Here is a 57,671-nt window from a genome sequence, read left to right as displayed (position 1 = left end):
ATATCCCAATAAGAAAAATGCCAGTCAGCTTAACTGACTGGCATTAGGCTGTTGGCCATGTTTAAATGTCGTTCGTTAGGCAACTCATTGGTTTTATCAGCAATATTTTTATCACCAAGATTTAGGGGCTTTTATTGATAATGTTTAACAGCAAGCCTCGTGGTTTACAATTGTGGCTCATATTCGTATTCGTGGTAGCGACTGGATTCTCCAATCGCATTCATGCAGAACAAATCCGTGTTGCCGTTGCAGCTAACTTTTACCGACCAATGCAAGCGCTCGCCAGCGACTTCACGGAACGCAGCGGCCATCAGGTATCACTGTCCGCAGGCTCAACCGGTAAGCTCTACGCCCAAATCATTAACGGTGCACCGTTCGATGTGTTCATTGCCGCCGATCAAGCCAGACCCAAAGCGCTTGTCGACAATGGCAGAGCGAAAGCCGCATCTCAGCTGACGGTCGCCATAGGCCAATTAGTCTTGTGGTCCGCCGATCCGGAGCTAATCGCTGGGCCACAACAGTTGCAACCAGACTCTGCCATCAGCCGCCTTGCCATCGCCAATCCAAAATCAGCACCCTATGGTGCAGCCGCCCTGACAGTGATGGAGCACCTTGGGGTCAAAGATTATTGGTCATCTCGTTTAGTCCAAGGGCAAAACATTAGTCATACCTATCAATATGTGAGCAGCGGCAACGCAACTGCTGGTTTTGTCGCCGCTTCGCAGGTCTATCATCATGGTCAACTGACAAGTGGCTCGGCCTGGTTAGTGCCTGAGTCCCTTCATCAACCGTTAAAACAAGATGCCGTGATCATCAATTCAGCGGCACAACCTCAAGCGGCTGTGGAACTGCTCAACTACTTCCGCTCGCCGGCTGCGAAACGTATTATTGAATCCTTTGGCTACCAGACACAAAGCCACTGATTTGATAGGCTTAACTGAAACAAAATAGGGAAAACCAAGCCTTGTCCGTGAATCGATCAAGTGCAGCGACACAGCAACCACCACCTCAACGGGCACTGAGCCGATGAGCGGCGTCGATTTGAGCGTTGTTTGGCTGACGCTAAAATTGGCGTCTGTGGTGACCCTGTTACTGCTGCTGATTGCCACTCCGATCGCCTGGTGGCTGTCGCAAACTCAATCCAAATTTAAACCTGCAGTGGGCGCTATTTTTGCCATACCGCTGGTTCTGCCTCCAACCGTGTTGGGCTTTTATCTGTTACTGTTGCTCGGACCAAACGGTCCGGCAGGCCAATTATCTGCCGCTTTAGGTTTAGGCACATTACCCTTTAGTTTTGCCGGCATCGCTATCGCCTGTGCGGTTCATTCCCTGCCCTTTGTGGTACAACCGCTTCAGAATGCATTTGAAGCCATTGGCAAGCGACCATTGGAAGTTGCTGCCACACTCAGGGCCTCCCCTTGGGACTGCTTTTGGCACGTCGTCGTACCGATGGCCCGGCCCGGTTTTTTCACCGCGATTGTGATGGGCTTTTGTCATTCAATCGGCGAATTTGGCGTCGTGCTGATGATTGGCGGTAATATTCCCGGCGAAACACGAGTCCTGTCGGTTGAAATATACAACCACGTCGAGGCCATGGAGTACGGTCAGGCGCATTGGCTAGCTGGCGGTATGGTGGCCTTTTCGTTTATCGCGCTACTGGCCATCTACATGATTAATCATCGAGCCAGCCAGCGAGGGACGCTCTGATGTCGGTTACGGCTGCATTTCACGTTCAGCGTCAGGGATTTACCCTCGATGTCAAAATCGAGCTACCGGCCACCGGTATCAGCGCGTTGTACGGGGCATCAGGCTCCGGCAAGACCACTTGTTTGCGAGCTATGGCGGGGCTGGAGCGACTGCCCAATAGCTTTTTTCAGATTGGTCAGGACACTTGGCAAGATGAAGCCAATGGCATTTTTGTACCACCTCACCAACGTCAAGTCGGCTACGTGTTCCAAGAAGCCAGTTTATTTCCCCATTTAGATGTCGCCGCCAACTTGCAATTTGGCATGAAACGCATTGCGCCGGTTCAGCGTCAAGTTTCCGAATCTCATATTGTTGAGTTACTTGGCCTGTCGCCGTTATTAAAACGCTCGCCGAGCGCCCTGTCCGGCGGCGAGCGACAGCGAGTTGCGATTGCTCGTGCACTGTTGACGTCACCAAGACTGCTGTTGATGGATGAACCCTTATCGGCACTGGATAAAGGCCTCAAACAGGAGATCTTGCCGTATCTCGAACGGTTACATCGGGAATTAGCTATTCCGGTGGTTTATGTCAGCCATGCTGCCGATGAAGTAACGCGCTTGGCGGACCATTTGGTGTTAATCGACCATGGCGAAATCAAAGCGGCAGGGCCAATCAAACAGGTGTTGCTCGATCATCAACACGCAGAACTGTTCAATGACGGCGCCAGCTCGGTGATTGAAGGCCGAATTAGTAGGCACCTCGAACACTTTGCCAGTGAGTTGAAATTTGGCCGCTTTGCCCTTCGCCTGAGTCAGCAAGACCATCCGGTTGGTCAACAGTTGCGTTGCCGCGTGTTTGCGTCAGATGTCAGTGTGTGTCTAACTCAGCCTCACGACACCAGTATCAGCAATATTTTTCCCGCCAAAGTCAGTCATGTTGCCGAAGGCAGGCGGCCCGGCGAGAAACTGGTGACACTTGATTTGGGCGAGGAGCAGCAGCTACTGGCGCAGCTATCAAGCCACTCGGTAGAGCGATTACAAATCCATCCGGGTCATCATGTCTGGGCACAAGTGAAGTCAGTTGCAGTATTGTAAGTTTGTTGCGTCGAGGTTCATCTTGACTGCATGTTCATGCGAGTTGCATGAATCATTAGTCAATCCACTCCTGACTGCTTAAAGGATTGTGATATTCTTGGCCCAATTTTGATTGCGCCAAAGGGATCACATGTCTACTCATCACGCCACTGTTTACGGGATCAGCAACTGCGATACGGTTCGCAAGGCCCGTAAGTGGCTAGAAAAAAACGATATCGACTTTACCTTTCAGGATGTTCGCGAACAACCACTAGAACACGCTCAATTGTCAGCATGGGCTCAGCAAGTTGGCTGGGAAGTACTGTTCAATAAGCGCTCGACCAGTTATCGGGCATTAACCGACGAACAAAAGCAAAACCTTGATGAATCATCAGCGCTGGCGTTAATTCTAGAGCAACCAACCTTAATGAAGCGGCCAGTGCTAGTCATCGCAGAAACATTGATTGTGGGCTTTAACGACAAACTTTACAGCCCGCTGCTGGCACAAGGAAACTAGCCAATGACTCACCCAACCATTGAACTTGCCAAGGAGTTAATCGCTCGCCCGTCGGTGACGCCACTAGACGAAGGCTGTCAGGAGCTCATGATTGAGCGCTTGGTTAAACTCGGTTTCCGTATTGAAAAGCTGCACTTTGAAGATACCCTCAACTTCTGGGCTCGCCGCGGCGATCAAGCGCCAGTCCTCGGCTTTGCCGGCCACACCGACGTGGTGCCCTCTGGCGATCCCGCCAAATGGCATACACCGCCGTTTGAGCCTACCATTATCGATGACCACCTCCACGGCCGTGGCGCTGCCGATATGAAGGGCTCGTTGGCTGCCATGATTGTGGCGGTCGAACGATTTATTGCAGAGCATCCCGATCATCAAGGTTCACTAGCCTTTCTCATCACCAGCGATGAGGAAGGCCCGTTTATTAACGGCACCGTGCGGGTTATTGAGCACTTAGAACAACGTCAGGAAAAAATGACTTGGTGTGTGGTCGGTGAACCATCGAGTACCAACCATGTCGGCGATGTGGTGAAAAATGGTCGTCGTGGTTCCCTTACCGGCGAGCTGGTGGTGAAAGGTGTGCAAGGCCACGTTGCCTACCCTCACTTGGCAGATAACCCAGTTCATAAAGCAGCGCCAATGCTGGCGGAATTGAGCAGTAAACACTGGGATAACGGCAATGACTACTTCCCGCCTACCAGCTTTCAGATTGCCAATATCAAAGCCGGTACGGGGGCATCCAATGTGGTGCCGGGTGAACTCGATGTGATGTTCAACTTCCGCTTTAGCACCGAAAGCAGCTCGTCAGGTTTAGTGCAACGTGTTGAGAGCCTGATCGACAGCTATGGCCTAGACTACGACTTAAAGTGGACCTTTAATGGTGAGCCGTTCTTAACCGACACCGGTAAGCTTCTTGATGCGGTTCGAATTGCGATTAAACAGGTCAATGGCCAGGAGCCGGAATTGCTCACCACAGGTGGCACCTCCGATGGTCGCTTTATTGCGCCAACTGGCGCTCAAGTAATTGAACTTGGGCCATGCAATGCGACCATTCACAAGGTCAATGAATGCGTTAAGGTAACTGATCTGATCCAATTGACCGATATGTATCAGGGCATCATGGAGCACCTGCTAACCGAATGACAATGCCAGCGCTGCAACCTGCTAATTGGCTCGGACTGAGTTCGTCTCACCTGAGCCAGATTGATGACCATCATGCCTTACTGGCGCCAGCCAAACTGGCTTGGCTGGCCATGGCAAAAGCAGCAGCTGAAGATGGCCTTGAGCTCAACTTAGTGAGCAGCTTTCGCAGCTTTCAGCGCCAGCAATTGATTTGGGATAGTAAGTTTAACGGCCAGCGCGCAGTGCTTGATGATCACCATGCCCCAGTCGCGATGGAGACCTTGACCGAGCTGCAGAAGATCCACGCGATCATGCGTTTTTCGGCACTGCCGGGCACCAGCCGGCATCACTGGGGGACCGATCTCGATGTCTACAGCAAGCCATTGCAACAGCAACCATTACAACTAATTGCCAGCGAATATCAGGCCGGCGGGCCACAGTTTGCGACTTGGCAATGGTTGCAGCAACGTGCCCATGAATTTGATTTTTTCTTCCCTTATGCCACCGATTTAGGCGGCGTTGCCTGCGAACCCTGGCACCTAAGCCATGCGCCATCGGCACAAAAAGTGGAAGCAATGCGACAACCCGAAGCAATACTTGATGCAATCATCAATGCTAATGTCGCAGGTCAAAAAACTATCGCGGCGAACTTCGATACTCTGTTCGAACGATTTGTATCACCTATTAGCCGTCTAGGGTAAGGAAATGGGCACAGAGTTATCTGGTTGGAGTATCGCGGTCATCATTTTGCTGGTGCTGGGTGTAATTGTCAGCAATCTAATGGTGTTGAAGTATTCCGCTAAAATGAAATGGCCCAAGCGAGAGGATCTAGTCGATCCCATGGCTCGGGCCAAATATAACAAAGACACAGACCAAACTGATTAGTTAGTCATTCGCTCCAATGCTTCGCGCAGTGAGTGATAGGCTTTACTGACTTCTTCTTCGCTCAGCGGCTTGTTGTCATCGTTAAAGATGCTAATGGTTGTGGTCTGGCCACGATCGCCAAAGAATAGTTTGTAATCACCAGACTCAATTCCCATCTCCTCGTCATCGGTCACGAACAGCTTTCTGAAGCTCCAGTTCGATGGCACGTTGACGAAGTAGGTAGCCTGAGTGCGGTCTTTATCTTCGACGATAAAGCCAGCGGCTTCGAGCAGCGATTCAGCATTTTGCCATGCCTGATCAAACGGTACAGCAGCAACAATTGAAGCCAACCCTTTTTGATCCACCTGCAGTGATAACGCCATCGCTCGCTGTTGTTCTAGCGACTTCTCTTGGCGTTGCAGCTGCATGTCTTGCTGGTACTGTTTAACAACGCCGTTAAGCACGTTGACGGTGAAATTATCACGCTCAACTTGGGTTGGTTTATCGCGCTCTAACTGGTTATCAAAGTAGCGCTCAAAGCCAACCATAGCAGCGCTTAACTTGGCAGTTCGGCCGGTTCGGCCCACTTCTAAATTAAAAGCATAACGGGCACGCACTTCCAGATCGCCACGGCGATCCATAAAGTAATCTTCCAGACCAAAGAAGTAATTTGGATCTTCATCGCGATGAGCAACAAACCAATCGGTTACCAGAATGCCGCCATCTTTGTCCCAAAAGCGGGCCGCAATGCCACGCTTCTGGATCAAGCCCCACAATGAATTCCAGATGCCATCAACTGGATTGTCGCCATCAACGCTGGTGATATCAAATTCGATTGAAGCGCGACGATCATCGCCTTGCGGACGTAAGCTGCCATCAACCAGGGTCAATACTTGAATCGGCGCTGAGATCGCCAAATCGGCACCATAGGCGGTTTCTTCGGTTTCTTGCACCGGCGGGATGTAGTAATCGGCTCGCTTAGGCGGAGCCGTCAAATCCTCGGGAACCTGAAATTCAGGGTTACTTTGTTCTTCGAGGTACTCAAAATCAGAACGAGCCCGGTAGTCATTTCCGGTACAACCTGCCAACATAATCCCGGCAGCTACGGCACCGAATACTAGCTTATTCAAGATGTTAATCTCCCGACTTACAGAGTTAAACCAGCATCAATCATGGCTTTTTGCAAAATCGCCTGATTCGATTCGGATAAAGTGGTCAGTGGCAAACGCAACGCCGGAGATGCTGCCCGGCCAAGCCGCCAAAGTCCCCATTTCACAGGAATTGGGTTTGCTTCAACAAATAAATGTTCGTGCAACGGCATCAATCGCTGGTTAATCGCTTGCGCTTGTTCAACCTCGCCCGACTTGGCCAGTTGGCACATTTTGGCCATTGCCGCAGGCGCGAGGTTGTTGGTCACTGAAATAACGCCATCACCACCATCGAGCATAAACTGCAAGCCGGTGGCATCATCACCACTGAGTAATACAAAATCATCACCACAGCCTTGGCGTAAGGTAGCAACTCGAGCAACATCGCCGGTGGCTTCTTTAATCCCGACAATGCCGTTGACTTGCGCCAACTCAATCACGGTTTCTGGCAACAGGTCAACTGCGGTACGGCCAGGCACATTGTAAAGGACCTGAGGTAGCGAGCTGTTTTCTGCAATTGTTTTATAGTGCAAATACAAGCCCTGCTGACTTGGCTTGTTGTAATAAGGTGTGACGCTCAAGCAGGCTTTGGCGCCGGCCTTTTCCGCCCCATGGGTCAATTCCAATGCTTCTCGGGTACAGTTCGCGCCAGTGCCAGCAATAACATCGATACGACCAGCTGCGAATTCGACGGTCTTTCGGATCACCTGCTGATGCTCTTCAACACTCAATGTCGCCGACTCTCCGGTAGTACCGACTGCGACGATACCGCTAGTGCCCGATTCAATGTGCCACTCGACTAATTGAGCGAGCGCGTCGTAATCCACGTTTCCCTGATCATCCATAGGTGTGATCAGCGCTACGATGCTTCCTGACAGCATGTAATTTTTCCCCTGAAAAGCTAAGCGCTCTATGGTAATTTGCAGCCTTGTTAAAGACAAGGTTGAACTGCGCACGAATCAGCACCGTAATCACATCTAAGCGGTATCAATGGACACTTTTCGACCAACCGTTAAGACCTGGCCACCGACATCGGCCGATTTCATTAAAAAAGCAAGGATTACCTATGAACCCTATTCAATCTGGAAGCCAAGCGCCGGCGTTCGAATTACCGAACCAACATGGCGATATCGTTCGTCTTGCCGATTATCAAGGCAAAAAAGTGCTGGTCTATTTCTACCCGAAAGCGCTGACGCCCGGCTGCACCACTCAAGCTTGTGGTTTACGCGACAGCAAAGCGGAGTTGGATGCGCTGAATACCGTGGTGTTTGGCATTAGCCCCGATCCGGTTAAACGGCTACCAAAGTTCATCGAAAAGTACGATCTCAACTTTGATTTGTTGTCAGATGAAGATCATGCCATCGCTGACGCCTTCGGCGTTTGGGGCTTGAAGAAGTTCATGGGCAAGGAATATGACGGAATCCACCGAATTTCTTTCTTAATCAATGAGCAAGGCGAAGTCGAGCATGTTTTTGATAAGTTCAAAACAAAAGAGCACCACGATGTGGTGCTCGGTTACTTGAAAGGCTAAACCTCTGTCTGCGGCGGCGGCTCATCTGTTTGAGTCGTCGGCCAAGCATTGATCACAGCCTTCACCAAGGTTGCCAACGGAATAGCAAAGAACACGCCCCAAAAGCCCCACAGCCCACCAAATACCAACACCGCAATGATAATGACCACGGGATGAAGATTAACCGCCTCAGAAAACAGCAGCGGCACCAGCAAGTTGCCATCAAGTGCCTGAATCACACCATAGCCCAGCATTAGGTAACCAAAATCGGCCGTTAAGCCCCATTGAAACAAGCCAACCAGCGCAACCGGAATGGTCACTAAGGTTGCTCCAACATAGGGGATCACCACAGATAACCCGACTAGCACGGCCAACAAGGCGGCATAGCGCAAATCAATGGCAATAAAAAAGACGTAAGAGGCCACGCCAATAACAGCAATTTCAATCAGCTTACCGCGAATATAATTGATGATTTGCAGATTCATCTCTTCGCCGACCTGATTGACCAATTTGCGATTGCCCGGCAGAAAACGGCTCATACCAGAGAGTAGCTGGTCTTTGTCTTTCAAAAAGAAAAACACCAACAACGGCACCACAATCAAATAAATCAGTACCGTCACTAAGCTAACCAATGACTGCAACGAAGTAGAGACAAACGTTTGGCCATAACTCAGTACTGAATCACGAATGTTGTCGGTGATCAGCGCGATTTGCGCTTTACTGACAAATTGCGGATAAGTCGACTGCAACTCCCACAGGCCATGCCGAGCTTTTTCAAACATCACCGGCAATTCAGTCACCAGATTGACCCCCTGCCCCCAAATCAGCGGGATCAAGCCCAGTACGCCGATCAGCAATAAACCAACAAATAAAATCAGCACTAACGACGTTGCGAGGCCACGGCGGACGCCTATTCGTTCCAGTTGGGTCACCGGCCAATCGAGAATGTAACTAAATGCAATGGCCAGAAAAATAGGCGCTAATAACGAGCCGCCAAAGTAAATAAGTAGAAAACCAGTTAACAAAATGGTGAACAAACTAACCGCTGCGGGGTCAGAAAATTTACGCTGATACCAACTTTTCATCATCCGTAACATACAGTGATGAACTCCTTAGGTTGCGGCTCCATGGGCGCCATTTGAGGTCAATGAAAACACCACATGAATTTCATTATTTGTATTAAAAACGTTAGCTTGCAACGGTCTAGCTCGGCACCAGTCAAGGATATCCGCTACACTCGAAGAGTCGCTAAAATGAACATCAAGCGACTCGCCGTGCTGCAATTTCAACAAAGCGTGCTTACAGCGCACAAACGCCATGGGGCAGCGCTCATGCGTCAAATCAAGTGTGTTAGCCAGAACTTGTGGTGGTCGTTGCATGGTGATGATTATTTCAGTCTAAACCAACGCTGACAATGGCATTTTTTAGCAAGAACTGGGTAAACTGCGCTCTGAGCATGGCCAAGCTGATGGTCTCAATGGTCGCAAAAGTAACGGAAGAATAGACATTTTGAATGTAACCAAGCGCCTGACGGCAACTTTTTCTCAACTTCGCGCGGTAACTCTCGCGACTCTGATGACGGCGATGCTGGCACCGGCCAGTCATGCCGTGTCGACAGGCAACAATCTCCCCGATATAGGAACCGCGGGGCTATCCGCGCTTACTTTAGAAAAAGAGCGCATGATTGGTGATATTTCCATGCGCCAAATCCGTGGTGCTTATCCGCTAATTAATGACCCAGTATTGCAAGAACATCTCGAATCTTTGGGTTATCGCTTGGTCACCGCCACCAAACAACCGATTCATCCATTTAAGTTCTTTTGGGTTAATGAAAACAGCATTAACGCCTTTGCCTTTTTCGGTGGTCACATTGGTGTTCACAGTGGCTTATATCTGCACGCTGATTCGGAGGGTCAAATTGCCTCGGTGTTGGCGCACGAAATCGCCCACGTCAATCAGCGCCACCTAGCCCGCCATATTGAAGCGCAAATGCAAAACCAGCCAGCGACACTGGGCGCCGCATTGGGCTCTATCGTGCTGGCGGTATTAGCGCCGCAAGCGGGTATCGCGGCGCTGCAAACGACGATGGCTGCATCGCAGCAAATGAGCATTAACTTTACCCGTAAAAACGAGGCCGAGGCCGACCGAATTGGCATGCAAACCTTAGTTGCTGCTGGCTATGATCCATACGCTGCGGCTGAGTTTTTTGCCAAAATGGCGGCACAATATCGATATGTCAGCAAGCCGCCGCAATTTTTGCTGACTCACCCCATTCCGGAAAGCCGGGTTGCCGATGCGCAGCTGCGCGCTCAGCAGTTCCCGCGCAAAGCCTATCCGGTCAGTGTTGATTTTCAATTTGCCAAGGCGCGGATTGAAGCACGTTACTCCGGCAAATCGTCAAAGGTCATGGTGCAAGAGTTTCAGCGTCGAGTCGACAAGAAAGAAGGCCGTTTAGTTGATGCAGCAGTTTATGGCTTGGCCATTGCCCAATTTGATGATGGCAACGCCAAACAAGCGGCCAAAACCATCGCGCCTTTGCTAAAAGAATACCCGCGTAATCTGTTTGTTATTGATGCCATCACCGATATCGATATGGAAACGGGCAATGCCGAGCGAGCTGAATCGCGTCTCAATGACTTCTACCAGTACATGCCCAACAATCAGGTCATCACCCTCAACTATGCCAACGTTCTCATCAAACGAAACAAGGCCGACAAAGCCATTGAGCTGTTGAATCGTTTTCGCGTCAAGCACCCAGAAGACATGGTCGCGCTGGCATTGCTTAGTGACGCTTATTTAAAGCAAGGCAATACGGCTCAGCACTATAGTGTCAAAGCCGACCGGTTAGCCCTGATGCTGCAATACGAGCAAGCCATTGCCATGCTGGAACGAGCGTTACACGCCACTCCGGATGACAACAATATTGAGATTGTGAAACTCGAAGCGAAGGTGCGCCAATACCGCAATGATCTGACTCGCTTGAAGTCACTATAACCACAGGTACGACCTAAGTCGCCTTGCAGCAATCATGGCGCCGTGGCATAAAAGCGAATTGTTTTTATTCAATTACAACAATAAACCAGCAGAGAAAGTGCATGAACACCTATCGCATCTACCATAACCCTCGTTGCTCAAAGTCGCGCCAGACACTGGCTTTGCTGCAAGAAAATGGTATTGAACCAGAAATCATTGAATACCTGAAAACACCGCCTACGCCAGATGAAATTGAAAATCTGGCTGAGTTGCTGCATTTGGCTCCGCGTCAGATGATGCGTACCAAAGAAGCCGAATACAAAGAGCAGCAGCTTGACGCAGATGATGTCAGCGAAGCGGCGCTGATCAACGCGATCGCCAAGACGCCGAAATTGCTCGAACGACCAATCGTGGTCAAAGGCGAGCAAGCGGTCATTGGCCGTCCGCCAGAGAATGTGCTGACCCTGATCAACGGTTAAGGTCGGCCGACCTCGGCGAATCACCCAACAATCACTTTGGCAATCCATACCGGACCAACGCGGTATGGCTTGCATTGACGCCAACACGGCGCTAGTCTCCCTGCCATTTACAGCCCAGCGCTGATCGTGCTGCGAACCGAAGAACACCAATCATGCAAAAAATAACGACCGTTTGCTGGCTTTCGAAATTTGGTTATTTCGGCCTCTTTGCGCTGATCATTTTGTGGCAAAGTGTGTTATCGCCACATCCACATGTTTCCTCGTTTTGGCTTACCTTGCTGTGGTTGCTGCCGTTGCTGTTTCCGCTGCGTGGCATTATTGCCAACAATCCCTATACCCATGCCTGGAGCACCTTTATCGCGTTGCTCTATTTAATGCATGGCTGCGTGCAGATATACGTCGAGCCAGCCGAGCGGCTACTCGCTTTTATCGAAATTGTGCTGGTCAGTTGTTGGCTGGTAGGTTCGATTCTATTCGCCCGCTGGCGCGGTCAACAGCTTGGATTGGGCCTGAAAAAACGCAAAGGGAAGTAATCAGTCCGTAGGCTCTAGTATCCCAGCACTTGTTTGATAAAGGGTACGGTGAGTTTGCGCTGAGCCTGCATTGACGCCGTATCCAACTTATCCAAGGTCAGCCATAAATCAGCCATGTTGCGGCTCGCACGGTGCAATAAAAAGCGTCCGGCTTCATCCGACAACACCAAACCGCGCATATTGGCCCTGAGCTGCAGAATCGCCAGCTTGCTATCGTCATCGGGTGCCGCTAACTGGTAGCTGGTTCCCCAGTCGAGCCGCGATCTCAAATCAGGCAGCTGTAACTGTAAATGGCGAGCGGCCCCATCGGCGCTCACAACCAGCACTTTGCCCTGCTCTTGAATGCGGTTAAACAGATCAAAAATGGCTTGTTCCCAGATTTCGTTACCGGCAATCTCATCCAAGTTGTCTAGCACCACCAAGTGGAGATTTTCCAGCCCTTCAAGCATTTCCGGCGCCATACTGGCATGATGCTGCAGCGGAATATAACTACTCGGCTGATGACAGCTTGCACACCAGTTTAAAGCGGCGTGCAATAGATGACTTTTACCACTGCCTGTCGGTCCCCACAAATAGAGGAAACCACCAGAGTCGGAATTCAATGCCTGTTTCATGGCAGCGACAAGCACCTCGTTGCCAGCACTATAAAAGCTGGCAAAGGTCTCATCATCGGGAAGTTGAATGGCCAGTGGCAACTGGCCGGAATTATCGATTGTCAGAACCAACCTACCTTAAATTAGCACTACATTTGCCACATATAAGAAGGCATGGTTTGCTTGGCCGCTGGTGTTTGCTGTTCGCCTTGCTGATCGTTGTCAGCTTCAGTCACCTCTGCATCGGCCCCGACCATTGGCGCATCAAAGGTTTCCATCGCTTGCAATTGCTTGTCGAGCGCCAAAGCGCGATAGAAATCCTGAGCGGCGCCCAACAGATTGACTCGGAACACCGCATAATTGGCGCTAAAGTCCTGCAAATCAACCTGCGACACCATGGCCATTGATGACAAACTCTGCTCGGCGCGCAACACCCGCGACAAGTCGGTGAGGTTATAAATTTTAACCTGAACGCTATCGGCTGCAGAAAGGCCGGCTTGCGTCGCATATTGCTGGCCAAACACATCCGCCATTTGCTCTAGCCATTCGGGTAATAAGGTGTCGAGTTCGCCTTGTAACTGCTCTTGATGCCAAGCCTTAGCAATGGTGTTGGGTTGCATGTCAGCTAACTGATAGACCGACCATTGCAGCTGGTATTGTTCACCGCCGAGCTGATAGAGTTTTGCCATCACCATTTGATCGGCGCTGTAACGGGCCGAGGCCTGAATTGCCGGCATCGGGAAATTGCCCCAGATATCAGCGGCATCGACCAACATAATGTCATCTAAGTCGAGCAGTGGCAGCATCATAGGCACGCCCCGTTGACGCAGCACATCGGCCAAATTAGCCTCGGCAAGTAGCGGGCTTTGTTCGCTGACCAGTTCACGTTCAAAGTTTTGCTCGGTGGCAAGCCACACGATGGTCATTGGCCGCAAGCTCCCCCAAATGGGCAGGTTGGCCTGACGCAATAAGCGATCAACGGCTTCCTGATTGAAGGTCACTTCCAGCCAGCGCTTACCGCCTTCGTCAATGTAACCGTATTGCACTAAGTATTGGCGTACCGAACTTTTTTGCGCCATGACTAACGCATTACTCAGGGCATTTCGTTGGCCCGATACGCGCACCAAAACCTGATCAAAGCCCTGCGACAATCCAGTTTCTAATTTCAACGAAGCATCAACGCGCGCCGTATACAAGTTTGCTACTTCGGTCGCTAAGCTATGTAGCGGACTGAGCAGCGCAAGTAGCAGCAGAACAACTCGACAACTCACAGTAATTCCTTGTCAAACGATATAACCCATGCGCAATGACATTGGGGACATTGAAGTGGCATGTATAGTAGCAATTCCAATCCATACTGACGAGCAAGACAGAGATTTCGCTACTAAATCATGTCAATTTACCGAATTCAGCCTGATCTTCGCCTCTAACAGTTTCCCCTAGACCGAACGATTGGTAGAATACCGCGTCTTTTTTTGGCCAGTTCGACTGAGGTTACAAGTGAGCGAGAATAAACCTTCTTTGAGTTACAAAGACGCGGGTGTTGATATTGATGCCGGTAATGCGTTGGTAGACCGCATCAAACACGTTGCGAAACGCACATCCCGTCCAGAAGTCATGGGGGGTTTAGGTGGTTTTGGCGCCCTTTGCCAACTGCCCAAAGGCTATGACGAACCAGTATTGGTTGCCGGCACTGACGGTGTAGGCACCAAACTGCGTCTGGCTATTGATCTGAAAAAACACGACACCGTCGGAATCGATCTGGTTGCCATGTGCGTGAACGATTTGATCGTTCAAGGTGCTGAACCACTGTTCTTCCTCGACTATTACGCCACTGGCAAACTCGCCGTTGATACCGCAGCAGACGTTGTTACCGGCATTGGCGCAGGCTGTGAGCTATCTGGCTGTGCTCTGATCGGTGGCGAAACCGCTGAAATGCCGGGTATGTACGAAGGCGATGATTACGATATGGCTGGCTTCTGTGTCGGCGTCGTTGAAAAAGCCAAGATCCTTGATGGCAGTAAAGTTGCAGCAGGCGATGCTCTGATTGCACTTGGCTCCAGTGGCCCACACTCCAACGGCTATTCACTGATCCGCAAGATCTTGGAAGTTTCCGGTGCCGATACTAGCGAAGCGTTTGGCGATAAAACCTTAGGCGAAGCACTTCTAGAGCCAACCCGCATTTACGTCAAATCAACCCTAGAGTTGCTCAAAACAGTTGATGTTCACGCCATCAGCCACATTACCGGTGGCGGCTTCTGGGAAAACATTCCACGCGTCTTGCCGGCGCAAACCAAAGCTGTGATCGATGGTAATTCTTGGCAGTGGCCAGAGATTTTCAACTGGTTACAAAAGCAAGGTAACGTTGAAACCCACGAAATGTACCGCACCTTTAACTGTGGTGTTGGTTTAGTCGTGGCATTACCGCAAGAGCAAGTAGAGCAAGCATTAGCATTGTTACAGCAACACGGTGAAGAAGCCTGGTTAATTGGCTCAATTGCCGCCGCTGAGCAAGGCGAAGAGCAGGTCGAAATCAAGTGATGACAGAGCCAGCTCGCATTGTTGTGCTCATTTCGGGCAACGGCAGCAACCTGCAAACCATTATTGACCACGCAGAAAATGGTCAAATTGACGGCCAAGTGGTTGGCGTTATCTCCAACCGCTCCGATGCCTATGGTTTAGAGCGCGCTGCTTCCGCATCGATCCCTACCAAAGTACTCGAGCACTCACTCTTTGCTAATCGCGAAGATTATGATCAATCATTGGCTGGTTTAGTGGACACGTTTGAGCCAGATGTCATTGTTCTTGCTGGCTTTATGAGAATTTTGACGCCGCAATTCGTGCGCCGATTCGAAGGCAAGATGATTAACATCCATCCGTCACTTCTGCCAAAGTACACGGGCCTTAATACCCACCGCCGAGCGATCGAAGCTGGCGACAAAGAACATGGCTGTTCAGTCCACTTTGTCACCGAAGAGTTAGATGGTGGACCAGTCATTTTGCAGGCCAAAGTCCCAATTTTTGAAGATGATGATGAACAATCGGTGCAACAACGAGTCTTAGAACAAGAGCATCGGATTTTCCCGCTGACGATTCAATGGGTTGCTACCGGACGCGCAAAACTGATCAATGGCGTTGCTCAATTGGATGGAAATCCATTAACATCGGCAGGGTACGCTTCAGATTAACGATTATCATTAAGGGGATTTATCATGCGTTATTGGTTGCTATTGGCATCCATAGCTTTTTTCGCAACACCAAGTCACGCGGATAGTCCCTTTGAATTAGTCGCCTTCCAAAGCACTTACAAAGTATTTCGTAACGGCAGCGAAGTGGGCACCGGCAAACGAACGTTTCACCACAGTGCCGACGGCCGCTGGTATTTTTGCTCAGAAAGCAGCTTGAACTGGTTTATCTTGTCGGATAAACGCAAAGAGCAAAGCTGGGTCAAGTTAACCGACGGTAAAGTCAATTCCGTCGAGTACCAATTTAATCGCTCCGGTACCGGCCCTGATCGCGAAAGCCACATCATTTTTGATGGCTCCAAAAAAAGTCTGACTGACATCTATGATGATTACCCGTTGGCAACCGAGTGGGCTGCTGATTTGCTTGATCCTGTGGGTTATCAGCTGCAAATGCGGCTAGACGTTGCGGCCGGTAAAAGCCAATTACTGTATCCGGTCTTGTACAAAGGTGAGCGTCGCGAATACCGCTATGAAGTGGTTGGCGATGAAGTGATTGAACTGCCAATCGGTCAGGTCGAAGCGGTCAAATTGAAACGCGTACGCAAGAACAACCGCCGCGAAACCTTTGTCTGGCTGTCGAAACAACACGATTACATCTTCGCTCGAATTTGGCAATCAAAAGATGGCGATGAGCAAGCAGACTTACGTCTCGCTGAGTTTGAGCTACTCAATGATGGCGGACAAGAAGCCCCTTCGGAACCTCAAGCCCAAGCCAAATCATAATCCTATCAATTGCTGGCGATGACTTCGCCAGCTTTGAATAACACCCACTGACCCGGCTTCATTGCGTGCCATTGTTCATCTTTGGTCAGTGGCTGAGTAGCAACTACCGACACCACATCGTTTGGTGTGGTCTCCTTGGAAAAATCAATTTCCCAATCATTGTCTAGCAATGTCGCGGTGCCAAATGGTGCTCGCCGAGTGATCCAGTGGAGCTTGGTCGAGCAATAAGCAAACAACCAGCGGCCATCCGAAAGCAGCATGTTGTAAACCCCTTTGGCGCGAAACATATCCGCTTGCTTGGCAACGAAGCGACCGAATGCGGCCGGATTACTTGGCGCCTTGGCATAACGCTGCTTGAGTTGCCCCATTAAATAACAAAACGCGAATTCGGAATCGGTGTTGCCAACCGGCTCAAAGCAGCCCAGCGACAGATCTTTGTAATCAGATAATTGGCCGTTGTGAGCAAATGTCCACATCCGGCCACCTAATTCACGTTCAAACGGATGGGTGTTTTCTAACCGGACACCGCCGCGATTTGCTTGCCGAATATGGCCAATGACAATTTCACTTTTAATCGGGTACTGCTCTAACAACTTCGCGATACGACTTTGATAGCTCGGCTCCGGATCCTTGAAGCTACGGCAACCTTTACCTTCATAAAAGGTCAGGCCCCAGCCGTCACGATGGGGGCCAGTATCACCACCTCGACGCAACAAACCCGAAAAGCTAAAACAAATATCAGTTGGCACATTGGCACTCATCGCCAACAACTCGCACATAACAACAATTCCACCCATTAGTCACACTCAGCCGCGGATGATACCGCAATTCCATATCAACCTGCTTGATCCGAACAAGCGTTTGATCTATTAATAGGCTCAACTCGTAAGAGGTCTGACCTCTTGAAATAATAAAAATGGGGGATGTGTCGTGGAGATATTTCTTTGGATTCTAGCTCTAGTAGCTGTCATCGGCGTGATTGCGTATCACCGTCAATCACTTCTGGTAGCCAGCGCTGCTACCGCAGTCTGGCTTGCCGTCGGTCAATTTGTTTTGAACGTTCCAGCCTGGTCTTGGGCAATTTGGGCTGCGATTGCCCTACCACTTAACGTAACGGCGATTCGCCAAGCGTTGTTCAGCCGAGCCATGCTCAATGCCTACCGCAAGATCATGCCGGAGATGTCATCCACCGAGCGTGATGCAATCTCGGCGGGCACGACGTGGTGGGAAGGTGAATTGTTCCGTGGCAACCCTGATTGGAGCATGCTGCACAATTACCCTGCGCCAGTGCTTAGCGCCGAAGAGCAAGCATTCATTGATGGTCCGGTCGAAACGGTTTGTAAAATGACCAATGATTTTGAGATCACCCATGAGCGCGCTGACTTGCCACCCGAAATTTGGCAGTACCTGAAAGACAATGGCTTTTTCGCCATGATCATCAAAAAGCAGTATGGCGGTTTAGAGTTTTCTGCGTACGCGCAAAGCTACGTGCTACAGAAACTCGCCACCGTCAGTGGTGTATTGGCCAGTACCGTAGGCGTGCCCAACTCGCTTGGCCCTGGCGAATTGCTGCAGCACTATGGTACCGAAGCGCAAAAAGACCATTACTTGCCGCGATTAGCCAAAGGCTTGGAAATTCCTTGCTTTGCCCTAACCAGTCCTGAGGCCGGTTCTGATGCCGGTGCGATCCCAGATCGTGGCACTGTTTGCATGGGCGAATGGCAAGGAAAACAAGTACTCGGTATGCGTCTAACTTGGAACAAGCGTTACATTACGCTAGCGCCTGTCGCGACCGTACTTGGTCTGGCGTTCAAGTTAGACGATCCTGAGCAATTATTGGGTGGCGAGAAAGAGCTGGGCATCACCTGCGCGTTGATCCCAACGGACATTCAAGGGGTTGATATTGGCCGCCGCCACTTCCCACTAAATGTACCATTCCAAAATGGCCCAACACGCGGCGACGATGTCTTTGTCCCGATTGATTACATTATCGGCGGCGAAAAAATGGCCGGTCAGGGCTGGCGTATGTTAGTTGAATGCTTGTCCGTTGGCCGTGGCATTACGCTACCAGCAAATGCCACTGGCGGTGCCAAGCTAGCAGCGATGTCATCGAGCGCCTATGCCCGAGTCCGCCGTCAATTTAAGGTACCGATCGGTTACCTTGAAGGAATCGAAGAGCCATTGGCTCGAATTGCCGGTAATGCTTACTTGATGGACGGCGCTGCCAATTTGACGACCACTGCGATCGATATGGGTGAGAAGCCATCGGTGATCTCAGCGATCGTCAAATATCACCTGACCGACCGTGGCCAGAAAGCCATGATCGATGCAATGGATATTCACGGTGGTAAAGGCATCTGCATGGGACCGTCAAACTACCTAGCCCGCGGCTATCAAGGCGCGCCAATTGCAGTTACCGTGGAAGGTGCCAATATTCTTACCCGCTCGATGATCATCTATGGACAAGGCGCAATTCGCTGCCATCCGTACGTGCTCGCAGAGCTTGAAGCGGCAAGTCTGAGCGATCAGCGAAAAGCCTTGGCAGACTTCGATAAAGCGGTATTTGGTCACATTGGTTTTGCCATTAGTAATGTCTTTCGTAGCATTTGGTTTGGTTGGGGCGGCTACCGTTTCAGCAAGTCACCACAACGTGACGCGACTGCTCAGTATTACCGTCAATTAAATCGCTACTCGGCAAACCTTGCACTGCTGTCAGACATTGCCATGGCTACTCTTGGCGGTTCACTAAAACGCCGCGAGCGCGTGTCAGCACGCTTGGGCGATATGCTCAGCGAGCTGTATCTATGCTCTGCCGCACTCAAGCGATATGACAACGATGGTCGCCCAGCGGAAGATTTACCACTGCTGCAGTGGGCATTAGAGGATTCATTAGCGAAGCTTCGTGTTGCCCTGCGCGATTTGCTCGATAACTTCCCTGTCGCCGGTGTTGGCTCTCTGATGAAGGCGCTCATTATGCCGCTTGGCTTACCGAGTAAGCGTATGGGCGACAAACTTGACCATAAAGTCGCTAAATTAGTAATGACCCCAAGCGAAACTCGCGATCGGCTGGGTCATATGAGCTTTTTGACTGATTGCGATAACAATCCACTTGGTACCCTGCAAACAACCTTGAACGACATTATTGCTGCCGAGGAACTGGTTGCTAAAGTGAGTAAAGCGAAGGGTCAAAAGGTACCGTTTATCTGGCTCGATCGGATTGCCGATGAAGGTCTGGAGATGGGCGTGTTGAGCGAAGCAGACGCACAATTACTGCGCCGCGCCGAGATTGGCCGTATGAAGGCGATTAACGTCGATGATTTTGATTCGGATGAGTTAGTTGCCGATAAATCAACAATCCCACAAAAGGCAACCAAGAACGCAGCCTGAACTAGTCAACAATAACAACAAGGGGCTTGAAGCCCCTGTACTTCCCAACATTTAGGCGTCATGTCCTCGCTCGGCACATGACGCCTTTTTTGTCTTTCTAACCCATTGCAAAGCAATTAACCCAACGCTCAGACGCCGTAAATACGTCCCTGTAGGCTCGGCGCTGGCTTCCATGCCAGCGACGCTTCGCTAACGCGTTAATTGCTTTGATTTTCAGCTAAGCACAAGAGCAACTAACAAAAAAGCCCCGCTCAAATGAGCAGGGCTTTGATGTTAGATGGCGGAGTGGACGGGACTCGAACCCGCGACCCCCGGCGTGACAGGCCGGTATTCTAACCAACTGAACTACCACTCCGCACTGAAAACTGTTTGTATTTGACGTTGAGAAGATGGCGGAGTGGACGGGACTCGAACCCGCGACCCCCGGCGTGACAGGCCGGTATTCTAACCAACTGAACTACCACTCCGCATCGGAACTCATTGTCATCAGGAAAATTGGCGGAGTGGACGGGACTCGAACCCGCGACCCCCGGCGTGACAGGCCGGTATTCTAACCAACTGAACTACCACTCCGCACTGGAACCTGATTGTTGCTCTTACGAGCTGCAGAGCAGATGTACTGAATTGCACTTCTTTACTGCGTCAGCCCCGCTTTCGCGTGGCTTTGAAAAATGTTGGCGGAGTGGACGGGACTCGAACCCGCGACCCCCGGCGTGACAGGCCGGTATTCTAACCAACTGAACTACCACTCCGCACTAATCTGCCGGTGACTCGCTAACAAAGATGAACTTTGTATGACGCCACCGTGCAGCGCGGGCGGAATAATACGGATTCCCCAAAAGTGAGTCAACCACTTTTTAGCGGTCTTCTGGCCGATTCAGATCAATATCGCCATCATCGTCAGAATCGTCGTTTTCATCGCCAGTTTTTGCTGCTTTTTTGCGCTTTCTGAGAATGACAAAAACCACACCGCCAACAATAAGTAGTAAACCAACCGAACCTGCGATTGCCCAAACCCACCAAGCAATGCCTCCAGACTCTGCATCAGCCGCTAACTCTGATTCAGGATCAGTGGCGTCAGGTTGCTCAGATGCTGGCAACACATCGCCCTCAAGAACTATTTCTGGGCTTTGCTCTGGTTCCACCTCATCTTTGCTCAAGAAGGTCGGCGCGGCTTTGATCACACTAAAGCGCTCTTTGGGAATTTCGATAGCCACTTCGCGGCCACTTTGGTCATCAGCAAACAGCCAACCACCAATTCGATAATCGCCAGTTCGAGCGACAAAATCCAAATCCATCGAGAAGGTGCTATTGTTAGGTTCAACCAGCGTCAGTGGATACTGAAAGTCGTTAGCACCGGTCACCATCAGATTAATGGCAACGGTATCAAGTTTTATCTCATTAGCATCAACGGTGTACTCGACGCGCAATGCATTGTCGGCAATACGCACGATATTGGCCTCAATTGGCAACGGCTTGAGCTCAATATCTTGCACCGCTGCGCGCTGGAAGGTTTTGTTGCTAACCCGCGCATACAGCTTGTAGCGGCCGGGCTTCTGGCGGATATCCACTTCCCCGGTAAAAATACCGTCTCTGGGATAGGCATCTAGGCCGGTGCCATTATCATAAAACTTGCCCATGCGATCTGCTGAGCCAGGATTCAACGCTGGATTGGGCTGGTTCAGGGTACGTCGGATTAAAAACAAATCGAGCTCTGTGGAGCGATAAAAAGCATCGCTATTAATCCGATCGCCGTAATTGAACAACTCGGCGGTCAGTTTTATCCGCTCGTGCTGGTAGAGCACCTTAGGCGCTTCGGTCACTTGCAACTCAATAGCGCTGAGAATTTCAATGGCGTTGCGCCGATCAATACTGCCGACAATTTGCCATGGCCCAGGAATCGGCTTGGTAATGGTAATTAAGTCAAACGAATCTTCGTCATACCAACTGACATTCTGCGGCGAAGTATGAGCATAGAGCTTAGAGCCATCCGGCTGGACCAACACAATTGGTCCTGCGCCGGGCTTGCGATACACCACCAAAGTGACTTCTTCAATACCGTGATCAAGGCGAAAGCGGTTATCAAGCAATTGATAGGCACTACGAACGAGCTTCTCTGGGGCTTCGGCAAATGATGGTACCGCCAGCGCCAACAGCAGGCTGGTCAAACAACCAAGCAGGATTTTTTTCATGTTGATTCAGCGGCTCCCAAAGTTTGCCAAATACTTGTCCCTGCTTTCTTTTCGACCCGAGCCATGGTTTCTTGATGACTTTCTAATTCAGTCGATGAGGCCTTGATCACAGGAAGCGCATCGCCAGCTAAGGTGACCGGTCTGATTTCGCCGGCAGAGGCCGCCGAGCCATCATCGCCATCTTGACCCAGCGCCAGCTTGGTCTGGCCGCCGGTCATTAACAGATAAACATCTGCCAGAATCTCGGCATCGAGCAATGCGCCGTGCAATTCACGATGCGAATTATCAATACCGAGTCGGCGACACAAGGCATCGAGGTTATTCTTCTGGCCTGGATACATGTCCTTTGCCAGTACCAAGGAGTCGGTCACCTGACATAGTTCATCGGTCTTTGCCCACCCCGCCCCGAGCTTGCCAAATTCATGATCCATAAAGCCCACGTCGAACGGCGCATTGTGGGCAATCAACTCGGCACCACGAATGAATTCGACAAACTGCTCGGCAACGTCAGCAAAGCGCGGACAATCTTTGACATCGTCGTCAGTGATACCGTGAACCGTCGTCGCTTCGGGGTCAATCGGCATATCAGGATTGAGGTAGACATGGTAGTGATTGCCAGTCAGGCGACGATTAATCACCTCCACACAACCAATTTCAATGATGCGGTGGCCAAGATGCGGCGCGCCGCCGCTCATATTCATACCTGTGGTTTCGGTATCCAGAATGATCTGCCGAGTTTGATCTGGTTGCATCGTATCCTCTATATCGGGCCGCTTGACCTTTGATGTATGGTTAAGGGCTCGTTTATACTCGCGACAACTGCGCAATAGCCCCTCAAGGCTGTTGATATTACAACAAGAAGCGAAAAACAATGAAACAGGTTGAAATCTTCACCGATGGTTCTTGTCTTGGCAATCCGGGTCCGGGTGGCTACGGCGCCCTGCTCCGCTACGGCCAGCATGAAAAAGAACTGAGCGGCGGTTATTTTCTTACCACTAACAATCGGATGGAACTACTGGCGGCGATTGAGGGTTTGCGAGCACTCACCAGCCCATGCCAAGTGACGCTTACCACCGATAGCCAATATGTCAAACAAGGCATCGAAAGCTGGATTGCCGGCTGGAAACGCAAAGGCTGGAAAACATCAAATAAAACACCGGTTAAAAATATCGATCTGTGGCAAGCATTAGATGCCGAAACACAACGCCACCAAATTGATTGGCGCTGGGTCAAAGGCCATGCCGGTCATGATGAAAATGAACGGGTCGATGATTTAGCCCGCGAAGCGGCGCAAGCGCCGACCATGGAAGATCAAGGCTATAACCCTTAGAGCCTGTTGAGCGCTGGCCTGTCGAAAACTGGCGGCCGGCAACGCCAGCGCCAGTCAATGCGCCAACCGTTTTTATCCGGTTCACTGCTTTCCACGATGGTTTCACCGGCGTCAATGGCACTTCGCGTTTTTTCATCAGCATGACATAGACTGAGCCCGCCCATGGCGCATAACGCTGACCAACCTGCTGAATTTTATGATTGGCAGGCTTACTGCCCAGCAAACTGCTAAAGGCCAATGTTTGGCTAGCAATAATTTCGCACCCGAGTAACTGAAACCAATCGCTGATCCGGTTCCGGGTAAAAAAGCGGCCATTCCAAGGGCTTCGTTTACGCCAACTGGGCCAAAGTTTTCCCGTCGCCACTAAACTCAGCGGATTAAACCCCGCCAGCAAAATATGACCATCTGAAATGACCACTCGATGCACTTCGCGCACCATTTGGTGCGGATCATTGCAAAAGTCGAGACAAAACGGCACCACACATGCGTCGATTGAGTTTTCGCTCAACGGCAATTCTGTCTCCTTGCCGCGAATGCTGCCGCTCAGCAATGACGACAGCCGCAATTGCCGGCTAATACTTGATGCGCTGGTATCCAAGGTGTCACCCAATGGCCCCAGAGTGACCATGTAGTAACCAAACATACGCTCAAGCATCGGCACAATAGCAGGCTCTAGCTGTTGCTTCAGCCACGGCCCCTGAGCCAGCTCTTGCCAACTCAGCGGCATGCTCAACGCTTTATTTGTTGCCGCGGGTCTCATAATATGATCGCTATCGATACCTTGGTGATGGGCTAGCACTGTTGTGACAATTTACCCGATTCGCGCGTTTCAAGATAACTATATATGGGCAATTCATGACAAGCATAATCTTGTTGTGGTTGATCCAGGCGATGCCCAACCAGTACTCGATTATTGCCAACAACAGCAACTCACACTGGTCGCAGTGCTGATCACCCATCATCATCGCGATCATACCGGTGGTATTGCGCCGCTAAAGTCGGCATTTCCGCAAGCAACCGTCATCGGCCCAGACAACCCAGCTATCAATGGCATTGAGCAAGTCGCAGGCGATGGCGAAACCATTTTCATTGCGCCCTTGGCGCTTCATTTTCAGGTGTTGGCGATCCCCGGCCATACCCTCGATCACATTGCTTATTATGGTCACGGCGCAGTATTTTGCGGTGATACTTTATTTCACACCGGTTGTGGCCGGCTGTTTGAAGGCTCACCAGAGCAAATGCTGGCTTCCTTGAATAAACTCGCGGCCCTGCCCGATGCAACCCGAGTCTATTGCACCCATGAGTACACCGAAGCCAACTTGGCCTTTGCCGCCGCGGTTGAACCCAATTATGCGCCGCTGCAAGATATGGCCGACAGTGTTGCGGCGTTAAGGACTGTCGACTTGCCATCGCTACCAACGAATATCGCTGAACAAAAACGCATTAATCCATTTTTACGCTGTAACGAGCCCGGTTTGGCACAAGCGGTGGCTAGCTGGAGCAAACAGCCCGCAACTGACGAGCTCGCCACCTTCACCCTACTCAGGCAATGGAAAGACCAGTTTTGACCTTGTGATGGCAACACTATAGGATTGCTCGGTTTGAGGTCGACTTGGCGACCTATGGCTCCCCAGATTCGGGTCGTTTAATTATTTTCAATTGTGGTAGTTGGTTTGTTGAAACGTTGTACAAATAATCGATTAGTTGGATTATTGATGGGCTTGCTGCTGGCTGGCTGTCAAAGCACTTCAGAAGTTAGCGAGCCAACCGCACAGCAGGTTGTCACAACAGCTGCGCCACCAGCTCTCGAAGCGACGCCGCAACCCGCTGAGCCAAGCAAAGCCGAACTCTACCTCTGGCATCATATGCGCGAAGGGTTTGCGCTTACCGAACAATCCCACCCGTCGATTGACAAAGAACGCAAGCGTTATTTGCGACACAAAGATGTCATTGCCGAAATCGACAAACGTGCCGGCGCCTATTTAGCAATCATCATTGAGCAGCTCGAACAACATCAAATGCCGCTCGAAATTGCCATGTTGCCCTTTGTCGAAAGTGGTTTTGACCCCTATGCCTATAGCCATGGCGGTGCCGTTGGCATGTGGCAGTTTATGCCAGCCACGGCCAAACGTTTTGGCCTCGCCAATGATTGGTGGTTTGATGGCCGCCGCGACATCTACTTATCAACGCTGGCCGCAATTGACTACCTCAAATACCTGCATGAGATGTTTGATGGCGACTGGCTGTTAGCGCTGGCGGCTTATAACAGTGGCGAAGGCCGAGTGAAACGAGCGGTGAAGAAAAACAAACGCCGAGGCAAAGCCACCGACTTCTTCTCGTTGAAGCTGCCCTCAGAGACCACCGCTTACGTGCCACGTTTGTTAGCCATTACTGACATTGTCAGAAACGCCGAGCAGTACAACATGGAGTTGCCGCAGCGACCCAATCAGCAAACGTTAGTTGCCATTGATGTCGGCAACCAAATCGAACTCGCCATCGTTGCCGAGCTGGCTGGCATGAGCTTGAAACAAATCGCCGAGTTAAATCCCGGCTACAACCGCTGGGCTACCGCCCCGACCACATCCAACATGTTGCTGATCCCGCAAAGCCAACAACAGCAACTTGAGGCTGGCTTAGCGCAATTACCGGCCGAGCAGCGTGTCAGCTGGCAACGCTATGAAATTCGCCCGGGCGACAGCCTTGAGCGCATTGCTAAAAAACACCACACCACTGTGAAGGTGTTGATGACCGCGAATAATTTGCGCAGTCACATTATTCGCGCAGGCCGCCATCTGATGATCCCACTGGGCGACGAAGCGCGTCTGCCGCCACTTCGTTTGGCCGACGATAAACCCACCAAATATCAAGTGCAACGTGGCGATAGCCTGTGGCTGATCGCACGACGCTACAAGGTCAAACATCAGGATATTGCCCGTTGGAATGGCCTCAGCAGCAACATGCTGAAACCGGGCCAAACGCTCACTATTTATACGAATGAACCGCAACAGCAAACCAAAACGGTGCGCTATAAAGTCCGTAACGGCGACTCGCTAAGCCTCATTGCTAAACGTTTTGATGTTTCCGTTTCTGCCTTGAAACGTTGGAATTCGCTGACTTCAGACTTTCTGCGGGCCGGTCAACGGTTGAAAATTGAGGTCAACCTGACCAGCGGCTAACGAGCTGTTAACAAAAAAATAACCAAGTATTTCCTGTCAGCTTAGCGCCAGCTTGATTACACTCATGAGCATCGCCTTTGCTTAGACGAGAACACTAAGTGGTTAGCAACAAACAGCTTCAGCGGATATCTAATTCCACACGCCGGTTTGCTCAAAGGTTTGCGGTTACACTAATGGTTGTCGCCGCGCCCTTTTCTTGGTCGAACAGCACTCCTGCGGCACCGCCACTTAGCATTGAACTTGAAGCACTCTCAGCGCAGCAACAGCAGCAATACAGCAAAGCTCGGCAGGCGCTGCGAAAAGGCCAAGTGAGCAATTACAAAGTGCTGCGCAAACAACTCGATGACCATCCCCTAGCGATTTACCTTGATTACTATTACCTCGGCGACCGGCTGAAACAACTCAGCGCCGATCAGGTCGCGGATTTTATTGCGCGAGCGAAAGGCTCACCACTCGGTCCTCGCCTGCAGCGTCGTTACTTAAAATACATCGGCCCGAAAAGACGCTGGGATGACTTTTTAACCGTCAGTCCAAAGGAACCTGTGTCGACCGAGTTGCGCTGTTATTATCATCGCGCCCAACTGCAAAAAGGCACCAAAGAAATTGGCTATGATGGCGCCGAAAGCTTATGGCTCAGCGGTACCTCACAGCCCAAGGCATGTGATGTGCTATTTGACGAATGGACCAAAGCAGGCCTGCGCACCAATGAGCAGATCTGGGAGCGGATGCTATTGGCTTTCGATGCCAGAGAGCGTGGCCTGCTTTCTTATTTAAATCGCAAACTCAGCGGTGACTACCGTCGCTACGGCGAGCAACTATGGTCGCTCTACAACAGCCCCAAACGGCTTAAAAAACACAGCTCATTCAAGCAGGATAATAGCGAGACTCGCGCAATAATCAGCGCCACCTTGCGCAAGTTAACGCGGACATCACCGCAAACAGCAATCGCCCAATGGCAGCACTATCAACAACAATTCACGTTTACCCAAGCACAAAAAGCAGCCATCGAAAAACAAATTGTACGCTACGCCTTTGCCCGCAAGGATGCCGAAGCCAGCGCTTGGGCAGATACTCGGCTTGCTGACTTAGCCGCCAATGATTTAACTGAACGGCGTATTCGGCAGCAACTCAAAAAACAAGATTGGCCGGCAGTTAAAAGACTGATTGAAGCGCTCTCACCAGAGCAACAGCAATCAGAGCGCTGGCAATACTGGCTGGCCAAAATAGAGCAGCACAACGGCCTGCAACAAGCCGCAACCGAGCGGCTACAACGGATTGCCGGCAACCGCAATTATTACGCCTACCTAGCGGCCGATGAACTCAAGCTTGACTATCAACTTGCCGCATCAACACCGCAACCAACAGCATCGAGTATTGAACAGCTGTCGACATCCAAGGGCTTAGCGCGTGTTAGAGCGCTGATGGCCAATGAACAATATGGCGATGCCAATTCCGAATGGATTTATTTATTGCGTTACAGCGACGATGACAAACGTGTTGCACTGTCTCACTACGCGCAGCAACAAGGATGGTGGCATTTTGCAATTTCCGCTGCGATTCGGGCGCAAATTTGGGACGCCATCGACTTACGCTTTCCCATCGCCTATCAAGATCTGTTCACAACATTTGCCGACATGCGCAAAGTCGATGACACCCTGTTGATGGCCATCGCGCGCCGTGAAAGTAGTTATAACCGCTATGCTCGCTCGCCCAAGGATGCCCGTGGCTTAATGCAGCTGATGCCGGCCACAGCAAAAGAAATGGCCCGCAGAATCAATCTGAGATACCGTGGCGTCAGCACCCTTTATCAGCCCGAGACCAATATTCGACTGGGCTCCGCTTATATCCAGCGGTTACTCAAACAATTTAACCAAAACAGTGTGTTAGCCATTGCTTCGTACAATGCGGGGCCGCACCGAATCAACAGCTGGCTGAACGATGGCACGCCACTGCCTTTTGATGTCTGGATCGAAACCATTCCGTTTCGCGAGACCCGCGACTACGTCCAAGCCGTGCTGGCTTATCAGGTTATTTATGCCAAAGGCACAGGACAAGAAAACGTTGAAATGCTAACGACGCAAGAAAAGTCAGCGAGTTATTAAGCTAACAGACTCTAATAATATTGCTTTAGCTATTGAGTTCGCCGCGCTGTCGCTTTAGCATGCGTGGCTGATTTCATTTTCCATCAAACAACCCAGCCGATATGGTTCGCCAGACTCGAACAGCCCCGTTGTACAGCGCTCGCAACATCGCCATTTTCGCCATCCCCTCATTGATCGGCATTGGGTTGTTTATGCTGCCTGTGCCATACCAAGGCGGACTGACTATCCCGATTGCCATTCTGGCCAAGTGGATTCAGCAATTCCTCGGCGGCAATATCACCTCGTTGATCGCGGCCGTAGTGGTATTGGCAACCTTGGCCTCAGTATTTACCAAAGCACTCGCCCCACGCTGGGTGACCAAGGATCCATTCCTTAATGCCTTACTCAACGTATCGCCGGTGTGGTTTGTGGTGCGCTGCTTTGGCGCTGTGTTTGTGTTGCTGGCATTTTTTAAAGTCGGCCCCGAGTTGATTCACTCCGAGGTTACCGGCGGTCTGGTGCTGTATGAACTAATGCCAGTGCTGCTAGCGGTATTTCTGTTGGCGGGTTTGTTGTTGCCGTTATTGCTCAATTTCGGCTTGCTGGAACTATTTGGCACTCTGCTAACCAAAATCATGCGACCCATTTTTGGCTTGCCGGGGCGCTCCGCAATTGACTGCATGGCTTCCTGGCTCGGTGATGGCTCGGTTGGTATTTTGCTAACCAGTAAACAATACGAAGCCAAGTACTACACCCAAAAAGAAGCCGCGATTATTGGCACCACCTTCTCAGCCGTCTCCATCACCTTCTCTCTTGTGGTTATTACTCAAGTTAAGCTGGAGCATTTATTTGCCCCGTTTTATCTGACGGTTTGTCTAGCTGGCTTCGTTGCCGCCATTGTCGTGCCCAAATTGCCGCCACTGCGGAATAAAAAAGATTGCTTTATCGACGGTTCCACTCGTAATGACAATGCTGAGCAAACACCGGCAGAGCACAGCTTATGGGGCTGGGGAATGGAGCGCGCACTGACCAAGGCCAGCCAAATCCAAAGCTTCCGTCAGGTATTTTTCGAAGGTGTCCGTAACGCCATCGACATGGTGTTTGGCATTCTACCTGTGGTCATGGCCATTGGTACCACGGCACTGATCATCGCCGAGTACACCCCTATTTTTGACTATCTCGGCATGCCTTTTGTGCCGCTGTTAGAACTAATGCAAATTCCCGAAGCGCAAGCGGCTTCCAAAACCGTGATGGTTGGCTTCGCTGATATGTTCATCCCGTCAATTCTGGCTGCCAGTATTGACCATGAACTGACTCGTTTTGTTATCGCTGCCATGTCGGTCACTCAGTTGATTTACATGTCAGAAGTTGGTGCTTTGTTACTAGGGAGTCAAATTCCCATCAAATTGTGGGAACTATTCGTGGTGTTCTTACTCAGAACTTTGGTAACCTTGCCCGTTATCTGCCTGATGGCTCATTTGTTCTTGTAAAAGGGTTTCTTAAGGAACGAGATTTTACAAGCTTATTTAGTAGTGCAGTCGAGTGTCTGAAGGTAATCAGCCCTCAATTTGCTGTTTGAACCAGAGAAAGAAGATTTATGCTTAAAAACAATTTATATCCTGCGCTGGCTCTTTCCTTTGCTACCGCAATGCTGACTGCCTGTGGCGGCGGCGGCGGCAACAACAACGAGAAAAGTGACGACGTTAACGAGACGCGTATTCAGGTTTACAACGCCTCGCCAAACAGCACAGGCTTAACCTACGAATTTGAAAAGAATAACGAAACTACTCACATCGCGAGCTTCATCACCTTCGGCGATGCCAGTGGCTTAACCCAGGTTTCAAAAAACGGAACTCACGAAGTAACCGTCTCTGGTATCGATGCCAACGGTGACCGTGAAGATATCCTCAAAGATGTTGAAGTTACTATCCGTAGCGACCAACGTAACATTGTCTTTACCTATGGCATCTATCCAGAAATTGCTCTGGCTGAATTTGATTTCAACCTCAACGATCTGTTTGACGACACCATGCGTTTTCTGGTCGCGGACTTTAAAGTCAACAGCCCTGGCTACGATGTATACGTTGGCATCGCTGATGAAGGCTTCTCAGCTGCAGAGCTTTGGACCACTAGTGTACCCGGCAGCATGATTGAAGTTGGTGATTTCGAAACCGACACTTATGACATCTATCTAACCAACACCGGCACCACAGACATCGTCTTCACTGCAGAAGATGTCAACATGGAATCAGAAACTGGCTACATCATTGTACTGCGCGATACCTTCGGCCCAAGTAACTCAGGTGTGGCGATCGATAAGATGACCAGCTCGTCAACTGTGGTTAGCTACGAAGATGCCTTCGGCGCTGCTCAGTATCGTTTCATGAACTTGATTGACCAAACCGTTAACTCGGAGCTTGTCTCAGGTGACGATACCTACACCCAAGAAGATATCGCGCCATACTCGTCAAGCCCGTATGACGTTGTTAACTACAACGATTACAAGATCTTCCTGAATGACGAAAACGATCAGGAAATCTACCGTGGCGTTGTCATGAGCCTGCCACAAAACGCAACCATGGGTGCGGCGATTTACCACGACAAAGAAGGTGCAGTGAAAGTTCTGACCTTCCCTGAGTCGGTGCGTCAGCTGACCTACCAGGTTGATATTAACTTCGTAAACCTGACCACAGATATCGACCAAGTGGACGTTTACTTTGTTGAGGAAGGCAAAACCATCGATACCACGCCTTACACTTTCCAAAGCGTTGATTTTGAAGAAGTGGAGACGGGTAACCTGCCAACCAACAACTATCGCGTTAATGTCGTGATTGAAACAGAAGATCACACCTTGGAAATGGTGTATCAGTCAGAAATGTTCGATTTCCAGGATAACTTCAACTACACCATGTTGTTGTACAACGATCCGGACACGCCATTCGGTTACAACGTGATGTTCGCCGGAGCGGACGTTTCAGTGAACCGCTTGAACCAGTAAACCTTGGTCGTTACAAAAGCATGAAAAAAGGGAGCCGCTAAAACGGCTCCCTTTTTGTTGCTAGTTCGGTTTAACAAGCATTAAATCGCGGCAAATGCTTGCTCCAGATCAGCCAGAATATCGTCGGCGTGCTCGATGCCGACACAAATCCGAATGGTCTCAGGTTTAACCCCAGCAGCAGCTTGTTCTTGCTCTGATAATTGCCGGTGCGTCGTTGACGCGGGGTGACAAGCTAGGGTTTTAGCATCACCAATATTGACCAAGCGCTTCACTAATGCCAAGGCATCGTAAAACTTAACCCCTGCATCAAAACCACCTTTGATACCAAAAGTGAGCAGTGACGCCGGTGCGCCAGCACAATATTGTTGTGCCAACTGGTGGTAAGGATCATCTTCCAAACCGGCATAATTAACCCATTCCACTTGTGGATGCTGTTTTAAGAACTTAGCCACTACCAGCGCATTTTCACAATGGCGCTCCATCCGCAACGCCAGCGTTTCCAAGCCTTGTAGAATCAGAAAAGCATTCATTGGTGAAATGGCTGAACCGGTATTTCTCAGCGGTACTGTGCGGGCCCGACCGATATACGCAGCCTCAGCAAACGCTTCGGTATAAACCACACCGTGATAAGACGGTTCAGGTTGATTGAAAACTGGATAGCGTTCTTTGTGCTCAGCCCAAGGGAATTTACCGGAATCGACAATAATACCGCCAATCGAAGTACCATGGCCGCCGACGTACTTGGTCAGGGAATGGACCACAATATCAGCACCATGTTCGATGGGATTGCACAAAATCGGTGTCGCCACCGTGTTATCCACAATGACCGCCACACCGTGACGATGAGCAGCATCACAAATCGCTGCTAAATCAACAATATTACCGGCCGGATTGCCAATTGTTTCAAGATACACGGCTTTGGTGTGGTCATCGATCAGCGCTTCGATGGCCGCGGCTGAATCATCTGCGGCAAAGCGCACTTCAATGCCCTGACTTGGCAGCATGTGAGCAAACAGGGTGTAAGTTCCGCCGTAGAGCTGCGGCACGCTAATAATGTTGTCGCCCTGCTGCGCTAAGGTTTGCACTGCATAAGTAATTGCAGCCATACCGGAGCTGACAGCCAGCGCCGCGATACCGCCTTCTAATGCCGCCATGCGCTGCTCTAGCACGTCATTCGTGGGGTTCATAATGCGAGTGTAGATATTGCCCGGCACTGCCAAATCAAACAGATCAGCACCATGTTGGGCTGAATCAAATTCATATGACACCGTTTGATAAATGGGTACAGCAACCGATTTGGTCGTTGGATCGGTTTGATATCCGGCATGAATGGCCAGGGTTTCCTTTTTCATCAGGCTCTCCGCTTTTTAAGATCGAGGCGATAAATATAATAAAAACAGTAGGCTGTATGTTGCGTTTCGACAACAAACAAGAAACTAACGCCAACCAATGTAGGCGTTTAGCATAGAAGCTATTGAGAGCGAGGGAAACTAGAGCCTACAACGGCCTCAGCCAACAAGTTAACGGCTGAGAGCTGCTCGATAAATGGCAAGGTTGTTGAGTACGGCCTGCTTGCCATCGGTCAACGGTGAAATAGAGAAAATCGCCTTAGCCGTCACCACCAGCGTTTCGGCAAATTCACGGGGAGTCAAGCTTTGTTGGGCAAAGGAGATTTGCGATTTTTTTTCGGCTTCGGCTAGTGCCGACACCACAAAATCGGTGATCACCGCCGAGTGAGAATCAAAAATATCCTGACAATGGTCACTCGCAGTGCGGACCAAGTCACTCAACACCAGCTTATCGGTTATTTCCTCAAACAATGGTCGGCCCCAATCCAACAGCATCACCTCTAGCTGTTGCCAAATACAATCGTAATCGGTGATGTAACCGGCCAGTTTGCTGTATTGGCTTTCATGCTCATGTTTTAGGAACGCTCGGAACAACTGCTCTTTGCTACCAAATTGCTTGTGGATAGTGACTCGCGAAATATCTGCATAGCGACTAATCATGGCAATGCTACTGGTGGTGTAACCGTGTTGAAAAAAACACTGGCGGGCCGCTTTTAGAATAGTTTCGGTACTTGCGAGCATGTCTGAGATATTTTTTTGGGGTTGAAACTGGCGACCAAGGTTAACGATTTTGATCTGGATTAGCAATTTACAAGTTTACACTTTTTAAAAATGTGTTAAGTTGACAGCCGTTATTGTTGATTACTAACCAAGTGTGTCCCGCCGTGATTCGATTATTCCTGTTACTTCTCCCGCTATCTGCCGTACTCAGCGCTTGCGGACCTGCTGACAAACCTGAAGATTTGACCGTTGCACAACCGCGAACCGTGCAACTCAGCACCGTTCAGCAAACCGATAGCAGTCAGTCTTACCGCTTTCCTGCCACAGTGATTCCAGTAAAAACAGTGGAACTGAATTTTGAAGTATCAGGACGATTGAAATACGTCGACTTGAAGCAAGGTCAGCGCGTGCCTGAAGGCACCCTGCTGGCGGCAATTGACGCGGCTCCCTTTGAGCGCAGCGTGCGAGAAAACCGTGCGCGTCACAAACAGGCTCGATTAGAGCTGGAGCGCATTCAGTCACTGTACAAAAAAGGTTTGGCCGCTAAGCGCGAGTTGGACAATGCCGAAACCCAATTTGAAATCACTCAGGTTGATCTGGAAAACAGCATTCAAGATCTCAGCTACACCGAGCTGCGAGCACCATTTGACGCGCTGGTCAGCGAGCGTCTGGTCGAAGCCGGTAGCTATATCATCACCGGTACCGCGATTACCCGCTTACAGGATGTGTCGAAAGTCCACTTCGAAATCAACGTGTCGGAGCGCGTGCTGGCCGCCAATATCGATAACAAAATCCTTAGCGCAACAGCTTCGGTAGCAGGCCGCAGCGATGACGAATTCGAGCTTGAGTACGTCGAACACACCACTGCAGCCGATCCAGTGACGCAAACCTACAAGGTTGTTTTTGCCAGCGAGCCACCTGCAGACACCCATTTAACACCGGGGATCAGAGCCTCGGTGAACGTTGAGGTCGGCCATAGCGACGATTCGCCCGCTCTCTACGTCCCGCTCAATGCCTTGCAAGTCAACCCAGATAACAGTTACTCGGTTTGGCGTTATCAAGAATCTCAGGGAACCGTGACGCAAGTTGCCGTTGAGGTTGCCAATACTCAAGGTCACATGGTGGTGATTCAAAGCGGCCTGCAACTGGGCGACCAAGTTGTCTCCGCTGGCGTCTCGCAAATGCGCGAAGGCTTGGCTGTTAAACCTTATGTTGAGGAGTAACAGCCTGTGGATTTAGCCCGCTACTCAATCAATACCCCCGTCAATACCTGGCTACTTATTATTATTTGCCTGATTGGCGGTATCATCGGCCTGAGCAATATTGGCCGCCTTGAAGATCCGGCATTTACCATTAAACAAGCCAAAGTGATCACCCAGTATCCCGGCGCTGACGCCCTTCAAGTGGAAGATGAGATCACCGAGCCACTGGAAATTGCGATTCAGCAAATGCCCCAGTTGTATGAGCTCACTTCCACCTCCAAGCCTGGCGTATCGGAGATCACGGTAGAGATGAAGCGCCATTTTGACGGCTCACAGTTGCCGCAAATCTGGGATGAGTTGCGCAAACGTTTGGCTGATGCCAGTAAGAGTTTGCCTGCCGGAGCCAGAGCGCCGACCGTCTATGATGATTTTGGCGACGTGTTTGGCCTCTACTACGCGCTGTCCGCTCCCGATTTTAGTCCTTATCAACTGCGTGAGTTTTCTCGTATTATTCGCCGCAACCTACTCACCGTTCCTGGTGTTGCGAAGGTTGATGTCAGCGGCGTGCTGCGTGAGCAAATCGTGGTTGAAATGGATCTCAATCATATTGCTGGTCTGGGTTTGTCATTTCCCGATATTGCGCAACTGTTGCAATACAACTTACGACCGCTGCACGATGCCCGCTTGTTGGTTGATGGCAATCGCGTGCGCATTCCGATCGAAGCCGCCGACAATCGGCTGCAAGAGCTGGGCGATTTAATTTTGGCGGTGCCCGGCTCGAAAGCGACCATTCGAGTCCGCGATTTTGCTGAGCTTCGCATTGAGCCGGTTGACGTCCAACCTAATCTGGTGCGCTACCAAGGCGATCCGGCGATTACTCTCGCCATTTCCGCCAACGACGATGTCAACATTGTTGAAGTCGGCCAAGCGGTACAAGTAGAAGTTGAGCGCATGCTGCGGCAACTGCCTGCGGGCATAACCTTAGCGCCAATCTATGACCAAGCCAGTATTGTTGATGAGTCGGTCAAAGGCTTTATCCTCAACTTAGAACTGTCGGTTTTAGTCGTGACCCTCACGCTTTGTTTGTTCATGGGCTGGCGCTCGGGTGTCGTGATTGGCGCAGTATTGCTGCTCACCGTGATGGGTACGATTTTGCTGATGTGGCTGTTCGACTTACAGTTACAGCGGATCTCACTTGGCGCCATGGTCATTGCCATGGGCATGCTAGTCGACAACGCTATTGTGGTCGCCGAAGGGATGATGCTGCGAATGCAACAGGGGAAACGTGCCATTGATGCCGCCAGTTTTATCGTCAAGCGAACCCAGTGGCCATTGCTCGGAGCCACCGTCATTGGCATTGCCGCATTTTCTGGTATTGGTTTGTCTGATGATGCCACCGGTGAATTTCTGTTTTCATTATTCGCGGTGATCTTAATTTCGCTGATGCTCAGCTGGGTATTGGCCGTGACAGTGACACCACTATTCGGCTCTTACTTCTATAAAACATCGAACAACAGCGCCGAGCAGACTGCCAACTCGTTGTTTCATCGAGGCTACTTATCGGCATTGCGTTCGGCGCTGAAATTCCGCTGGCTGACTATAGCTGCGTTGATTGCCATTACTTTGGTCGCCATGGCGAATTTCAGCAACGTCAAGCAAGGTTTCTTCCCGCCGTCCAATACGCCAATGTTCTACATCCATCACTGGGGACCACAGGCTCGCGATATTCGCACCACAGAGCAGCAGGCCAAAGCGATCGAAAAACTGCTACTGCAATATGATGATGTCGCCGCGGTCACCTCAAGTATCGGCCAAGGCACCGCCCGATTTACCCTGACCTATGGCCCAGAGGCGCGCAACGAAAGCTACAATCTGTTTCTGGTGGAAATGAAAGATGCCGAAGCCATCGATGATTTCATTGCCACCATTACGCCCAAGCTTAATGCCATGGATCCGGATTCAGATTTTTACCTGAAACGCATGGTCTTCGGCCCCAGCACCACCGCCAAGCTCGAAGCGCGCTTTTCTGGCCCTGACATTAGCGAACTTCGCAAACTAGCCGCGCAAGCTGAAAGCATCATGCGGGCCGACGGCCAGATCCGCGATATTCGTCATGACTGGCGCGAAAAAGCGCTCACACTGGTGCCCGACTTTGATGAGTACAATGCCGGTGTTGCTGGCGTCACCCGAGCCGATTTCGCCGATGCGGTGCAATATGTCAGTAGTGGTTTGGAATTAGGTAAACTGCGCGATGGCGACTACGACTACCCCATTGTTGCAAAAGTGCCAAACGCCGCCGTTGCCGACGTTGAAAGCCTCCGCAACGCACTGGTATGGAGTGCCCACCAGCGCCGTTATATTCCCATGAGTCAGGTCATGCGAGAGGTAGAACTCGCCAGCGAAGATACCCTGATTCAGCGCCGCGATCGCGTTCGCACCATTAGCGTTTTTGCCGAGCCAGGCTTTGATGACACTGCAGCTGCCGCACTAAGTCGGATCCGTCAGCAAGTCGAAGCAATTGAGCGGCCTGATGGCTATGACATCGACTGGGGCGGCGAATATGAATCAGCCGGCGACGCCCAACGAGCCCTCGGTGCCGGCCTGCCAATGAGTTTTTTGGTGATGATCCTCGTCACCGTGCTGCTTTTTGGTCGGGTCAAACAACCCTTGATCATTTGGTTAACGGTGCCGATGGCAACCGTAGGCGTGGTCAGCGGTTTGCTCGCAACGGATATGCCCTTTGGCTTTATGTCGCTCCTTGGCTTCCTCAGCCTGTTTGGCATGTTAATTAAAAATGCCATTGTCTTGGTTGAAGAAATTGACCTGCAAATTGCAGAAGGAAAGCCCCAACGACAAGCCTTAGTCGAAGCTAGTTTAAGCCGTTTGCGGCCCGTCGCGCTGGCGGCAATTACGACCATTTTAGGGATGGCCCCGCTGCTCTTTGATGCCTTTTTCGCCGACATGGCCGTCACCATTATGGGGGGGCTGGCGTTCGCGACTATCCTCACCCTTATTGCTGTGCCAGTACTGTACAGTATCTTTTTCCGCATCAGTTTCCGCCGTCAGGCAAATTAGATTTTACTGATCGGAGCTGTACTAATTGTCGCTGCTTTGCCGAAGAGGTCATCCATGCTTCTTCGGCACAGCAATGGCTTGCGCTACAGACGAGCATGGCACAGCGACCAAGCTGACTGCAGTAAATCTAATTAATTTATTGAAACATCAACAAATTGGCACATAATTACAGGTAACCAACTGGCCACAGCGGATGAATACTGCTTGGCATCGCCATGACGGCAGCAAGGTTGACTGTAATCATGACCATGGAGTTGCTACTTTGACCACTGACAGCGGCCAAACCCGTCTGACCTTAAGCCCCAAACGCAAAAAACGCACCCGTAGAGAAAATCTAACCTTGGTGGTTTTGGCAACCGCCCTGCTGCTGTTTGTCCTCGCTTTTGTGATTTCCAGCCACATTATTGAAGGCGTTGAAGAAAGCTACGAACATCGTTTAACTCAGCAAATTGATACCCACCAAAACATTATCCAACGCTGGTATCAAGCCGAACTAACCCATGTTGAGTTTCTCGCCGACGAGTTAGCGCTACCGACGCTGTTTAACCGCTACCTCGATAGTCAGCGTGAAGCCGATCTGGAAGCAGTTCACCAACTGCTCAAGCGTTACACCGAAAGCGTCAGCGCCATTGGCTATGCCATCGTCGACAACTCAGGCAAAGTCGTTCTCAGCTCCCACCGAGCAGCCAAAGAAAGCCAGTTAACACCAAGGATGACCTATTTCGTCCACCAAACGCTGGAAGCCGGCGTCCATATGTCGGCACTGGAAAATGCCAAACAGTTATTCCCCAAAATCGATCTGGCGGTGCCTGTCATTCTGGTAGGCATCGCACTGGAACATAACGGTCAGCAACATGTCGCTATCTCGGTATTAGATCCGGAAACAGAGCTCACCTACCTGACAGAGATCTTTGATAAAGACGACTTTACTCACAGCTATATCGTTAACCGCGATGGCGTGCTGATCTCACCCATGGCGCTGGCCGTGCCCAAAACACAGCAACAGCGCCTCGATCCAGACAATGACGATTTGCTCTTTAACTTGCGCCTAACACGTCCCAACTCAGAGCAATTAATCAAATCGGTACAAGCAGTTAGTCAGCAGCAATCGGGAGTTAATGTCGATGGCTATGAGGATTTTCGAGGTATTGAAGTCATGGGCGCTTGGGCATGGGAGCCTGCGCTTGAGATTGGCTTGATTATCGAGGTGGAGCGCGATGATGCCTTTAACCTGATGTCACCACTGGTTTACAGTCAATACGGCTTACTGGCGCTGGTCTGTCTGGCGATTGCTGGGTTATCGGTGCTGCGGTATCGAATGTCGCACATGGCCCAGCAAATCGATGATTTATCGAAACTCGGTAACTACCGCTTGCAGCACAAAATTGGTGAGGGCGGCATGGGCAGTGTCTATCAGGCCAAACATGCGCTGCTTCAACGACCGACTGCAGTGAAGCTACTGCGCCGTGAACAATCAAGCCCAGAGAACATCCAACGATTCGAGTTGGAAGTCCAGCAAACCGCCATGTTACGGCACCCGAATACCATTGAGATTTATGATTTCGGTATCACTGAAAACGGCCGCTTTTTTTATGTCATGGAGCTCCTGAACGGCTTTTCATTAGCCGATCTCATTGAACAACGCGGACCGCAGCCCGAGGCTCGGGTGATTCACATTATCCAGCAGCTGTGCCAAAGCCTCGATGAAGCCCACCGCAAAGGCCTGATCCATCGCGATATCAAACCAGCCAATATTATGCTGTGCCAATTGGGCGGCCAGGCCGATTTTGTCAAAGTGCTGGATTTCGGCTTGGTGAAGCACATTGCCAGTGAACCAGACATGGCGCTAACCCAAACCCAGTCAATTGCCGGCACCGCCGCTTATATCGCGCCAGAGCGCTTGAGCGATCCGCTCGCCGCCAGCGTTGCCGTCGATATTTACTCCATTGGGGTGGTGGCGTACAACCTGCTTACCGCCAACTCACCATTTGCCGCCGACACGCCGATGGAAATGGTGGCCAAAATGCTTAGCGAAGAGCCGGTGAAGCTATCTGCTCACTGCGATGGCGCCATCTCACCGGCATTGGAAGCGCTCATCATGGCCTGCATCAGCCGCGACCCGAAGCAGCGGCCACAGGACTGCCAGCAATTACTGCAAACCCTTTACCAACTATCTGAATCGACACCATGGTCAGCGCAAACGGCAGCTTCGTTGTGGCAGCAAGACGCCAACTTGCTGTTACCACAACAACAATCCGTCGACGTAACCGAGGAATTAACACGATGAACTACAAGCAGATCCTAGCCCTTCTAATGACTGCTTGTATTGCCGCCAGTCAGTTTGCTCGGGCCAATGATGACAGTCTTAAAGAAGAGATTTATCAGCACATTGAACAACGTTCAGAGCTGGAATACGTCACCCGTGATGGTTCCAAGTTGGGTTACTTTGCCCGCATGGCCTCGGAGCATCCAGACACAGCTTTGGTGTACTTGCACGGCATTGCCAGTCATTCAGGCTGGTTTGAGTTAACCGCCAATCGATTAGCGGCGCAAGGCCACGATGTCTACATGTTGGATCGCCGCGGCAGCGGAGTAAACCGCTCGCAACGCGGTATCACAGCAGGGCACATCGATAGTTGGCATGATTGGCTTGATGATTTAGATGACTTTATCCGCCAAATCAGACCCCAATATAGCCACATTTACCTGATCGGATTATCTTGGGGCGGCAAACTTGCCACCGCCTATGGCTTGGCCCACCCAGACAAAATTAGCGGTTTAGCTTTGGTCACCCCTGGGCTGGTGGCCGCAGTTGATTACAACGGTATCGACAAGCTCTCCATCGCGTTCTGTCATTTGTTTTGCCAACAAAGCACCTACCCTGTCCCCGTCACGCCGGCAATGTTTAGCGACAAACCGCAATGGGTAGAGTTTATCGAAGCAGATCCCCTGCGAAACCCAATGGTCACCGCCGAATTTCTCTGGCAGACCCGCCGAATGGATAAGTGGATTGCAAGCAACATCAACCAGTTGCAACGCCCCACCCTGCTATTTCTCGCTGGCCGTGATGAAATTATTGATAACGACAAAGTCACCAAACTTTTGTTCAGGGGCCAGCAAGCCACATCAGTGCAACATTACCCCAAGCAGGTCCATGCCATACAACTGGAACTGCCAAATCGACTGGCAACCGATATCAGTCAATGGCTTAGTCACAAGGAGGCACCATAATGAAGTTTCAATCAGCGGAGCTTTACGCCATCGAAATTCCCATGCTGGTGGAAGTTGAACACGCGCTGGCATCACGCAAAATCGCGCGCAATATTTTGTTGAAAATCACCACTGCAGATGGCTTAACCGGCTTCGGTGAAAGCTGCCCCCGTCACTACGTCACCGGCGAGACTTTTGAACAAGCTTGGCAAACCTTAACCGATGAGCTGTTACCCCAACTCAAAGAACTACAAGACACCAGCAGCGAGCATTTGCAAGATTGGCTAATGATGCAAACCATCAAGCTGCCACGGAACAAGCATGCGGCTTTTTGTGCCCTCGAATTAGCCTTACTCGATTTAATCGGTAAACAGCGCGAGTGTCAGGCTGCCTGTTTAATCGCCACGCCATCGAGCGATAAACAACAGTACAGCGGCGTTATTGCCGTGGGTGAGCCACAAAAAGCGGCTGCCATGGCGCAACAAATTAAACATCTGGCGGTGCCTTGTAGCAAAATTAAGCTGCATCAAGAATTGGATTTAAATATCCAGCTCCTACAAACCGTGCGCGAGGTGCTGGGCCCAGATCATGACTTACGTGGCGACGCCAACTGCGCTTGGCAAAATGCCGATGAGGCCGCAGCGCAACTCTCTGAATTAAAGCGATTTGGTTTAAACAGCATCGAACAACCGCTGGCCAGCGACGATCTTGATGGCTTAGCGGCGCTCACTAAAGCAGCGATTACGCCGGTGATGGTTGATGAGTCCATTTGTTCGCTGGCCGATGCCGAAACCCTGATTGACCGTCACGCTTGCGACCTATTTAACATTCGCATCTCAAAATGTGGTGGCTTAGGGAACAGCCATCGTATTGCACAAATGGCCGCCGAACATGGTATTCGCTGCCAACTTGGTGCTCAGGTTGGCGAAACCAGTTGTTTATCTGCCGCCGGATTAGCGCTGGCAACCATTACCCCAACACTCAGGTGGCGCGAAGGTTGTTTCGGCACCCTACTCCTTGCCCATGATATTTTTCTACCGCCACTGATGATCGGACCGCAAGCTCTGGTCGAGCCGCTCAGCGGCCATGGTTTGGGCATCAACATATCGCCACAGCAGCTGAGCCAATGCCAGCAACAACATTGGCAACTCAACCTGGAGGATTAATCATGCTGGGTTTACTGATTCATTTTATTGCCAGCCGCTCGGCTAAACGCTTTGAGCACACCACCCTCAATGCGGAACAAACTCAGCGCAATTTGCTGATGACGATTTTAGAACGCAACAAAGATACGGAGTACGGCAAAAAATACGACTTTGCGGCCATTAAAAGCCCAGAGCAATACCGCCAAACCGTGCCATTGGTCAGTTACAATGACATTCAGCCATACATCGACCGCATGTGTAACGGCGAACCAAACCAGCTGGTCGCTGAGCAGCCCATTATGTTCGCCCAGACCAGCGGCACCACCGGCAAAGCCAAATTCATTCCGTTTACACCAAGCTGTGGTCGCACGGCCAGCAAAGACATGATGCGCAGCTGGATGTATCACGCCAAGCTCGCCCATCCCGGCTTATATGGCGGAAAAATTGTGTCATTGGTGTCGCCTGCAATTGAAGGTGAGACCGAGTGCGGACTGCCCTATGGCGCTACCTCCGGCCATATCTACAAACAAATGCCCGGCATCGTTCAGAAAATTTATGCGGTGCCTTATCCGGTATTCGAGATCGAAGATTACGAAGCCAAATATTATGCTTTGATGAGAATCGCGCTGGCAGAAAAAGTCGGCTTATTGGCCACGGCAAACCCATCGTCTATTTTGAAAATGTGCGAAAAAGCAGACGAATACGCCACCATTCTGATCAACGATGTGAAAGACGGCACCTTATCCAATCAGTTCAACATCGAGCCTCATATTCGTCAGGCTTTGGAAGCCAAACTAAAGCCTGCTCCGGCCCGAGCCAAGCAGCTAAAAGCCTGCTATGAGCGTCGCAATGGTCATTTGCTACCGGGGGATTACTGGCCAGAGCTGGCTCTAATTGGCTGTTGGAAAGGTGGCACCGTTGGTCACTACATCGACAAATTTGACACTTGGTTCAACCCCGACGGCAATAAGCCGGTGGCAACTCGAGACTGGGGATTTTTATCAAGTGAAGCGCGCTGCTCAGTACCGTTAAGTGATGAAGGTGCGGCAGGGCCATTGGCGCTTGATGTCAATTATTATGAGTTTGTTGATGCCGACGAAGTCACACAAAACCCCAATGACCCAACGGCCTGGCAATACAAAACCGTCACCGAACTTGAAGATGGTGGCGAATATTACATCTTCCTCACCACCACAGGTGGCCTCTATCGCTATGACATTAACGATGTGATTACGGTCAAAGGCTTTTACAACCAAGCGCCGAAGATTCAATTTCTCCGCAAAGGCCGCGGCATGACCAACATCACCGGCGAAAAACTCAGTGTTAATCAGGTGATTGATGGCATTCAAAAAGCCAGTGAAAAAAGCGGCGTGCTAGCCGCCCACTTTAAGGCCGAAGCAGCATCTGAACAAAGCCGCTATGTGTTGCGCTTGGAGCCTGTTGGCCACTATCCAGACCAGCAATTGTCCAGCTTTTTGCAAGCGTTTGATGAAGCGCTGCAACAAATTAATATCGAGTACAAGAGTAAGCGTGAATCGCAACGCTTAGCACCGCCACAGCTTCATGTCATGCGCGACGGCTGGTATGAGCGTGCTCGCAAAGATATGGTGTCTGAGGGCAAGCGGATGTTTCAGGCTAAAACTGAGTTGCTCAGTCCTATGAAAGCGGCGACATCAGTGATCAAACCGGAACTTGTTAAAGTCATCGAGCTTGATTAATGAGCGATGGACTGGTGCACTGGCAAAGCACTGGTGGCGACCTCGACATCATCGGGGTTAGCCATCAAGGCTTGCGCCGAGGCAATAACGAGGACAACTTTGCTGCGGCGGCCGATCAGGGCATTGTCTTGGTGGCCGATGGCATTGGTGGCAACAACGCTGGCGAAATGGCTGCTGCTATTGCCATTCAGCAAATCTACCGAGCCCTGAACGAGCAAAACGGTGGCGCAGACGCGATTGCCGGCGCTCATCAACACATTTGTTATCACGCTCAACACAATGTCAGACTGAAGAACATGGGCGCCACTGTCGTCAGTGCGGCGCTGCAAGCCAGTCAATTTACTGTGCACTGGCTCGGCGACAGCAGGGCTTATCTATTACCTCACGACCAAACCCAACTGACCCAGCTCACCACCGATCACACCTTATCCGAACAGTTGCGCCAGCAAGGGCAACCATTAAATGACGCCGCCAGCCGTCAATACAGCCATGTCTTGACGACAGCGCTTGGCGCTAGCCAATTTCAACCGGATCATATCGAACAGGTCAGCCATCGCTGGCAGCCGGGCGACCTACTGTTGCTCTGTTCCGATGGTTTATCGGACATGGTATCGCGCAATCAAATGGCCACTCTACTACTCACCGCGCCATCGCTAAGGCTTGCCGTTGAGCGATTGCTATCGGCAGCATTAGCCGCCGGCGGTCATGACAATGTCACCATTGTGGTGGCGCGAAACAACGGCAGACAATAGCCAATCCTGTACCATACTTATGATTCATTCACATGATGAATAGTAAGTCGCTCGATGTCGTTAAACCTAGAAGATGCTCGATTGTTTATGGCCGTGGTTGATGCTGGCAGCATTACTGCCGCCGCAGAAGCGCTCGACATGCCACAGCCGACAATCAGCCGGCGAATTAAAAACCTTGAGCAACACTTGGGATTGCGACTGTTTGAGCGCGCCGGACGCTCAATTAAACTATCGAACTTTGGCCATCAATTTCTGAATCATTGCCAACGCATTCATAACGCCGTTACGGACGCCGAATCCTTTGCCGAAAACAGCAAAAACAAACCGTCCGGTAGCCTTGAAATCGAAGCGCCATATCTTGCCATCGAAATGATGCTCGAACATCTGGTGCCCCAGTTTGCTCGTCAATACCCAGACATTCAGCTGACCTTCACCACCATCACCGCTGAGCATCATAAAATGCCGATGCGCGGCGATTTACGCCTGAGCGCCATCGAGCTTGCCGATGAGCAGCTCATCTGCCGCCCCTGCTATAGCTACGATTTCTGTTTCTTTGCTGCGCCCCAATTCATCGCCCAATATGGCATGCCCAATCATCCTACTGATCTGGTGAATTACCCCTGTATTGGCTTTCCGCCGCAGTATCGAGATTTGGTTGACTGGCATTATCAAGAGTCAGGTCAAGAGCACTCCATTGCAATTAAGCCATCCTTGACTGTCGATCATGTGTCGTTAATGACCTTACCTGCGGTTGCAGGTCTTGGTGTGATCATGTCGACCATGCCAATCTTATCGAGACAACTGAAAAGTGGCGCATTGGTGCCGTTGTTTGATGGCAAGTACGGCTTTAACCGCACACTTCACATCTGCTATCGCTCCCGAACCATGCAGCCGCTGCGAGAAAAAGTTTTTATCGACGCCTTACTGATGCATATCGCCGAGGAAACATTCACCAAATGAATAAACACTTGCGCTGAGCATTATTTATCCAACCGTTTGCTGTCTGGATAATGCCAAGCTAATTTCGTCACTCAGTTGGAATCAGCATGAATTCAGTTCATCGCAAGCACAATGAAGCCATGCTGCCATTTTGCAGTAGCCTCAAACCCAGACTTTGGCCAATTGCCACCGCAATATTCACGGTGTTAGCCTTGCTACTACTGGCAAATATCCAGTACCAGCGCCAACAATTATTCGACCAACAAACCATGGCTATTTCGAATAATGCCAAGGTTACCCATCGATTACTGGGCCAATTGTTTTTTGACCAGTTATCGCATTTGGAAAACACCACCCGCCTGCTAGCGAGCCAAGATTACCTGCAACAGTTCGCCGGTATGGGGCAAAACCAACAGCGCACAAAGCTCAAGCAAGAAATCGAATCCATGTGGATTCAACAAACACAAGTGTGGGAAAAGTTTCGTCAGGTGCGCTTTATTGACTTGGCCGGTCACGAAGTGATCCGAGTGAATTACGATCCGGCAACAGATACCTCATCGGTCGCTGAAAAGCTGCAATTTAAAGGTAGGCGCCACTACTTTCTCAATGCAGCCATGTTAACCAATGACCAAGTTGGCTTGACCATCTTCGACTTAGAGCAAGAGCATAATGATTACGTGAAGCCCTATTTAATCGCCGCTCGATTCATTACCCCAGTGCTCAATAATGAAGGTGTCAGAGCCGGTTATTTGGTGGTCAACCTCAATATTGCCGAGTTGTTGAATGAGTTTCGTCATCACCAAAGTATGACAGGGCTGAAACTCGATATTTTATCGACGTCCGGCCATTACATTTACACCGCACAACCGGAATTATCATTTGGCCATATTTTGCCAGAGCGCGCCCATTGGTCGCTGGAGCAAACGAATCCGGCACTTTGGCAAACGGTCACAGCCGAATCGAGTAACGGATTTTATTCTGGAGAGAATTTACACGCGGCCTTCTCTCCCTTACTCATTCAGCCGGACGAGAACACCAAAGTTAATCAGCGCGAATTTATCCTGCTGACTCGTTTTGATGATGATTTTGTCATGCAAGCGATAGCCCCTTCGCTGATTAAACTTAACGCCAACAGCTTCGCCACCTTGATCGTCATTTTTATCGTTAGCTTGCTGGCCGCAATCTTAGTGCAAAAAGCATGGACGGTAAAAAATGCTAAGCGCTTGATGCTGCACGCAGCCAACGGCATGGCCGCTGCGGTAATGACCGATGGCACCCATCAGATCATTGCCGTCAACCAGATGTTTACATCACTACTGGGCTACAAAGCAGACGAAGTGATTGGCAAGAAGCCGATGATGTTCCGCTCAGGCCTGCAAAGCGCTGATAGCCTGCAAGCGATGAAAAATCAGTTGGCTACCAAGGGACACTGGCGCGGAGAGCTGACCTATCGGGCGAAGTCAGGACAATTACTGACAACTATGCAGGAAATCACCGCGATCTACTGGAATTCAAGGTCAAAATCACCGGATTACTACATCGCAAGTTTCGTGGATATTTCGGCGCAAAAACGCTTAGAGCAGCAATTACGATTGCAGTCGGTGACCGATCCCTTGACCGGTGCATTTAACCGCCGACGTTTTGACGATGAGTTCTCTCGGTTATTGCAAAACAGTCTGCGTTACCCAAATAGCTCGTTCACCTTAGCCTTGGTCGATTTAGATCATTTTAAGAAAATCAATGATACCCATGGTCACGATATTGGTGACTCGGTACTAATCGAATTTGTCAGCGTGGTATCACAAGTACTGAGAAATACTGACTTCTTGGGGCGAATTGGCGGCGAGGAGTTTGGCGTATTGCTGCCATTTACTGATGCCGAAGGGGCGCAGATTGTCATGGAGCGGGTGCGAGAAGCGGTCGAACAAACCATCGCTAGCCCATCGGTCACTTGTAGTGTTGGCCTAGTTCAGCACACTGAGCAATTGTCAGTTAAAGACATTTACCAAGCGGCTGATGAGGCTCTGTATCAAGCCAAGGCGACAGGGCGAAACAAAGTGGTGGTCCACCAATATATCGCAGAACCACGTCAGGCTCAGCTAGGCTGAGCCTAACCAATAGAACAAGCAAAGGCTGGCGCTATAAGCGCCAGTTATAGGTCAAGGTCAACGTCTCAGTGCCGGGGTTACGATCGCCAATGCTGGCGTTTGAAATGTGGCCAAATTCGAGACGCCAGAAACCGTCTGATTTTGAGCCGTAATTGACAAAAATACGCGAATAGAACTCTAAATGATGGCCTAAAAAGTCATTGTCACTGTGATAACCAACCACGTTACCAGAGCCCCAATCCCAGCGCTCGGCCAATTCAAATTCCTTTAACCAGCCACCGGCGAAATAATACTCCCCATCTTCGCTCAGCATCGCCAACACGGTTGGCCGAATTCCCCACAATGGCTCAAATTCAGCAAATTCATAAGCGGACTGGGCATAGTAAATGTCCATGTTATCCAGCGCTTCCCAAATACCACCACCAACGGCGAACCGAGCTTGTTCGGACTCTGCCACCGGCACTTGCTGCTCAGCAGCATTTACTTCAACACTTACCAAGCCAACTGCGGCAATTGCCGCTAAAAAACAACGCACGAAACATTCTCCATGTTTACTAATAATGATCAAACCATACAAAAACTAGACCATTTACAGAAGCTTGTATACGACTAATGCCAATCCTTGTGGCCCCAACAAAAAAAGCCAGCGTTTTGCTACGCTGGCTTTGTTCAATAGGATGGACCCAGGCTATGGCTGAATCGCCCTTAACTGACTATTTCATACTATCAAGAGAGCGATATTTGAAGCCATGGAACACCACATACAAGACTGGCACCACAACGAGTGTCAACACAGTGGCAAAACCTAAACCAAACATAATGGTCACGGCCATATCGACAAAGAATGCATCCCCAAGCAGAGGAATCATGCCGAGAATCGTGGTAATCGCCGCCATTGATACCGGACGTACACGACTGACACCAGAATCAAACACAGCTTGATACGGCTCTTTACCCTCTTTAATTTCCAAGTTGATCTGATCCAACAGCACAATACCGTTTTTCAACAACATGCCAATCAGGCTGAGCGCGCCGAGCAAGGCCATAAAGCCAAAGGCGGCATCGAGCACCAACAAACCAAAGGTGATACCGACCACAGCCATTGGCACACAACACCAAATGACTAACGGCTGTTTCACCGAATTAAACAGGAAGATCGTGATCAGGAACATGATCAACAAACCGCCTGGCAATGAGCCGAACACGGCAACCGACGCATCATTAGAGGCCTCGTACTCGCCGCCCCATTCCAGCGAATAGCCTTTCGGAAGAGGAATCGCCTCAATCTGTGGGCGTACTCGCTCAAATACTTGAGCTGCTGTTTCAACACCCAACACATCGTGGTCGGCAATCACAGTCAACGTCCGCTTACGATCAAGGCGCTGGATCACAGCATCTTCCCATGCCAGATCATAATTTGGCGCCACCTGCTTAATCGGAATGTACTGGCTTTGCACCGGACTCCAAACCTGCAAACCATCGTATGATGAGCTATCGGCACGTTCCTCTTCCGGCAACCGCACAACGATTGGCAGCAAATCAGTACCATCACGATACAGCCCAACGGTTGAGCCCGAATAGGACATCTCCAAGGTACTATCCAAATCAGCGCGGCTGATACCGGCACGACGTCCTAGCGATTCGTCGTAAATTGGACGGATCAACTTGGAGCGTTCACGCCAATCATCACGAATATTGGTTGCCACCGGATCGTCACGCAAAATTTGCTTAGCCTGCTCGGACAGATCTCGCAATACATCCGGATCTGGACCAGAGAATCGCGCTTCAATTTTGCCCGACGGTGAAGGTCCAATTTCAAGATTACGCAGCTTGATTTGCGCTTGCGGGAAATCTTGTGCAAAGGTATCGCGCAAACGCTGCATCATCGGATGCATTTGCTCCGCTGAATTGACGTTCACCAACAACTGGGCATAAGCCGGATAGGTTTTCTCTGGCTCATAAGTGAGCATGAAACGTTGTGCGCCAGCGCCGATGGTTGTGGTCACTTGCTTCACTTCTTCTTGCTGCAGTACCCACTTTTCCATCTCATCGACAACTTCGCTGGTGTAGCGAATATCACTGCCCTGCGGCAACCAAACATCCGCAAGAAAGATTGGCGTTGTTGCTGGCGGGAAGAATGCCTGACGCACTTTAGTAAAGCCATACAACGACACCACCAGCAACGCAATACAAATGCCAATGGTGGCCCATTTAAACCGCATCGCGGTGTCGAGGAGCTTTTTGTAGCCAACAAAGATAATGCCTTTGTAGGGGTCTTCCAATTCCGCATCCGGATCGTGTTTCTGCTCTTTAAAGAACAAATCAGCAAAGAATGGCGTAATGGAAATCGCAGTAAACCAAGACATCAACAAGGAGATCAGCAGTACCCAGAACAAGCTGCCAGCAAACTCACCGGTCGAATCTTCTGACAAACCAATCGGAGCGAAAGCAACGATGGCAATCACAGTCGCACCAAGCAATGGCCACATGGTTTGCTTAACAATGGCGGCAGCGGCTTTGACTTTCGACATACCGCGCTGCATACCAATCAAAATCCCCTCAACCACCACAATGGCATTATCGACCAACATCCCCAGTGCGATAATCAAAGCGCCAAGCGAAATACGTTGAAGGTCAATGCCCATTTGCGCCATGAAGATAAAGCTGCCGATACAGGTCAGCGCCAGAATCAAACCGATTAGCAAGCCACTCTTTACACCCATAAAGAACAGCAGAACCACCACCACGATAACAACAGCTGCCACTAGGTTGAGAATGAAGCCTTGCACCGAAACCTCAACCGAACCAGGCTGGTCGTAGATATGAACCACTTCCATACCCAGCGGTTTGGTGTATTCCAGCTCATCCATCCGCTCTTTCACCAACTTACCGACATCTACCACATTGACCCCAGAGGCAAACGAAATACCCATGGTAATCGCTTGCTGGTTGTTAAAGTTGTAGAGGTTGGATGGCACTTCTTGGTAGCCGCGATAGACATCGGCAACGTCGCGCAAGTAAACCAGCTTATCGGAACCAGCACCGGCAATAATTAGATTCTCTAACTCAGAGACATCCATGAATTCACCGGTTGAGTAAATTCGAATGTACTCATCATCGTGACGGAACGCTCCCGCTGGCGCCACCGCATTTTGCTGATTCAACAAGGCATAAATGGTATCGGGTGATATCCCAAGCGCCGATAATTTCTTATAGGAAATCTCAATAAACACCTGCTCAGATAACACCCCAGCCAAGTTAATCTTGCCAACCCCAGGGATCACCTCTAATTCACGTTTAACAAAATCAACGTAATCGTTCAGCTCTTTATAGGAATACCCTTTGCCCGTAAAGGCCAGCAGCACACCAAATACATCACCGAAGTCATCGTTAACCAAAGGGGTTGACGCGCCGGGAGGCAACTGGGCAGCTACATCACCGACTTTGCGTCGCAATTCATCCCAAATTTGCGGTAACGCATGCTTGTCGTACTTATTCTGCATGGTGACCGTAATCTGCGACAAGCCAGCCGTCGAAATCGATTTAATTTCATCGATATAGGACAACTGGGTAATGGCAAGCTCGAGCTTGTAGGTGACCTCTTCTTCAACCTGCTGCGGCGAAGCGCCAGGATATGAAGTAATGACGACAGCATCTTTAATGGTGTATTCCGGATCTTCCAGCTGGCCCAAACCGGTAAACGCAACCGCACCACCGAGCCCCAAAATCAGGGTAACCAACCAGCTGATAATTTTATTTTTGACAAAGTACTCAGCAATGCTCATCCGTTAATCTCCCTGGTTTTCACCACATTGACCGGCGCACCGTCAAACAGTCCCTGGCCATAAACAACAATGACGTCACCTGGTGCGATACCCGATTTTATTTCAACGCCGTATTCAGATAATTGCTGAACTTCTACCGCTTGTTTCACCACTGAATCCCCAGTGTCAGAGAGTTTCCAAATAAATGAGTTATGGCCGTCAAGACTCTTTGCCGGTTCGAACTGCACCGCTGAGCTTGGCAGCACCAGACCGGAAAACGCGTCACGAGATATTTTGTTCATGTCGACGCTAACCACAGCGCTCATCCCCGGCAGGATGGCGACTTGCTGAGGCCGTTCCATGCGCAAGGTTGCTTTATAGGTTTTACTAACCTCGTCTTTTTCCGATTCAACTTCATAACGAGAGGCATAAAATTCACCATTAATGCCTTCAATGGTGACTTTGTGCTTTATCTTATTGTCCGCCGAACGTGGGCTAGCAACGGCTAACAAATGCTCCGCTACATCAACCACTACATCGAGTGTTGCAACGCTATCGAGCACCACAATGGGCTCACCAATTTGGACGTTTTCGAAATTATCCACCGGTACCGAACCAATAATGCCGTCTTTGGGCGCTCTGAGTTCAGTAAAGCCCAATCGAGTTTTAGCAATATTGAGTTCGGCTTGAGCAATTTGATATTCAGCCTTTAAAGTATCGTGCTCAGAGGCTGAAATAGAGCCGCTTTTCAACAAAGAAGCGGCGCGTTCAAAATTCAACTTAGCCAAGTCATAGGTTGCTTTGGCATCTTCAACTGCGCGGATGAAATCAGCGGGGTCAACTTTGGCTAACAGATCGCCCTTGGCAACCCGCATACCACCTTTTGCTGGCAACTCAATTAGCTCACCGGACACCCGAAAGGCTAAGTCGCTCTGATCACTGGCTTGCACCACCGCGGGAAAATCACGCATGGTGCCAAAAATATCATCGGATATTTTCGCCACTTCAATCGAGGCCGGCGGCTTTGCCGGCGCTGCGGGTTTGCTACAGGCAGTTAACGCAAAGGCAGAGCAAAGCCCGATCGCAACCGCTACACGGTAATTCATAGTTGGCTTCATGTGTTTAGCCTCCGCCTTAAATGCCGCGCTCGCGAATCCACTCGCGAACCACCATATTTTCAGAAATCTCGTTTACGCCAGTCGTCGCGATCTGGTCACCCGCAGCCAAGTTGCCAGAAATACGCAGGCCTCGACGAGCTTTGCCCAACACATCGACCCTAACGGCCTCGGCGGTCATGGTGTCAGCGGCAATGCGCCAGACCTGGGCCGAGCCATCCTCTGCGCGGAGTATTGCCGTTTCAGGCACCACGTAATATTTGACCTGCAGTGGGTCTAAAGGAGACATGTCGATATTCACTTGCGCCGTCATGCCGGTCGTGACATTAAATTCCTGCGGAGTCGGCAAGGTTAGCGTCACTTTGTAACTAAGGGTTTGAGGATCGGCTTCGGTTTCCACCTCTTTGACCACAGCGTTAAAGCGATAACTTGGCTGAGCGACAAACTGAACTTGCGCTTGCAAGTTCAACATAAAATCACGGGTCAACTGAGTAACGATATGCTGCGGGATTTGGATATGGACATCGATCATGCCTTCGGACTGGACGCTGACAATGGGCGCTTTCGCTTGCACATAATCCCAGTTTTCTACTGCTGTTCGAGACACGATGCCATCAAACGGTGCGCGCAAATAGGTATAACCGACGTTTGCTTCCGCTTGTTCATAGATGGCTTGAGTACGGCTTAACTGAGCACGATTTTCATCGTGCATGCGCTGGCTGACTAACTGATCTTTGACCAGTCGTTCGGTCCGAGCGAATTGGACTTGAGCCAACTCATACTGAGCAAGCGCTTTGTCGCGCGTGAGTTCATACTCAATGGGATCGAGCCGAGCGAGCAAATCGCCTTGTTTCACTTCTTGGCCAGCAATTGCTGGCATTTCCATTAATTGCCCAGGAACCCGAAATGCCAGTGTCGTTCTGTTACTGGATTCCGCTTGCCCCTGAAATGTTCGAATGCTGCGTTCGCCGGGAGCACCGAGGCGCATGATTTTAACTGGGCGTATCACCTCCGCCTCTACGCTCGCCTCATCAGCGCTGGCGTGAACCAAAGGTAAGTGGGTAGTCAAAGCCACAGTCGCACCTGTCACCAGACCTGTCCAGATCTTGCGAAATTGCGTCATATTAAAAGCCTGCCTTTTTAGTAATAAATTCCGTTGACTTAAAAAAGATAGTGGAAACTTAACGATCTGCTAACTATCTAGCCGTTATAACAAAAATATTTTTTATATCCGCATCCCACCATAAAATCAGCAGCCAGCCTGTTGCAAGGGCTACATGCTTAAATGATGAAAAACAGAGCATTGTCAGATTGATAGAAATAGTTCAGCAACAACGCCGCAAACAACGAAAAATGCCGTTAACCGCGAGCTAACATGGCGATGAATACATTTCCTTGACGCCAACTGTTAAATCCTTGTGACTGTTAACATATTCGCATCGCGCCTTGTCCAGTAGAATCAACTTGTTACCCGCTATTGCATTCGAGACCGCCCGATGAATAAAATCATTGTCGCCATTGTTGCTATTGCCGTTGCCATCATCATTACTCTGTTCATGCTCCATGTTGATTTTTCGGAGGATTCGAACGGTCAGTCGGCATGGTTACCACGTGCCCCCTTACCAGTTCCAACGGGTCAACTGGGCACGGCTGTTGTGCCGCTTCACTACCACCTTGATCTGACTTTGCTTCCGGAGCAGTCGAGCTTTAGCGGCACCACTCAAATCGACCTAAGTGTTAACCAGCCAACGGATACCTTTTTTATTCATGGCAAAGGATTACGAGTCAGCAGCAGTGAACTGCTCACCGCACAACACACATTAACCGCGAACTATGAGCAAGTTGATGGCAGCGGAGTGGTGAAAATTTCGCTACCGCGAGTTGTCTCAGGCAATGCCAGTCTCACAATTAAATACGAGGCTGATTACAGTACATCGCTCGACTCTATCTATAAAGTGGAGGAAAGCGGCCAGCACTACGTGTTCAGCCAGATGGAGGCAATTTCTGCCCGGATGTCGATTCCATCGTTTGATGAACCCTTGTTCAAAACGCCATTTGATATCAGCGTGACCACCGAGGCCAACAATTCGGTGATCAGCAATACCCCAGAAATCAGTGCCGAAAAACTGCCCAACGGCCTGATCAAACACACCTTTGCCACCACTAAACCTTTACCCACTTATTTGCTTGCCTTTGCGGTGGGCGAATTTGATGTCATTGAATGGCCAGCAATCCCGCCCAACGACTTGCGTGCCGAGGCGATTCCGCTGCGTGGTATTGCCGCCAAAGGCAAAGGCGAGCAGCTCTTGTTTGCATTGGACAATACCCAAGCCATCTTAGAGGCGCTGGAATCCTACTTTGGTTTACCTTACCCGTATCAAAAGCTCGATCTCATTGCCGCCCCCGATTTCGCCTTTGGCGCTATGGAGAATGCCGGCGCCATTGTCTACCGCGAGACCTTATTGCTGCTCGACGACCAGGCGCCAGTCTCGCAACTGCGCGCCTACGGGGTGGTTCATGCCCATGAGTTGGGCCATCAATGGTTTGGTAATCTAGTCACGCCGAAATGGTGGGATGACATTTGGCTCAATGAAGCTTTCGCAACCTGGGTTGCCTACAAAGCTGCGCACCAATGGCGGCCGGACTTAGAGTTTGATCGGACCTTAACCATGCGCGCTCATGGCGCCATGGCCGTCGATGCTCGGTCTTCGGCGCGACAGATCCGCAACCCCATCGCCACCAATGATGACATCATGAATGCGTTTGACGGCATTACCTACCGCAAAGGTGGCGGCGTGCTGCAAATGTTTGAGAGCTACCTTGGCGAGCACCGTTTTCGTGATGGCGTTCGCTTACATATGAAGCGCCATGCTTGGGGCAATGCGGATATCAACGACTTTCTGCAGTCGCTGGCAGATGGTTCGGGGACGCCTGAGGTTATTCCTGCGTTCAAGAGCTTCCTCTATCAATCTGGCGTTCCCACTGTTTCAGTGAACCAGCAATGCGACACATCGATCGACAAATTATTGCTGCAGCAATCCCGCTACGTGCCCATGGGGATCACCGAAGGTGACCCACAACAATGGCAAATTCCGTTTTGTTTTCGTAGCCAAGATGGCAAACAGTGCCTGATGTTAGCGCAGCCCAAATATCGGCAAGACTGGCGCTGTCAGGAATGGCTGATGCCCAATGCCGAAGCCGCGGGTTACTATCGTTGGCAATTGGATGATGACGGCTGGCAAACGTTGTTCGAACAAGCCGAACAGCTATCCGCGTCGGAATTAATTAGCCTTGGCGACAACTTATTTGCCGCCTATCTAGAAGGAGCGGTGTCATCAGAGCGACTGCTCGCCGGTTATCAGGTACTGAGTGCATCCGATTACTGGGATGTGGCGGCCATGCCACTGTCACAATTACAGCGGCTGCAACACCGCTTGCTCAACAACCAAGCGCCAACCGAATTCACTCAGCGGGTCGCCCGCTACTATCAACCGCATTTCAACACGTTGGGCTTTGATGCCAACACCCGCGCTGATTTAGAAAACCCCAATGCCACCGCGCTACTGCGTCACAGTGTGATCGATGCCTTGGCCTTGACGGCCAAAGATCCGGCGATTCGTTCAGCGCTCAAGCGACGTTTGAATGATTACCTTGGCAGCCGGCCCTACAACACCCGAGCGCTTGATCCAAACCTGGTCGGGATCGCCATGATTGCCGCAGTCCAAGATAGTGATGAAACTTACATCTGGGAATTAAAGGAACTTGGCTTAACCTCAACCAATGGCTTGCTCCGACAGCAAGTATTCACTGCTTTAGGGCAAATTGACGATCGCCTACTGGGCCAACTGTTAGTCGAGGAGCTGCTGTTATCAACCGAGGTGCGCTCTAACGAGGCGCAACAATTGCTCGCTTCATTCATCCAGAACCCAGTATTACAAGACTTTACTTGGCAATGGTTGAAAGACAATCTTGACGCCATGCTGCTGCGCTACAGTTCGTTTAGCATTGCTCGTATCGTCAGTGTTGCGGCGCCATTTTGCAGCACCGAGCAACGGGACGATATGAGCGCATTTTTCAGTGCCAATCAGGACAAAATATCCGGTGCCCCGCGGCAAATTGCAGAGACCGCAGAAATCATTGACCAATGCGTGGCATTACGAGCGAATAAAGCCGATGAGTTTATCGACGCGCTCAGTCGCTAAAGCGCTTGCCAGCTTTGGCTGAGCAGTAGCGCATCGTTAGCAAAGAGTTTGACCACAAAGGTTTGACCCGGTTGGATCTGGCCAACCCCTTTAGGGGTACCGGTCATCACCACGTCGCCATCGAGTAACGTCGTGAATTGGTTCAGTTCGGCCAAAATGGCGGCTGGTGGATACATCATCAATTGCTGTTGACCATGCTGCCGAAGCGCACCATCGACCCACAGTTCAAATCGCAACGATGCCAGCTCCTGATCAATCACACGGAACGGACTAAGCACAACGGCGCCATCAAATGCTTTCGCCCGCTCCCACGGCAGACCTTTGGCTTTAAGCTGGCTTTGTAACATGCGTTTGGTTAAATCCAAGCCAACACCGGCGGCAAAGTATCGGCCGTCTTTCACCAATAGGCACAGCTCCGCTTCATAATGCAGTGGTTCGCCATGACTGGCCAGCAAGGTGTCACTCAATGCCGAGTTGGGCTTATTAAACACCACCATCTGCTCGGGTATTTCATTGCCCAGCTCTTCGATATGTTCAACATAGTTACGTCCCACACAAACAATTTTGCTCGGCGTAAACCACTGATCATCGACTTGTACTTGCCTCATGGGTTTGCTTATCTCATCGGCTCAAACAAAAAAGCCAGCTTAACGCCTGTCTCTTATACACAAATCCCCGCTAAGCAATTGGCGGGGATTTTTTTGAACTTTTTCCGTGAACTTCGATCTGATCTCCACATTACTTTTTT

Annotated in this window: 48 protein-coding genes and 4 tRNA genes; 31 read left to right on the top strand and 21 right to left on the bottom strand. The window is 50.5% G+C overall.

Annotation, left to right across the window (positions count from 1 at the left end; all coding sequences use genetic code 11):
* The first annotated feature begins 140 nt into the window (after window positions 1-140).
* From modA to IC617_RS17390, 7 genes are all read left to right on the top strand, one after another.
* Window positions 141-923 carry a molybdate ABC transporter substrate-binding protein gene (modA, locus tag IC617_RS17420; protein ID WP_191146265.1) on the top strand — a complete coding sequence of 261 codons (783 nt, stop codon included), beginning with the start codon at window positions 141-143 and terminating at the stop codon, window positions 921-923.
* A 103-nt stretch (window positions 924-1,026) separates the two neighbouring features.
* Window positions 1,027-1,707, top strand: a complete 681-nt coding sequence (gene modB, locus IC617_RS17415; protein WP_191146264.1) for a molybdate ABC transporter permease subunit — start codon at window positions 1,027-1,029, stop codon at window positions 1,705-1,707.
* Complete coding sequence (gene modC, locus IC617_RS17410) at window positions 1,707-2,780, top strand: molybdenum ABC transporter ATP-binding protein (RefSeq protein WP_191146263.1); 1,074 nt, start codon at window positions 1,707-1,709, stop codon at window positions 2,778-2,780. Before modB ends, modC begins: the two co-directional genes overlap by 1 nt.
* Window positions 2,781-2,910: 130 nt before the next feature.
* A complete protein-coding gene (locus IC617_RS17405; RefSeq protein WP_191146262.1) occupies window positions 2,911-3,276 on the top strand; it encodes an arsenate reductase in 366 nt (121 codons plus the stop codon).
* A 3-nt stretch (window positions 3,277-3,279) separates the two neighbouring features.
* Window positions 3,280-4,413, top strand: a complete 1,134-nt coding sequence (dapE, locus tag IC617_RS17400) for a succinyl-diaminopimelate desuccinylase (protein WP_191146261.1) — start codon at window positions 3,280-3,282, stop codon at window positions 4,411-4,413.
* 2 nt (window positions 4,414-4,415) lie between these two features.
* Window positions 4,416-5,093, top strand: a complete 678-nt coding sequence (locus IC617_RS17395; RefSeq protein WP_191146260.1) for a M15 family metallopeptidase — start codon at window positions 4,416-4,418, stop codon at window positions 5,091-5,093.
* Window positions 5,094-5,097: 4 nt separating this feature from the next.
* Window positions 5,098-5,277 carry a DUF2897 family protein gene (locus IC617_RS17390; protein ID WP_191146259.1) on the top strand — a complete coding sequence of 60 codons (180 nt, stop codon included), beginning with the start codon at window positions 5,098-5,100 and terminating at the stop codon, window positions 5,275-5,277.
* On the opposite strand, the gene bamC is transcribed toward IC617_RS17390, so the two are convergent.
* Together bamC and dapA are read right to left on the bottom strand one after the other, a co-directional pair.
* Window positions 5,274-6,386: an NlpB/DapX family lipoprotein gene (gene bamC, locus IC617_RS17385; RefSeq protein ID WP_191146258.1), complete on the bottom strand. Its 1,113-nt coding sequence runs from the start codon at window positions 6,384-6,386 to the stop codon at window positions 5,274-5,276. The two genes, IC617_RS17390 and bamC, sit on opposite strands and share 4 nt — an antisense overlap.
* A gap of 17 nt (window positions 6,387-6,403) precedes the next feature.
* On the bottom strand, window positions 6,404-7,285 hold the full coding sequence (dapA, locus tag IC617_RS17380; protein WP_191146257.1) for a 4-hydroxy-tetrahydrodipicolinate synthase: 882 nt from the start codon (window positions 7,283-7,285) through the stop codon (window positions 6,404-6,406).
* 185 nt (window positions 7,286-7,470) lie between these two features.
* On the opposite strand from dapA, the gene bcp reads away from it, so the two are divergent.
* Window positions 7,471-7,935 (top strand): thioredoxin-dependent thiol peroxidase, encoded by a 465-nt coding sequence (gene bcp / locus IC617_RS17375; RefSeq protein ID WP_191146256.1) that lies wholly within the window; start codon window positions 7,471-7,473, stop codon window positions 7,933-7,935.
* Here bcp and IC617_RS17370 read toward each other — a convergent pair.
* Both IC617_RS17370 and IC617_RS19130 read right to left on the bottom strand, forming a co-directional pair.
* Window positions 7,932-9,011, bottom strand: coding sequence for an AI-2E family transporter (locus IC617_RS17370; protein ID WP_191146255.1), 1,080 nt, complete (start codon window positions 9,009-9,011; stop codon window positions 7,932-7,934). The two genes, bcp and IC617_RS17370, sit on opposite strands and share 4 nt — an antisense overlap.
* Window positions 9,012-9,026: 15 nt before the next feature.
* Window positions 9,027-9,293, bottom strand: coding sequence for a sulfurtransferase TusA family protein (locus tag IC617_RS19130; RefSeq protein ID WP_224746099.1), 267 nt, complete (start codon window positions 9,291-9,293; stop codon window positions 9,027-9,029).
* Between the two features lie 130 nt (window positions 9,294-9,423).
* Between IC617_RS19130 and bepA the strand changes: the two genes are divergently transcribed.
* From bepA to IC617_RS17350, 3 genes are all read left to right on the top strand, one after another.
* On the top strand, window positions 9,424-10,908 hold the full coding sequence (bepA, locus tag IC617_RS17360) for a beta-barrel assembly-enhancing protease (protein ID WP_191146253.1): 1,485 nt from the start codon (window positions 9,424-9,426) through the stop codon (window positions 10,906-10,908).
* 101 nt (window positions 10,909-11,009) lie between these two features.
* Window positions 11,010-11,366, top strand: a complete 357-nt coding sequence (arsC, locus tag IC617_RS17355; protein ID WP_191146252.1) for an arsenate reductase (glutaredoxin) — start codon at window positions 11,010-11,012, stop codon at window positions 11,364-11,366.
* 152 nt (window positions 11,367-11,518) lie between these two features.
* A complete protein-coding gene (locus tag IC617_RS17350; RefSeq protein ID WP_191146251.1) occupies window positions 11,519-11,899 on the top strand; it encodes a DUF2069 domain-containing protein in 381 nt (126 codons plus the stop codon).
* A gap of 14 nt (window positions 11,900-11,913) precedes the next feature.
* Here IC617_RS17350 and hda read toward each other — a convergent pair whose 3' ends face one another.
* On the bottom strand, window positions 11,914-12,624 hold the full coding sequence (gene hda / locus IC617_RS17345; protein ID WP_191146250.1) for a DnaA inactivator Hda: 711 nt from the start codon (window positions 12,622-12,624) through the stop codon (window positions 11,914-11,916).
* Window positions 12,625-12,641: 17 nt separating this feature from the next.
* Complete coding sequence (locus tag IC617_RS17340; RefSeq protein ID WP_191146249.1) at window positions 12,642-13,763, bottom strand: DUF2066 domain-containing protein; 1,122 nt, start codon at window positions 13,761-13,763, stop codon at window positions 12,642-12,644.
* A 229-nt stretch (window positions 13,764-13,992) separates the two neighbouring features.
* Between IC617_RS17340 and purM the strand changes: the two genes are divergently transcribed.
* The 3 genes from purM to IC617_RS17325 are packed head-to-tail and all read left to right on the top strand — an operon-like array spanning window position 13,993 to window position 16,460.
* Complete coding sequence (purM, locus tag IC617_RS17335; RefSeq protein ID WP_191146248.1) at window positions 13,993-15,033, top strand: phosphoribosylformylglycinamidine cyclo-ligase; 1,041 nt, start codon at window positions 13,993-13,995, stop codon at window positions 15,031-15,033.
* Complete coding sequence (gene purN, locus IC617_RS17330) at window positions 15,033-15,680, top strand: phosphoribosylglycinamide formyltransferase (RefSeq protein ID WP_191146266.1); 648 nt, start codon at window positions 15,033-15,035, stop codon at window positions 15,678-15,680. The genes purM and purN overlap by 1 nt, the downstream gene beginning before the upstream one ends.
* 24 nt (window positions 15,681-15,704) lie before the next feature.
* Entirely contained in the window at window positions 15,705-16,460 is a 756-nt protein-coding gene (locus IC617_RS17325; protein ID WP_191146247.1) for a DUF3108 domain-containing protein, read from the top strand.
* A gap of 5 nt (window positions 16,461-16,465) precedes the next feature.
* Here the strand turns inward: IC617_RS17325 and IC617_RS17320 are convergent, their stop codons facing one another.
* Complete coding sequence (locus IC617_RS17320; RefSeq protein ID WP_191146246.1) at window positions 16,466-17,239, bottom strand: class II glutamine amidotransferase; 774 nt, start codon at window positions 17,237-17,239, stop codon at window positions 16,466-16,468.
* 151 nt (window positions 17,240-17,390) lie between these two features.
* Between IC617_RS17320 and fadE the strand changes: the two genes are divergently transcribed.
* Complete coding sequence (gene fadE, locus IC617_RS17315; protein WP_191146245.1) at window positions 17,391-19,847, top strand: acyl-CoA dehydrogenase FadE; 2,457 nt, start codon at window positions 17,391-17,393, stop codon at window positions 19,845-19,847.
* 278 nt (window positions 19,848-20,125) lie between these two features.
* On the opposite strand, the gene IC617_RS17310 is transcribed toward fadE, so the two are convergent.
* The 6 genes from IC617_RS17310 to dnaQ form a co-directional block, all read right to left on the bottom strand.
* A tRNA-Asp gene (locus IC617_RS17310) sits at window positions 20,126-20,202 on the bottom strand.
* Window positions 20,203-20,237: 35 nt separating this feature from the next.
* Window positions 20,238-20,314, bottom strand: a tRNA-Asp gene (locus IC617_RS17305).
* Between the two features lie 29 nt (window positions 20,315-20,343).
* A tRNA-Asp gene (locus tag IC617_RS17300) sits at window positions 20,344-20,420 on the bottom strand.
* Between the two features lie 102 nt (window positions 20,421-20,522).
* Window positions 20,523-20,599, bottom strand: a tRNA-Asp gene (locus tag IC617_RS17295).
* A 105-nt stretch (window positions 20,600-20,704) separates the two neighbouring features.
* Window positions 20,705-22,039: a TIGR03503 family protein gene (locus IC617_RS17290; protein ID WP_191146244.1), complete on the bottom strand. Its 1,335-nt coding sequence runs from the start codon at window positions 22,037-22,039 to the stop codon at window positions 20,705-20,707.
* The gene (gene dnaQ, locus IC617_RS17285) at window positions 22,036-22,791 is read right to left on the bottom strand and encodes a DNA polymerase III subunit epsilon (RefSeq protein ID WP_191146243.1); all 756 of its coding nucleotides are present in this window, start codon (window positions 22,789-22,791) and stop codon (window positions 22,036-22,038) included. The genes IC617_RS17290 and dnaQ overlap by 4 nt, the downstream gene beginning before the upstream one ends.
* Before the next feature lie 119 nt (window positions 22,792-22,910).
* On the opposite strand from dnaQ, the gene rnhA reads away from it, so the two are divergent.
* A complete protein-coding gene (rnhA, locus tag IC617_RS17280) occupies window positions 22,911-23,369 on the top strand; it encodes a ribonuclease HI (RefSeq protein ID WP_191146242.1) in 459 nt (152 codons plus the stop codon).
* Here the strand turns inward: rnhA and IC617_RS17275 are convergent.
* Window positions 23,269-24,096, bottom strand: coding sequence for a class I SAM-dependent methyltransferase (locus tag IC617_RS17275; protein WP_191146241.1), 828 nt, complete (start codon window positions 24,094-24,096; stop codon window positions 23,269-23,271). The two genes, rnhA and IC617_RS17275, sit on opposite strands and share 101 nt — an antisense overlap.
* A 76-nt stretch (window positions 24,097-24,172) precedes the next feature.
* Between IC617_RS17275 and gloB the strand changes: the two genes are divergently transcribed.
* From gloB to IC617_RS17250, 5 genes are all read left to right on the top strand, one after another.
* Complete coding sequence (gene gloB / locus IC617_RS17270; protein ID WP_191146240.1) at window positions 24,173-24,937, top strand: hydroxyacylglutathione hydrolase; 765 nt, start codon at window positions 24,173-24,175, stop codon at window positions 24,935-24,937.
* Between the two features lie 108 nt (window positions 24,938-25,045).
* Window positions 25,046-26,545 carry a lytic transglycosylase gene (locus IC617_RS17265; RefSeq protein WP_191146239.1) on the top strand — a complete coding sequence of 500 codons (1,500 nt, stop codon included), beginning with the start codon at window positions 25,046-25,048 and terminating at the stop codon, window positions 26,543-26,545.
* Between the two features lie 173 nt (window positions 26,546-26,718).
* On the top strand, window positions 26,719-28,647 hold the full coding sequence (locus tag IC617_RS17260) for a transglycosylase SLT domain-containing protein (RefSeq protein WP_191146238.1): 1,929 nt from the start codon (window positions 26,719-26,721) through the stop codon (window positions 28,645-28,647).
* Between the two features lie 101 nt (window positions 28,648-28,748).
* Entirely contained in the window at window positions 28,749-30,116 is a 1,368-nt protein-coding gene (locus IC617_RS17255; RefSeq protein ID WP_191146237.1) for a YjiH family protein, read from the top strand.
* Window positions 30,117-30,223: 107 nt separating this feature from the next.
* Window positions 30,224-31,624, top strand: a complete 1,401-nt coding sequence (locus tag IC617_RS17250; protein ID WP_191146236.1) for a hypothetical protein — start codon at window positions 30,224-30,226, stop codon at window positions 31,622-31,624.
* Between the two features lie 80 nt (window positions 31,625-31,704).
* Here the strand turns inward: IC617_RS17250 and IC617_RS17245 are convergent, their stop codons facing one another.
* Together IC617_RS17245 and IC617_RS17240 are read right to left on the bottom strand one after the other, a co-directional pair.
* Window positions 31,705-32,976: an O-acetylhomoserine aminocarboxypropyltransferase/cysteine synthase family protein gene (locus IC617_RS17245; protein WP_191146235.1), complete on the bottom strand. Its 1,272-nt coding sequence runs from the start codon at window positions 32,974-32,976 to the stop codon at window positions 31,705-31,707.
* Between the two features lie 168 nt (window positions 32,977-33,144).
* Entirely contained in the window at window positions 33,145-33,714 is a 570-nt protein-coding gene (locus IC617_RS17240; RefSeq protein WP_191146234.1) for a TetR/AcrR family transcriptional regulator, read from the bottom strand.
* 143 nt (window positions 33,715-33,857) lie between these two features.
* Here IC617_RS17240 and IC617_RS17235 point away from each other — a divergent pair, with 143 nt between their 5' ends.
* The 9 genes from IC617_RS17235 (at window position 33,858) to IC617_RS17195 (ending at window position 47,842) form a co-directional block, all read left to right on the top strand.
* Window positions 33,858-34,916 (top strand): efflux RND transporter periplasmic adaptor subunit, encoded by a 1,059-nt coding sequence (locus IC617_RS17235; protein WP_191146233.1) that lies wholly within the window; start codon window positions 33,858-33,860, stop codon window positions 34,914-34,916.
* A 6-nt stretch (window positions 34,917-34,922) separates the two neighbouring features.
* Window positions 34,923-37,970, top strand: coding sequence for an efflux RND transporter permease subunit (locus IC617_RS17230; protein WP_191146232.1), 3,048 nt, complete (start codon window positions 34,923-34,925; stop codon window positions 37,968-37,970).
* Between the two features lie 193 nt (window positions 37,971-38,163).
* Window positions 38,164-40,257, top strand: a complete 2,094-nt coding sequence (locus IC617_RS17225) for a serine/threonine protein kinase (RefSeq protein ID WP_191146231.1) — start codon at window positions 38,164-38,166, stop codon at window positions 40,255-40,257.
* Window positions 40,254-41,201 carry an alpha/beta fold hydrolase gene (locus tag IC617_RS17220; protein WP_191146230.1) on the top strand — a complete coding sequence of 316 codons (948 nt, stop codon included), beginning with the start codon at window positions 40,254-40,256 and terminating at the stop codon, window positions 41,199-41,201. Before IC617_RS17225 ends, IC617_RS17220 begins: the two co-directional genes overlap by 4 nt.
* Entirely contained in the window at window positions 41,201-42,346 is a 1,146-nt protein-coding gene (locus IC617_RS17215) for a mandelate racemase/muconate lactonizing enzyme family protein (RefSeq protein ID WP_191146229.1), read from the top strand. Before IC617_RS17220 ends, IC617_RS17215 begins: the two co-directional genes overlap by 1 nt.
* Before the next feature lie 2 nt (window positions 42,347-42,348).
* Entirely contained in the window at window positions 42,349-44,043 is a 1,695-nt protein-coding gene (locus IC617_RS17210; protein WP_191146228.1) for a GH3 auxin-responsive promoter family protein, read from the top strand.
* Window positions 44,043-44,795, top strand: coding sequence for a PP2C family protein-serine/threonine phosphatase (locus tag IC617_RS17205; protein WP_191146227.1), 753 nt, complete (start codon window positions 44,043-44,045; stop codon window positions 44,793-44,795). The genes IC617_RS17210 and IC617_RS17205 overlap by 1 nt, the downstream gene beginning before the upstream one ends.
* A gap of 54 nt (window positions 44,796-44,849) precedes the next feature.
* A complete protein-coding gene (locus IC617_RS17200) occupies window positions 44,850-45,755 on the top strand; it encodes a LysR family transcriptional regulator (RefSeq protein ID WP_191146226.1) in 906 nt (301 codons plus the stop codon).
* Window positions 45,756-45,841: 86 nt separating this feature from the next.
* Window positions 45,842-47,842 (top strand): sensor domain-containing diguanylate cyclase, encoded by a 2,001-nt coding sequence (locus tag IC617_RS17195; RefSeq protein WP_191146225.1) that lies wholly within the window; start codon window positions 45,842-45,844, stop codon window positions 47,840-47,842.
* Window positions 47,843-47,873: 31 nt separating this feature from the next.
* Here IC617_RS17195 and IC617_RS19125 read toward each other — a convergent pair whose 3' ends face one another.
* The 4 genes from IC617_RS19125 to IC617_RS17175 form a co-directional block, all read right to left on the bottom strand.
* Window positions 47,874-48,377, bottom strand: a complete 504-nt coding sequence (locus IC617_RS19125) for an acyloxyacyl hydrolase (RefSeq protein WP_191146224.1) — start codon at window positions 48,375-48,377, stop codon at window positions 47,874-47,876.
* Between the two features lie 178 nt (window positions 48,378-48,555).
* Window positions 48,556-51,627: an efflux RND transporter permease subunit gene (locus IC617_RS17185; RefSeq protein WP_191146223.1), complete on the bottom strand. Its 3,072-nt coding sequence runs from the start codon at window positions 51,625-51,627 to the stop codon at window positions 48,556-48,558.
* Entirely contained in the window at window positions 51,624-52,712 is a 1,089-nt protein-coding gene (locus IC617_RS17180; RefSeq protein WP_191146222.1) for an efflux RND transporter periplasmic adaptor subunit, read from the bottom strand. Before IC617_RS17180 ends, IC617_RS17185 begins: the two co-directional genes overlap by 4 nt.
* Window positions 52,713-52,740: 28 nt before the next feature.
* On the bottom strand, window positions 52,741-53,844 hold the full coding sequence (locus IC617_RS17175) for an efflux RND transporter periplasmic adaptor subunit (protein WP_191146221.1): 1,104 nt from the start codon (window positions 53,842-53,844) through the stop codon (window positions 52,741-52,743).
* Window positions 53,845-54,217: 373 nt separating this feature from the next.
* Here IC617_RS17175 and IC617_RS17170 point away from each other — a divergent pair, with 373 nt between their 5' ends.
* Window positions 54,218-56,923, top strand: coding sequence for a M1 family metallopeptidase (locus IC617_RS17170; protein WP_191146220.1), 2,706 nt, complete (start codon window positions 54,218-54,220; stop codon window positions 56,921-56,923).
* On the opposite strand, the gene IC617_RS17165 is transcribed toward IC617_RS17170, so the two are convergent.
* On the bottom strand, window positions 56,920-57,531 hold the full coding sequence (locus IC617_RS17165; protein WP_191146219.1) for a fumarylacetoacetate hydrolase family protein: 612 nt from the start codon (window positions 57,529-57,531) through the stop codon (window positions 56,920-56,922). The genes IC617_RS17170 and IC617_RS17165 overlap by 4 nt on opposite strands.
* Window positions 57,532-57,671 lie beyond the last annotated feature (140 nt).

Source organism: Neiella litorisoli (assembly GCF_014773395.1).
Classification (GTDB): Bacteria; Pseudomonadota; Gammaproteobacteria; order Enterobacterales; family Neiellaceae; genus Neiella; species Neiella litorisoli.
The sequence above is the reverse complement of the archived record's forward strand: the minus strand, read 5'-3'. Positions and strand labels throughout refer to the sequence as shown.

What these genes read in the sequence shown, in the direction of transcription:
- IC617_RS17225 (WP_191146231.1), top strand. Translation starts at nt 38,164, where the DNA reads ATGAATACTGCTTGGCATCGCCATGACGGCAGCAAGGTTGACTGTAAT.
- IC617_RS17205 (WP_191146227.1), top strand. Translation starts at nt 44,043, where the DNA reads ATGAGCGATGGACTGGTGCACTGGCAAAGCACTGGTGGCGACCTCGAC.
- purN (WP_191146266.1), top strand. Translation starts at nt 15,033, where the DNA reads ATGACAGAGCCAGCTCGCATTGTTGTGCTCATTTCGGGCAACGGCAGC.
- IC617_RS17185 (WP_191146223.1), bottom strand. Translation starts at nt 51,627, where the DNA reads ATGAGCATTGCTGAGTACTTTGTCAAAAATAAAATTATCAGCTGGTTG.
- modA (WP_191146265.1), top strand. Translation starts at nt 141, where the DNA reads ATGTTTAACAGCAAGCCTCGTGGTTTACAATTGTGGCTCATATTCGTA.
- IC617_RS17260 (WP_191146238.1), top strand. Translation starts at nt 26,719, where the DNA reads ATGGTTGTCGCCGCGCCCTTTTCTTGGTCGAACAGCACTCCTGCGGCA.
- IC617_RS17250 (WP_191146236.1), top strand. Translation starts at nt 30,224, where the DNA reads ATGCTTAAAAACAATTTATATCCTGCGCTGGCTCTTTCCTTTGCTACC.
- dapA (WP_191146257.1), bottom strand. Translation starts at nt 7,285, where the DNA reads ATGCTGTCAGGAAGCATCGTAGCGCTGATCACACCTATGGATGATCAG.
- dapE (WP_191146261.1), top strand. Translation starts at nt 3,280, where the DNA reads ATGACTCACCCAACCATTGAACTTGCCAAGGAGTTAATCGCTCGCCCG.
- IC617_RS17350 (WP_191146251.1), top strand. Translation starts at nt 11,519, where the DNA reads ATGCAAAAAATAACGACCGTTTGCTGGCTTTCGAAATTTGGTTATTTC.
- IC617_RS17245 (WP_191146235.1), bottom strand. Translation starts at nt 32,976, where the DNA reads ATGAAAAAGGAAACCCTGGCCATTCATGCCGGATATCAAACCGATCCA.
- IC617_RS17370 (WP_191146255.1), bottom strand. Translation starts at nt 9,011, where the DNA reads ATGTTACGGATGATGAAAAGTTGGTATCAGCGTAAATTTTCTGACCCC.
- IC617_RS17210 (WP_191146228.1), top strand. Translation starts at nt 42,349, where the DNA reads ATGCTGGGTTTACTGATTCATTTTATTGCCAGCCGCTCGGCTAAACGC.
- IC617_RS17165 (WP_191146219.1), bottom strand. Translation starts at nt 57,531, where the DNA reads ATGAGGCAAGTACAAGTCGATGATCAGTGGTTTACGCCGAGCAAAATT.
- bcp (WP_191146256.1), top strand. Translation starts at nt 7,471, where the DNA reads ATGAACCCTATTCAATCTGGAAGCCAAGCGCCGGCGTTCGAATTACCG.
- modC (WP_191146263.1), top strand. Translation starts at nt 1,707, where the DNA reads ATGTCGGTTACGGCTGCATTTCACGTTCAGCGTCAGGGATTTACCCTC.
- IC617_RS17240 (WP_191146234.1), bottom strand. Translation starts at nt 33,714, where the DNA reads ATGCTCGCAAGTACCGAAACTATTCTAAAAGCGGCCCGCCAGTGTTTT.
- IC617_RS17275 (WP_191146241.1), bottom strand. Translation starts at nt 24,096, where the DNA reads ATGCCGCTGAGTTGGCAAGAGCTGGCTCAGGGGCCGTGGCTGAAGCAA.
- IC617_RS17290 (WP_191146244.1), bottom strand. Translation starts at nt 22,039, where the DNA reads ATGAAAAAAATCCTGCTTGGTTGTTTGACCAGCCTGCTGTTGGCGCTG.
- IC617_RS17325 (WP_191146247.1), top strand. Translation starts at nt 15,705, where the DNA reads ATGCGTTATTGGTTGCTATTGGCATCCATAGCTTTTTTCGCAACACCA.
- IC617_RS17175 (WP_191146221.1), bottom strand. Translation starts at nt 53,844, where the DNA reads ATGACGCAATTTCGCAAGATCTGGACAGGTCTGGTGACAGGTGCGACT.
- IC617_RS17320 (WP_191146246.1), bottom strand. Translation starts at nt 17,239, where the DNA reads ATGTGCGAGTTGTTGGCGATGAGTGCCAATGTGCCAACTGATATTTGT.
- IC617_RS17395 (WP_191146260.1), top strand. Translation starts at nt 4,416, where the DNA reads ATGCCAGCGCTGCAACCTGCTAATTGGCTCGGACTGAGTTCGTCTCAC.
- IC617_RS19130 (WP_224746099.1), bottom strand. Translation starts at nt 9,293, where the DNA reads ATGCAACGACCACCACAAGTTCTGGCTAACACACTTGATTTGACGCAT.
- IC617_RS17195 (WP_191146225.1), top strand. Translation starts at nt 45,842, where the DNA reads ATGAATTCAGTTCATCGCAAGCACAATGAAGCCATGCTGCCATTTTGC.
- IC617_RS17255 (WP_191146237.1), top strand. Translation starts at nt 28,749, where the DNA reads ATGGTTCGCCAGACTCGAACAGCCCCGTTGTACAGCGCTCGCAACATC.
- IC617_RS17180 (WP_191146222.1), bottom strand. Translation starts at nt 52,712, where the DNA reads ATGAATTACCGTGTAGCGGTTGCGATCGGGCTTTGCTCTGCCTTTGCG.
- rnhA (WP_191146242.1), top strand. Translation starts at nt 22,911, where the DNA reads ATGAAACAGGTTGAAATCTTCACCGATGGTTCTTGTCTTGGCAATCCG.
- arsC (WP_191146252.1), top strand. Translation starts at nt 11,010, where the DNA reads ATGAACACCTATCGCATCTACCATAACCCTCGTTGCTCAAAGTCGCGC.
- dnaQ (WP_191146243.1), bottom strand. Translation starts at nt 22,791, where the DNA reads ATGCAACCAGATCAAACTCGGCAGATCATTCTGGATACCGAAACCACA.
- IC617_RS17390 (WP_191146259.1), top strand. Translation starts at nt 5,098, where the DNA reads ATGGGCACAGAGTTATCTGGTTGGAGTATCGCGGTCATCATTTTGCTG.
- IC617_RS17215 (WP_191146229.1), top strand. Translation starts at nt 41,201, where the DNA reads ATGAAGTTTCAATCAGCGGAGCTTTACGCCATCGAAATTCCCATGCTG.
- IC617_RS17200 (WP_191146226.1), top strand. Translation starts at nt 44,850, where the DNA reads ATGTCGTTAAACCTAGAAGATGCTCGATTGTTTATGGCCGTGGTTGAT.
- modB (WP_191146264.1), top strand. Translation starts at nt 1,027, where the DNA reads ATGAGCGGCGTCGATTTGAGCGTTGTTTGGCTGACGCTAAAATTGGCG.
- IC617_RS17170 (WP_191146220.1), top strand. Translation starts at nt 54,218, where the DNA reads ATGAATAAAATCATTGTCGCCATTGTTGCTATTGCCGTTGCCATCATC.
- IC617_RS17220 (WP_191146230.1), top strand. Translation starts at nt 40,254, where the DNA reads ATGAACTACAAGCAGATCCTAGCCCTTCTAATGACTGCTTGTATTGCC.
- IC617_RS17405 (WP_191146262.1), top strand. Translation starts at nt 2,911, where the DNA reads ATGTCTACTCATCACGCCACTGTTTACGGGATCAGCAACTGCGATACG.